This window comes from Streptomyces sp. NPDC005878, from assembly GCF_040629815.1.
In the GTDB taxonomy this organism is placed as follows: domain Bacteria; phylum Actinomycetota; class Actinomycetes; order Streptomycetales; family Streptomycetaceae; genus Streptomyces.
Genome location: NZ_JBEXWK010000030.1, coordinates 49,393 through 103,093 on the forward strand (window position 1 = coordinate 49,393; position 53,701 = coordinate 103,093).

At 73.2% G+C, this 53,701-nt stretch carries 44 protein-coding genes and 2 pseudogenes; 29 read left to right on the forward strand and 17 right to left on the reverse strand.

The annotated features are described in order from the left end of the window. The 4 genes and pseudogenes from ABZ404_RS31750 to ABZ404_RS31765 form a co-directional block, all read left to right on the forward strand. Nucleotides 1-394 (forward strand): annotated as a pseudogene (locus tag ABZ404_RS31750) (hypothetical protein); the annotation flags it as partial. Between the two features lie 172 nt (nucleotides 395-566). Further along, on the forward strand, nucleotides 567-1,355 hold the full coding sequence (locus ABZ404_RS31755; RefSeq protein WP_358833118.1) for a DUF1684 domain-containing protein: 789 nt from the start codon (nucleotides 567-569) through the stop codon (nucleotides 1,353-1,355). Between the two features lie 194 nt (nucleotides 1,356-1,549). After that, complete coding sequence (locus ABZ404_RS31760) at nucleotides 1,550-2,449, forward strand: S1 family peptidase (protein ID WP_358833119.1); 900 nt, start codon at nucleotides 1,550-1,552, stop codon at nucleotides 2,447-2,449. Nucleotides 2,450-2,608: 159 nt separating this feature from the next. Next, nucleotides 2,609-3,088 carry a hypothetical protein gene (locus ABZ404_RS31765; RefSeq protein WP_358833120.1) on the forward strand — a complete coding sequence of 160 codons (480 nt, stop codon included), beginning with the start codon at nucleotides 2,609-2,611 and terminating at the stop codon, nucleotides 3,086-3,088. Between the two features lie 16 nt (nucleotides 3,089-3,104). Here ABZ404_RS31765 and ABZ404_RS31770 read toward each other — a convergent pair whose 3' ends face one another. Further along, nucleotides 3,105-4,010 carry a DUF4231 domain-containing protein gene (locus tag ABZ404_RS31770; RefSeq protein ID WP_358833135.1) on the reverse strand — a complete coding sequence of 302 codons (906 nt, stop codon included), beginning with the start codon at nucleotides 4,008-4,010 and terminating at the stop codon, nucleotides 3,105-3,107. A gap of 242 nt (nucleotides 4,011-4,252) precedes the next feature. On the opposite strand from ABZ404_RS31770, the gene fxsA reads away from it, so the two are divergent. The 5 genes from fxsA to fxsT all read left to right on the forward strand — a co-directional run bounded on the left by fxsA (nucleotide 4,253) and on the right by fxsT (nucleotide 12,822). Next, nucleotides 4,253-4,420 carry an FxSxx-COOH cyclophane-containing RiPP peptide gene (fxsA, locus tag ABZ404_RS31775; protein WP_358833121.1) on the forward strand — a complete coding sequence of 56 codons (168 nt, stop codon included), beginning with the start codon at nucleotides 4,253-4,255 and terminating at the stop codon, nucleotides 4,418-4,420. A gap of 27 nt (nucleotides 4,421-4,447) precedes the next feature. Continuing rightward, the gene (fxsB, locus tag ABZ404_RS31780) at nucleotides 4,448-6,694 is read left to right on the forward strand and encodes a radical SAM/SPASM protein FxsB, inactivated metallohydrolase extension form (RefSeq protein WP_358833122.1); all 2,247 of its coding nucleotides are present in this window, start codon (nucleotides 4,448-4,450) and stop codon (nucleotides 6,692-6,694) included. 79 nt (nucleotides 6,695-6,773) lie between these two features. Beyond that, a complete protein-coding gene (locus ABZ404_RS31785; protein WP_358991153.1) occupies nucleotides 6,774-7,502 on the forward strand; it encodes an AAC(3) family N-acetyltransferase in 729 nt (242 codons plus the stop codon). A gap of 60 nt (nucleotides 7,503-7,562) precedes the next feature. Further along, on the forward strand, nucleotides 7,563-8,903 hold the full coding sequence (fsxC, locus tag ABZ404_RS31790) for an FxsC protein (RefSeq protein WP_358833124.1): 1,341 nt from the start codon (nucleotides 7,563-7,565) through the stop codon (nucleotides 8,901-8,903). Next, nucleotides 8,887-12,822, forward strand: coding sequence for an FxSxx-COOH system tetratricopeptide repeat protein (gene fxsT, locus ABZ404_RS31795; protein ID WP_358833125.1), 3,936 nt, complete (start codon nucleotides 8,887-8,889; stop codon nucleotides 12,820-12,822). Before fsxC ends, fxsT begins: the two co-directional genes overlap by 17 nt. 66 nt (nucleotides 12,823-12,888) lie before the next feature. On the opposite strand, the gene ABZ404_RS31800 is transcribed toward fxsT, so the two are convergent. Further along, nucleotides 12,889-13,758, reverse strand: a complete 870-nt coding sequence (locus tag ABZ404_RS31800) for an alpha/beta hydrolase (RefSeq protein WP_358833126.1) — start codon at nucleotides 13,756-13,758, stop codon at nucleotides 12,889-12,891. A gap of 220 nt (nucleotides 13,759-13,978) precedes the next feature. Between ABZ404_RS31800 and ABZ404_RS31805 the strand changes: the two genes are divergently transcribed. Next, entirely contained in the window at nucleotides 13,979-14,968 is a 990-nt protein-coding gene (locus ABZ404_RS31805) for a slipin family protein (RefSeq protein WP_358833136.1), read from the forward strand. Between the two features lie 33 nt (nucleotides 14,969-15,001). Here ABZ404_RS31805 and ABZ404_RS31810 read toward each other — a convergent pair whose 3' ends face one another. Then, nucleotides 15,002-16,153 (reverse strand): DUF3533 domain-containing protein, encoded by a 1,152-nt coding sequence (locus tag ABZ404_RS31810; protein WP_358833127.1) that lies wholly within the window; start codon nucleotides 16,151-16,153, stop codon nucleotides 15,002-15,004. Between the two features lie 192 nt (nucleotides 16,154-16,345). On the opposite strand from ABZ404_RS31810, the gene ABZ404_RS31815 reads away from it, so the two are divergent. From ABZ404_RS31815 to ABZ404_RS31825, 3 genes are all read left to right on the forward strand, one after another. Continuing rightward, on the forward strand, nucleotides 16,346-19,840 hold the full coding sequence (locus ABZ404_RS31815) for a DNA polymerase III subunit alpha (RefSeq protein WP_358833128.1): 3,495 nt from the start codon (nucleotides 16,346-16,348) through the stop codon (nucleotides 19,838-19,840). Further along, a complete protein-coding gene (locus tag ABZ404_RS31820) occupies nucleotides 19,837-20,868 on the forward strand; it encodes a hypothetical protein (protein WP_358991156.1) in 1,032 nt (343 codons plus the stop codon). Before ABZ404_RS31815 ends, ABZ404_RS31820 begins: the two co-directional genes overlap by 4 nt. A 171-nt stretch (nucleotides 20,869-21,039) precedes the next feature. After that, complete coding sequence (locus tag ABZ404_RS31825) at nucleotides 21,040-21,924, forward strand: alpha/beta fold hydrolase (RefSeq protein WP_358833130.1); 885 nt, start codon at nucleotides 21,040-21,042, stop codon at nucleotides 21,922-21,924. Here the strand turns inward: ABZ404_RS31825 and ABZ404_RS31830 are convergent. Beyond that, the gene (locus tag ABZ404_RS31830; protein ID WP_358833131.1) at nucleotides 21,914-22,930 is read right to left on the reverse strand and encodes a lytic polysaccharide monooxygenase; all 1,017 of its coding nucleotides are present in this window, start codon (nucleotides 22,928-22,930) and stop codon (nucleotides 21,914-21,916) included. The genes ABZ404_RS31825 and ABZ404_RS31830 overlap by 11 nt on opposite strands. Before the next feature lie 189 nt (nucleotides 22,931-23,119). Between ABZ404_RS31830 and ABZ404_RS31835 the strand changes: the two genes are divergently transcribed. Beyond that, a complete protein-coding gene (locus tag ABZ404_RS31835) occupies nucleotides 23,120-23,620 on the forward strand; it encodes a GNAT family N-acetyltransferase (RefSeq protein WP_358833132.1) in 501 nt (166 codons plus the stop codon). A 43-nt stretch (nucleotides 23,621-23,663) separates the two neighbouring features. Here ABZ404_RS31835 and ABZ404_RS31840 read toward each other — a convergent pair whose 3' ends face one another. Beyond that, the gene (locus ABZ404_RS31840; RefSeq protein WP_358833133.1) at nucleotides 23,664-24,164 is read right to left on the reverse strand and encodes a DUF402 domain-containing protein; all 501 of its coding nucleotides are present in this window, start codon (nucleotides 24,162-24,164) and stop codon (nucleotides 23,664-23,666) included. A 111-nt stretch (nucleotides 24,165-24,275) separates the two neighbouring features. Between ABZ404_RS31840 and ABZ404_RS31845 the strand changes: the two genes are divergently transcribed. Further along, the gene (locus ABZ404_RS31845; RefSeq protein WP_358833134.1) at nucleotides 24,276-24,650 is read left to right on the forward strand and encodes a GntR family transcriptional regulator; all 375 of its coding nucleotides are present in this window, start codon (nucleotides 24,276-24,278) and stop codon (nucleotides 24,648-24,650) included. 311 nt (nucleotides 24,651-24,961) lie between these two features. Here the strand turns inward: ABZ404_RS31845 and ABZ404_RS31850 are convergent, their stop codons facing one another. Beyond that, nucleotides 24,962-26,056: a DUF5925 domain-containing protein gene (locus tag ABZ404_RS31850; protein ID WP_358837636.1), complete on the reverse strand. Its 1,095-nt coding sequence runs from the start codon at nucleotides 26,054-26,056 to the stop codon at nucleotides 24,962-24,964. A 241-nt stretch (nucleotides 26,057-26,297) separates the two neighbouring features. Here ABZ404_RS31850 and ABZ404_RS31855 point away from each other — a divergent pair, with 241 nt between their 5' ends. Beyond that, nucleotides 26,298-27,113 (forward strand): SGNH/GDSL hydrolase family protein, encoded by an 816-nt coding sequence (locus ABZ404_RS31855; RefSeq protein ID WP_358837637.1) that lies wholly within the window; start codon nucleotides 26,298-26,300, stop codon nucleotides 27,111-27,113. On the opposite strand, the gene ABZ404_RS31860 is transcribed toward ABZ404_RS31855, so the two are convergent. Then, entirely contained in the window at nucleotides 27,083-28,843 is a 1,761-nt protein-coding gene (locus ABZ404_RS31860) for a serine/threonine-protein kinase (RefSeq protein WP_358991159.1), read from the reverse strand. The two genes, ABZ404_RS31855 and ABZ404_RS31860, sit on opposite strands and share 31 nt — an antisense overlap. A gap of 270 nt (nucleotides 28,844-29,113) precedes the next feature. On the opposite strand from ABZ404_RS31860, the gene ABZ404_RS31865 reads away from it, so the two are divergent. Continuing rightward, on the forward strand, nucleotides 29,114-29,377 hold the full coding sequence (locus ABZ404_RS31865; RefSeq protein WP_358837533.1) for a hypothetical protein: 264 nt from the start codon (nucleotides 29,114-29,116) through the stop codon (nucleotides 29,375-29,377). Nucleotides 29,378-29,468: 91 nt separating this feature from the next. Here the strand turns inward: ABZ404_RS31865 and ABZ404_RS31870 are convergent, their stop codons facing one another. From ABZ404_RS31870 to hmgA, 4 genes are all read right to left on the reverse strand, one after another. Continuing rightward, the gene (locus ABZ404_RS31870) at nucleotides 29,469-30,671 is read right to left on the reverse strand and encodes a CaiB/BaiF CoA-transferase family protein (RefSeq protein ID WP_358837534.1); all 1,203 of its coding nucleotides are present in this window, start codon (nucleotides 30,669-30,671) and stop codon (nucleotides 29,469-29,471) included. Between the two features lie 61 nt (nucleotides 30,672-30,732). After that, complete coding sequence (locus tag ABZ404_RS31875; RefSeq protein WP_358837535.1) at nucleotides 30,733-31,890, reverse strand: type ISP restriction/modification enzyme; 1,158 nt, start codon at nucleotides 31,888-31,890, stop codon at nucleotides 30,733-30,735. A 739-nt stretch (nucleotides 31,891-32,629) separates the two neighbouring features. Next, the gene (locus ABZ404_RS31880; protein WP_358836754.1) at nucleotides 32,630-33,412 is read right to left on the reverse strand and encodes a GntR family transcriptional regulator; all 783 of its coding nucleotides are present in this window, start codon (nucleotides 33,410-33,412) and stop codon (nucleotides 32,630-32,632) included. 187 nt (nucleotides 33,413-33,599) lie between these two features. Beyond that, nucleotides 33,600-34,928, reverse strand: coding sequence for a homogentisate 1,2-dioxygenase (gene hmgA / locus ABZ404_RS31885; RefSeq protein ID WP_358836755.1), 1,329 nt, complete (start codon nucleotides 34,926-34,928; stop codon nucleotides 33,600-33,602). 105 nt (nucleotides 34,929-35,033) lie between these two features. Here hmgA and ABZ404_RS31890 point away from each other — a divergent pair, with 105 nt between their 5' ends. The 7 genes from ABZ404_RS31890 to ABZ404_RS31920 all read left to right on the forward strand — a co-directional run bounded on the left by ABZ404_RS31890 (nucleotide 35,034) and on the right by ABZ404_RS31920 (nucleotide 43,861). After that, entirely contained in the window at nucleotides 35,034-35,639 is a 606-nt protein-coding gene (locus tag ABZ404_RS31890) for a TetR/AcrR family transcriptional regulator (RefSeq protein WP_358836756.1), read from the forward strand. A gap of 273 nt (nucleotides 35,640-35,912) precedes the next feature. Beyond that, nucleotides 35,913-38,132 (forward strand): molybdopterin oxidoreductase family protein, encoded by a 2,220-nt coding sequence (locus tag ABZ404_RS31895; protein WP_358836757.1) that lies wholly within the window; start codon nucleotides 35,913-35,915, stop codon nucleotides 38,130-38,132. A gap of 123 nt (nucleotides 38,133-38,255) precedes the next feature. Beyond that, on the forward strand, nucleotides 38,256-39,632 hold the full coding sequence (locus ABZ404_RS31900; protein ID WP_358836759.1) for a citrate:proton symporter: 1,377 nt from the start codon (nucleotides 38,256-38,258) through the stop codon (nucleotides 39,630-39,632). A gap of 145 nt (nucleotides 39,633-39,777) precedes the next feature. Then, on the forward strand, nucleotides 39,778-40,410 hold the full coding sequence (locus ABZ404_RS31905; protein WP_358836758.1) for a hypothetical protein: 633 nt from the start codon (nucleotides 39,778-39,780) through the stop codon (nucleotides 40,408-40,410). Further along, complete coding sequence (locus ABZ404_RS31910) at nucleotides 40,397-41,203, forward strand: class F sortase (RefSeq protein ID WP_358991162.1); 807 nt, start codon at nucleotides 40,397-40,399, stop codon at nucleotides 41,201-41,203. The genes ABZ404_RS31905 and ABZ404_RS31910 overlap by 14 nt, the downstream gene beginning before the upstream one ends. Nucleotides 41,204-41,298: 95 nt before the next feature. Beyond that, entirely contained in the window at nucleotides 41,299-42,693 is a 1,395-nt protein-coding gene (locus tag ABZ404_RS31915) for an aldehyde dehydrogenase family protein (RefSeq protein ID WP_358991165.1), read from the forward strand. Nucleotides 42,694-42,781: 88 nt separating this feature from the next. Next, nucleotides 42,782-43,861: a Zn-dependent alcohol dehydrogenase gene (locus ABZ404_RS31920; RefSeq protein ID WP_358836018.1), complete on the forward strand. Its 1,080-nt coding sequence runs from the start codon at nucleotides 42,782-42,784 to the stop codon at nucleotides 43,859-43,861. Here ABZ404_RS31920 and ABZ404_RS31925 read toward each other — a convergent pair. The 3 genes from ABZ404_RS31925 to ABZ404_RS31935 form a co-directional block, all read right to left on the reverse strand. Next, nucleotides 43,858-44,820 (reverse strand): DMT family transporter, encoded by a 963-nt coding sequence (locus ABZ404_RS31925; RefSeq protein WP_358836019.1) that lies wholly within the window; start codon nucleotides 44,818-44,820, stop codon nucleotides 43,858-43,860. The genes ABZ404_RS31920 and ABZ404_RS31925 overlap by 4 nt on opposite strands. A 66-nt stretch (nucleotides 44,821-44,886) precedes the next feature. Continuing rightward, a complete protein-coding gene (locus ABZ404_RS31930) occupies nucleotides 44,887-45,585 on the reverse strand; it encodes a winged helix-turn-helix domain-containing protein (RefSeq protein WP_358836020.1) in 699 nt (232 codons plus the stop codon). An 18-nt stretch (nucleotides 45,586-45,603) separates the two neighbouring features. Further along, nucleotides 45,604-46,287 (reverse strand): TetR/AcrR family transcriptional regulator, encoded by a 684-nt coding sequence (locus ABZ404_RS31935; RefSeq protein ID WP_358836021.1) that lies wholly within the window; start codon nucleotides 46,285-46,287, stop codon nucleotides 45,604-45,606. A gap of 92 nt (nucleotides 46,288-46,379) precedes the next feature. Here ABZ404_RS31935 and ABZ404_RS31940 point away from each other — a divergent pair, with 92 nt between their 5' ends. The 3 genes from ABZ404_RS31940 to ABZ404_RS31950 all read left to right on the forward strand — a co-directional run bounded on the left by ABZ404_RS31940 (nucleotide 46,380) and on the right by ABZ404_RS31950 (nucleotide 48,571). Further along, nucleotides 46,380-47,531: an acyl-CoA dehydrogenase family protein gene (locus ABZ404_RS31940; protein WP_358836022.1), complete on the forward strand. Its 1,152-nt coding sequence runs from the start codon at nucleotides 46,380-46,382 to the stop codon at nucleotides 47,529-47,531. A gap of 59 nt (nucleotides 47,532-47,590) precedes the next feature. Beyond that, nucleotides 47,591-47,878 carry a YiaA/YiaB family inner membrane protein gene (locus ABZ404_RS31945; protein ID WP_358836023.1) on the forward strand — a complete coding sequence of 96 codons (288 nt, stop codon included), beginning with the start codon at nucleotides 47,591-47,593 and terminating at the stop codon, nucleotides 47,876-47,878. Between the two features lie 63 nt (nucleotides 47,879-47,941). Beyond that, nucleotides 47,942-48,571, forward strand: a complete 630-nt coding sequence (locus ABZ404_RS31950) for a TetR/AcrR family transcriptional regulator (RefSeq protein WP_358836024.1) — start codon at nucleotides 47,942-47,944, stop codon at nucleotides 48,569-48,571. 82 nt (nucleotides 48,572-48,653) lie between these two features. On the opposite strand, the gene ABZ404_RS31955 is transcribed toward ABZ404_RS31950, so the two are convergent. After that, nucleotides 48,654-49,115, reverse strand: coding sequence for a MaoC family dehydratase (locus ABZ404_RS31955; RefSeq protein WP_358836025.1), 462 nt, complete (start codon nucleotides 49,113-49,115; stop codon nucleotides 48,654-48,656). Between the two features lie 128 nt (nucleotides 49,116-49,243). On the opposite strand from ABZ404_RS31955, the gene soxR reads away from it, so the two are divergent. Further along, nucleotides 49,244-49,765, forward strand: coding sequence for a redox-sensitive transcriptional activator SoxR (gene soxR / locus ABZ404_RS31960; protein WP_358836026.1), 522 nt, complete (start codon nucleotides 49,244-49,246; stop codon nucleotides 49,763-49,765). 112 nt (nucleotides 49,766-49,877) lie between these two features. On the opposite strand, the gene ABZ404_RS31965 is transcribed toward soxR, so the two are convergent. Beyond that, entirely contained in the window at nucleotides 49,878-50,489 is a 612-nt protein-coding gene (locus ABZ404_RS31965; RefSeq protein WP_358836027.1) for a hypothetical protein, read from the reverse strand. A 283-nt stretch (nucleotides 50,490-50,772) separates the two neighbouring features. Between ABZ404_RS31965 and ABZ404_RS31970 the strand changes: the two genes are divergently transcribed. Then, entirely contained in the window at nucleotides 50,773-53,550 is a 2,778-nt protein-coding gene (locus tag ABZ404_RS31970; protein ID WP_358836028.1) for a penicillin acylase family protein, read from the forward strand. Nucleotides 53,551-53,607: 57 nt separating this feature from the next. Here the strand turns inward: ABZ404_RS31970 and ABZ404_RS31975 are convergent. After that, a pseudogene (locus ABZ404_RS31975) lies at nucleotides 53,608-53,701 on the reverse strand (hypothetical protein); the annotation flags it as partial.

Genomic DNA, 53,701 nt, shown 5'->3' on the forward strand with positions numbered 1-53,701 from the left:
GCCCGGCGGCCCGTACGCGCCCGTACCCGGCAACCCCTACGGATCCCCGCCGCCCGGCGGCCCGTACGCGCCCGTACCCGGCAACCCCTACGGATCCCCGCCGCCCGGCGGCCCGTACGCGCCCGTACCCGGCAACCCCTACGGATCGCCCCCGCAGGGGGAGGGCCCCCGGCCGCCCGCGCCGCGCGGGTTCCTGACGGGGTGCGCGGTCTTCGCCGGCCTCTGCTGCACCTGCCGGATGTGCTGCGCCAAGGAGTACGAGGGGCCGTGGTCGCGCAGGAAGAAGGAGGGCTTCTGCCGTGACTGCGACTGTGACTGCGGGGACTGCGGCTGCTGCAACTGCTGTGAAGGCTGCGACGGGTGCGGCTGCTGCGACTGCGGGTGCGACTGCTGACCTACCGTCACCGCGTGTGCGCACAGGGTCACTTGTGTTCGGAGGGTGAGCCCGGGGACGCGGACGACGGCGGCGGGGCGGAGAGGGGGCGGGAGGCCTCCGTACGGAATACTCCGGCCCGGCACCACGCTCGCACCGGGGGACGCCCACCCCGTACGAAAGGGTCGAACACATGAGCACGGACGCGGCGCAGGAGTGGAAGAACTGGCACGAACGGCGCGTCGCGTCCGTCTCGGCGCCCTACGGCCCGCTGGCGCTGACCGGTACCCACTGGCTCGCCGACGCGGTGGAGGGGCGAATTCCGGCCGTGCCGGGCACCTGGCGTGAAGAGGACGGCGCGGTGGTGCTCACGGCGGGCGAGGAGGACGGGATCGTCCTCGACGGACGCCCCTTCACCGGCGAGGCGCGGCTGACCGCCGACCACGCGCCGGCCGCCGAGTCCCGGCTGGCCCAGGGCGCGCGGCGGCTGGTGGTGCTGCGCCGCGAGGGGCTGTGGGCGGTACGCGTCTGGGACCCCGGGGCCGAGCGCCGCCGCGCCTTCGCCGGCATCGAGGCGACCCCGTACGACCCGCGCTGGGCGGTGCCGGCCGTCTTCCGCCCGTACGGCGAGGCACGGACCGTACGCGTGGCGAACGCCGACGGGGTGGAGCGCGGGCTCGGCCTCGGCGGCGAACTCGCCTTCACGCTCGACGGCCGGGAGCACACCCTCCAGGTGGCGGTCGAGGACGACGGTGAGCTCTGGGCGGTCTTCGCCGACGCGACCAGCGGGGACTCGACCTTCCCGTTCCGTTTCCTGCGCCCCGGCGCACCCGACGCGCACGGCCGGCTCACGGCGGACTTCAACCGCGCGCTGCTTCCGCCGTGCGCCTTCGCGGACCACTTCATCTGCCCCTTCCCGCCTCCCGGCAACACCCTCGGCACGCCGGTCACGGCGGGCGAACGGACCGTCCTCACCCACTGACCCAGGGCTTTCGGACCCCCAACGGCCCGGCCGAAAGGCGCCCTTGCGCCCGACGGCCGGGCGGCCGAATACTCCCCCTCAGCGCTTGTCAGGAGCACGGCTTGCGCTCACCAGTGCTGCCCCAGCTCCGGCTGCGCCTCACGGGGTCCCCCCACCCAACTCGGGCCCCTCGATTCCCTTCGGGAGGAACAGAAGTGAGGATCAAGCGCACCACCCCCACCCGCGGTCTCGCGAGACGCACCAAGGCAGTCGCCCTCTCCGCCGGGCTCCTCGCCGCCGGTGCCCTCGCGGTCCCCACCGCGAACGCCACCCCGTCCCAGGCCTTCAGCGCCACCCAGCTCTCGGCCGCGAGCTCCGCCGTCCTCGGCGCCGACGTCGCGGGCACCGCCTGGAACATCGACCCCGCCACCCACACGGTCGTCGTGACCGCCGACTCCACCGTGAGCAACGCCGACATAGCCAGGATCAAGCGGCAGGCCGGCGCCAACGCGTCCGCCATACGCGTCGAGCGGACCGCGGGCAAATTCAGCAAACTGCTCTCCGGCGGCGACGCCATCTACGCGCCGAGCTGGCGCTGCTCCCTCGGCTTCAACGTCAAGAAGGGCAGTACGTACTACTTCCTGACGGCCGGCCACTGCACCGAGGGCTACCCGAACTACTACACCAGCTCCTCGCACACGACGAGCATCGGCCCGACGGTCGGCACCAGCTTCCCGGGCAACGACTACGGCCTCGTCCGGTACGACAACACCTCGCTGTCCCACCCGAGCGCCGTGGGCGGTCAGCAGATCAGCAGCGCGGCCAACCCCTCGGTCGGCCAGACGGTCACCCGGCGCGGCTCGACCACCGGCATCCACAGCGGCCGGGTCACCGCGCTCAACTCCACCGTGAACTACGGCAACGGCGACATCGTGTACGGCCTGATCAAGACCACGGTGTGCGCCGAACCCGGTGACTCCGGCGGCCCGCTCTACGCCGGCTCGACGGCGCTCGGCCTCACCTCCGGCGGCAGCGGCAACTGCTCCTCCGGCGGCACGACCTTCTTCCAGCCCGTGGTCGAGGCCATGAACGCCTACGGCGTCAGCCTCTTCTGACGGCTGATCACCTCGCTGCCCCGGCAGCGGCGAGCCCCCGTCCGGCCACCGGGCGGGGGCTCGTTCCCTGCGCCCCGCGCCCGGTGACGGCTGGACGCGATGCGCCTTTTTGGGAGGATGTTCACGGCGGAGAGGCGACCGGACACACGGGGTGAGTCAGTGAAACGCATCGGAGTGACCGGTCACCGCGACATCCCCTCCGAGGCGCTGGGGGAGATCCGCGCGTGCCTGCGGAGCCTGCTGTGCGGCCACGACGGTTCCCTGGAGGCGCTCTCCAGCCTCGCCGTCGGCGCCGACCAGCTGTTCGCGGCCATCGCCCTGGAGTGCGGGGCCTCCCTGACCGTCGTCATTCCCAGCGGCGACTACGAGACCGGCTTCGCGGAGCCCGGCGAACTCGCCCGCTACCAGGGGCTGAGGAGCCGGGCCGCGCAGGAGGTCCGGATGGACTTCCCGCACGCCACCGACGAGGCCTACTACGCGGCCGGCGCCTATATCGCGGACAACTGCGACCGCCTCATCGCCGTCTGGGACGGCCAGCCCGCGCGCGGGCTCGGCGGCACGGGCGACATCGTCCAGTACGCCCGTGGCCTGGGGAAATCGGTCACGGTGGTGTGGTGCGACGGGGTGCGGCGGCCCTGACGTCCCCCGTCGGCGATCAACTGCGGAGCCGGGCCAGCCAGTCGGTGTGCTGGGGCGAGACGACCCGCTCGGTCTCGTAGACCGCCGCCGGCCAGTCGCGCTCGCTGACGGTGTTCTCCATGGCCACGTGCATGGCCTTGAGGTCCTGCTCCACCAGCGCGTGCGCCGAGATCAGCGGCTGATGGCGACGGATCTCGTTCCACGCCAGGCACGCGGCCGCCGTCGCCGAGAGCAGTCCGGCGACCTCGACGCCCTCGGCCGCGCCGAACATGTGCAGCGTCGCGAAGAGCAACGCGAGAACGGTGAGCAGGGTGATGGCCGTGGTCCACAGCGCGGTGGCCCGCCGGGACGCCTCCTGCCGGCGCCGGTACCAGTTGCGCTGCTCGATGAGGCGGTCCCGTACGTAGGTCTCCTTGCGTACGGCGAACGCCTTGGCCCGTAACTCCCGCATGGGCGCGGTGATGAGCGGGGCGGCGGCCAGGTCCGAGGCCCCCTCCTCGCGCGGATCGCGCCAGCCGACCCTGCGCAGTTCCCCCAGACCCTCCTCCAGACGGAGGGTGAACAGACCTTCGGGATCGGAGGCGTGGGAATCGAAGGGGGCCCCGTGCACGGCATAGCGCCAGCACATGGATTTGATGAATTCGGCCGCCGAACGGTTCAGTTGCCAATGCGATTTCGCGTGCCCGCGGGCGGCGCGGAAGCTCACCGCGAGCACCCCCGCGTACGCCAGTGCGCTGAGCGCGCTCGCCAGACGGAAGTCACCACCGAGCTTCATCTCCCACGGCAGCACCGCCAGCGCGGCTCCCGCCACCAGCAGGCAGAGCCGCCAGCGGGTGTCGTTCACCGCGGCCCGCTGGCGCCCTACCGCGAGTGCGTCCGCGTGATGGAAGAGACCCGGCAGGTCGGCGTTGCGGAAGACCATGCTGTGCAGAGGACCGGGAATCGCCGTCACATCCACCCCTGTCTGCGGTTTTAGTCATCACTCTTTCGGTGGAACGACCCATTCCGTACACCTTCCGGCACGCCGGGTCGGGCGTTCGGGGCAAGCGGTCGTGCTCAGTTGCCAACAGTGGCCAAGAGAGTAAAGTCGTGCCGCCGACACTGCAACGGTGCATGTCGTCGGTACCCCTGTCCACATGCAGGAATTACCCACCAAGGACGGCCGTGAAGACCTCCGTGAATTCTCTCTCCTTCGCCCCTGCGAAGAAGAGCCGTGTGCCCCTGGCCGACATCGACGTCCGCGGCGCCGACGCCGCCAGGAAGCTCGGCCGCGTGCTCCCCTCCACCCTCGGCCGCCCGGTTCAGGCGTCGACCTTCAACTCGGCGCTTTAGACAGTCGGAGAGCTCTAGACTGGCGGAATGACTGGACCCCTGGTCCCATTCCGCGAGATCGTGCTCAAGGTTCACAGCAGATGCGATCTTGCTTGTGATCACTGCTATATCTACGAAGCCCCTGATCAGAGTTGGCGTACCCGCCCCAAGGCAATCTCTGACGAGGCGATTTCCCGGACGGCCCGGCGACTGGCCGAGCACGCCGCGAAACACGTACTGCCCTCCGTGTCAGTGATCCTGCACGGAGGGGAGCCGCTGCTGGCGGGTCCGGCCCGGCTCCGGAAGGTCTGCGAGGAGCTGACCGCCGCCCTCGACGGCGTCGCGGAGCTCGATCTGCGCATCCACACCAACGGCCTCCAGCTCAGCCCCCGCTACCTCGACCTCTTCGACGAGTTCGGCGTCCGCGTCGGCGTCTCTCTGGACGGGGACAGGGCGGCCAACGACCGCCACCGCCGCTTCGCCGACGGCCGCACCAGCCACCCCCTGGTCCTCAGAGCCGTCGAACTGCTCCGCGGCGAGCGCTACCGCCATCTCTTCCTCGGGCTGCTGTGCACCATCGACGTGGCCAACGACCCGGTCGCCGTCCATGACGCGCTCATCGCCCTGGACCCGCCGCGCATCGACTACCTGCTGCCGCACGCCACCTGGGAGACGCCCCCGGCCCGGCCCGGCGGCTCCCCGACCGAGTACGCCGAGTGGCTCCTGAAGGTCTTCGACCGGTGGGAGGAACAGGGCAGGCCGGTTCCGGTCCGGCTGTTCGAGTCCGTACTGTCGACGTTGAACGGCGGCCCCAGCCTCACCGAGTCCCTGGGCCTGGCCCCCACCGACCTCGTCGTGGTGGAGACCGACGGCACCCTGGAGCAGGTCGACTCGCTCAAGAGCGCCTACGAGGGCGCCGCCGCCACCGGCTTCGACGTCTTCCGCCACTCCCTGGACGAGGTCGCCGCCCACCCGGGCGTCCGGGTGCGCCAGCTCGGCCTCGCCGGGGTGGGACCCGAATGCCGTGAGTGCCCGGTCGTGCGCTCCTGCGGCGGCGGGCTCTACACCCACCGCTACCGCCCCGCGAACGAGGCGGCGGGCCGGGACCCCTTCGACGGGCCCTCGGTCTACTGCGCGGACCTGGAGGCGCTGGTACGGGGCATCGAGAGCCGTACGGCGGCCCGGCTCGTCCCCGCCGCCCTGACCGACCCCGCGGAGCTCGTCGCCACCGAGCACGAGCTCACCCGCACCCTGCTCGCCCGCCTCCACGCCGATCTGGCCGGGCGCGGCGGAGCCGAGTGGACCGAGGCCTGGCGGCTGACCGCCCTCGTCGACGGGCCGGGCCTCGACGAGGTGCTCGCCCACCCCTACGCGCGCGGCTGGCTGCTCACCGCCCTGGACGCGCTGCGCGAGGACCGCCCCGGCGCCCCCGCCCTCGCCCACCGCCTGGCCGCCTACACCGCGGCCGCCGCCGTGCGCGCCCGGCTCGACCTGCCCGTCACCGTGGGGTACGAGGACGGCCGGCTGGTGCTGCCCACCCTCGGCGAGCTGAGGGTCGCGGAACCGGGCGCGGCCGGGCGCGCGGAGGTGGTCCCGGCCGAGAAGGGCTTCCGCGTCCGGGGCGTCCGGGGCGGCCGCTTCGAGCGGGAGGTGGAGTGCCCGCGCGAACCGTGCGGCGACTGGCTGCCGGTGCGCGGGCTCGGCCGGGACGGGGCGCCCGACATGGCGCTGGACGACCTCGACCCGTACCGCGACTGCTTCGGCGCCGCGGTGCTGCCGCGGCTCGGGCTCGCCGAGGCCGACGAGTGGAGCGGGCGCCTGGCCGCGGCCTGGGGGCTGCTTTCGGCCACTGTGCCGGGCCACGCGGCGGCCGCCGCCACGGGACTGACCACGCTCACCCCGCTCGCGGGCGCCGGGGACACGGTGGCCGGGCGGCACGGATACGGGGCCCTGGGGGTGCCCGTGGGGCTGACGGGGGACGCGTTGGCGCTGGGACTGCTGCGGGGCTTCCGCAGGGCGCGGTTCCGGGCCCTGCGCGATGTCGCGGACCTGTACGCGCTGGACGGCGGCCGGCACCACCGGGCCGGCTGGCGCCCGGATCCGGTACCGGTTTCGGTCCTGCTGGCCGAAACGCATGAGCGGGTGGCGGTCGCCGCGTACGACAGAACCGCACGCACTCTGGCGGAGACCCGGCGCGCGCTGGAAGCTCTTCAGGGGGCGGCCGAACTCACCGTGAGCGGGAAGAGGCTGGTCGCCGACGTCCTGGTGGAGTGGGAAGAGGCAGCCCGTGGATGAGCGAGCCGGAACAGTACCGGAGAGCGCGTTACGCGACGACCTGGCCGCCATGGGGGTCGGAGAGGGGGACACCCTCCTCGTGCACGCCTCGATGAGCGGACTGGGGCACGGCCCGGGAGCGCTGGGGCGGGCCCTGCGCGCGGCGGTCGGCGGCCCGCTCAAGGGCACGCTCGTGGTCCCGGCCTTCACCCCGGAGAACTCGCTCACCTCCGCGGCGCACCTGCGGCGGGCCCGGAGCGTACGGAACACGGCCGCGTACCAGGACTTCAAGCGGCGGATGGAGCCCTTCGACCCGGAGCGGACGCGCAGCCAGGGCATGGGTCGGCTGGCGGAATGGGTGCGGACCTCGGACGGGGCGGTGCGCAGCGCCCATCCCCAGACGTCCTTCGCGGCCTGGGGATGCCGCGCCCTGGAGCTGATGGAGGGGCACGAACCCGATTGCCATCTGGGGGAGAAGTCGCCGCTCGCGGCCCTCTACGGCGCGGACGCCCGCGTTCTCATGATCAATGTTGGATTCGGCGTGTGCAGCGCCTTTCACCTCGCGGAATACCGGTATCGGAGGAACCCGCCCAAGAAGCTGTACAGCTGTGTGGTGCGGGACGAGAGTGGGCGTCGGGGATGGTTCCACTATCCCGATGTCGATCTCGACGACAGCGACTTCGAAGCCGTCGGGGCCGACCTTCCGGAGGAAATGCGCAAAGAGTGGCAGCTGGGACGGAGAACCGCCCGATTGTTCTCGATCAGGGGGGCAGTGGACCACGCGGTGGACTGGATGACCGAAAAGCGGCCTTGTTTGACCGAACGATGAGGGGATGGAGCGCCGTGCGCTCCGGAATGATGTTCTTCAATACTGCAGGACGGGGGTCGTGTGCACGCATCAGCGCAGCCGCGTCCGGCCGACCAACATCGGCCCTACTTCTTTCTGAGTTACGCGCACACGCCGAGGTACGGGGCGGGCGGCCCGGACCCCGACATGTGGGTGGAGCGGCTTTTCCGTGATCTCTGCGGCCATGTGATGGCCATGACCGACCTGCCCGCCGGTGCGCCCGCCGGCTTCATGGACCGGGAGATACGCTCCGGCGAGGGCTGGTCGGAGCGTCTCGGCGAAGTCCTCGCCTCCTGCCGGGTGTTCGTCCCGCTGTTCTCGCCGCGCTACTTCGCGAGCGAGATGTGCGGCCGCGAGTGGTACGCGTTCGAGCAGCGCACCATCCAGCACCAGGCCCATACCAACCGCCCGGCCGAGGCGATCGTGCCGGCGCTGTGGGTGCCGGTCCCGCCCGAGCAGCTGCCCGGGCCCGCCGAGCGGTTGCAGTTCAACCACCGGGCCTTCGGCGACCGCTACGTCACCGACGGCCTCTACGGGCTGATCAAACTGCGCATATTCGCCGAGGAGTACGAACGCGCGGTCTACGAGCTCGCCAAGCGGATCGTCAGCGTCGCCGACGCCACCGCGATCCGGCCCGGCCGCCACGTCGACTACCGGCTGGCACCCAGCGCCTTCGGCCCGTCCGCCGGCGAGGGCCCCCGCCCGATGCACGTCACCGTGGCCGCGCCGACCCGCCACGAGCTGCCCGAGGGCCGCGACGAGGCGTACTACGGCGACAGTCCGCTGGAGTGGAACCCCTACCACCCGCTCTCCGCCCGGCCGCTGGCCCTGGTGGCGGAGGACATGGTGCGCTCGCTCAACTACCAGACCACCGTCTCCTCCTTCGACGAGGAGGTGCTGCACCTCGACGGCAAGCAGCCCCCCTCGCGGCCGGAGATCCTGCTGGTGGACCGGTGGGCGCTGGAGGACGAGGACCGGCGGGCCCGGCTCGCGGCCTTCGACGCCGAACACCGGCCCTGGGTGAGCGTGGTCGTCCCCTGGAACCGCGACGACCACCAGAGCCGGGCGTCGGAGGCGGAACTGTCCCGCCGGCTGGAGGAGACCATGCCGTCCAAGATGCGCCAGGGACGTGCCGCCTGCCGGGCCGCCGCCAAGGGCGTCCCCAGCATGGAGGCCTTCGGGCAGATACTGCCCCAGGTCGTGGAGGCGGCGGCACAGCAGTACCTGAGACACGCGACGGTCTACCCGCCCGCGGGGGGCGGGCACACCGAACGGCCGCGCCTGGTCGGGCCGATGGGCACCGATTTCGGCACCACGCAGTACATCCCCGACAGGCTCGATCACGCGCCCGATGCGGAGGAGACGGATGACAGCCAGTCGTGACGGACGCATCGTCACGTTCTACTCGTACAAGGGTGGTACGGGCCGCACCATGGCCCTCGCCAACACGGCCTGGATCCTTGCCGCCAACGGCAAACGGGTCCTCGCGGTGGACTGGGACCTGGAGGCCCCGGGGCTGCACCGCTTCTTCCACCCCTTCCTCGACCCCTCGACGCTGGGCGCCACCACCGGGGTCATCGACCTCATCACCGAATACGCCTGGGCGGCCACCAGTCCCGTGCCGCGCTCGGACGACTGGCACCGCGACTACGCGCGCATCCAGCCGCACGCGGTCTCGCTCACACCCGAGGCGCTGGGCTGGCAGTTCCCCGACGGCGGCACCCTGGACTTCGTCTCCGCCGGCCGGCAGAACCGCGAGTACTCGGCGACCGTCTCCACGTTCGACTGGGACAACTTCTACGACCGGCTCGGCGGCGGTCACTTCTTCGACGCCCTGCGCGAGGACATGAAGGAGAACTACGACTACGTCCTCATCGACAGCCGCACCGGCCTCAGCGACATCGCCGACATCTGCACCGTCCACCTCCCCGACATCCTGGTGGACTGCTTCACCCTCAGCGACCAGTCCATCGACGGCGCGGCCTCGGTGGCCCGCCAGATAGACGAGCGCTACAGCGGGCAGAACATCCGCATCCTGCCGGTCCCGATGCGCATCGACGAGGGCGAGAAGGAGAAGGCGGACGCCGGCCGGGCCCTGGCCCGCCTCAAGTTCGACCGCTTCCCGGCCGGGCTCTCCGGCGACGAACTCACCGCGTACTGGGGCGCGGTGGAGATCCCCTACCGCCCCTACTACGCCTACGAGGAGACGCTGGCGACCTTCGGCGACGAGGCCGGGCTCTCCAACTCGCTGCTCTCCGCCTTCGAGCGCTTGGCCTCCGTGGTCACCGAGGGCCGGATCACCTCGATGCCCACCGTCAACGAGGAGATCCGGCTGCGCATCCGCGACGCCTTCACCCGTCGCAGGCCCGCCCTCCCGGCCGACCTGTTCCTCAGCTATGTGGCCGAGAACCGGATGTGGGCCGACTGGATAGAGTCCGTGCTGACCCGGGCCGGGTTCCGGGTGGTGCCCCGCGACGTGTCGGCCGAGCCCAGCAGCGCCGACGGGGAGGCGGTCGCCGCCGAGAACGCCGCCCGTACCGTGGTCCTGCTCTCCAGCGCCTACCTCAAGTCGGCGCGGGCCGTGGAGATCTGGTCCCGGGCCGCCGCCGAGGACCCCTCGGGCGCCCGCCGCCAGCTGCTGCCGCTGCGCGTCGGCGACGTCCGGCTCACCGCGCCCTACATCGACCGCAACCCCGTCGACCTGTTCCGCCTCGACGAGGTGCACGCCACCACCGCGCTGCTGCGGGCCCTGGAGCGGCCGGTGCAGATCAGCGACGGGGTGGCGCCGGGGCCGCGCTTCCCCGGCACCGTCCCCAAGATCTGGAACGCGCCGCCGCGCAACCCCGGCTTCACCGGCCGCTCGCTGGTCCTGGAGCGGATGCGCGACCAGCTCGGCGGCGGCCTCGCCGTCGTCCTGCCGCAGCCGCAGACGCTGTACGGACTCGGTGGCGTCGGCAAGACCCAGGTGGCCCTGGAGTACGTCCACCGGTTCATGGCCGACTACGACCTGGTCTGGTGGATCTCCGCCGAGCAGCCCGACGACGTGGTGGCCGGCCTCGCCGAGCTCGGTGTACGGCTCGGGGTGCAGGGCGGCGACGACATGAACTCCGCCTCCCGCGAGGCCATCGACCTGCTGCGGCGCGGGGTGCCCACCTCGCGCTGGCTGCTGGTCTTCGACAACGCCGACGACCCCGAGCAGCTCAAGAAGTTCTTCCCGCCGGGCGGCCCGGGCCACGTCCTGGTGACCTCCAGGAACCAGACCTGGTCGCAGTACGGCGACGCGCTTCCCGTCGACGTTTTCCTGCGCGAGGAGTCCATCGAGCACCTCCAGCGGCGCGCCCCCGGGCTCACCATCGACGACGCCGACCAGGTCGCCACCGCGGTGGGCGACCTGCCGCTCGCCGTCGAGCAGGCGGCCGCGTGGATCGCGGAGACCGCCACCCCCGTCGCCGCCTATCTGGAGCAGCTGGCGCAGCAGGCGCCCAGCGTCCTCGCGCTCAACCAGCCCGCCGGCTACCCCGAGCCGGTCGCCGCCACCTGGAACGTCTCCATCGAGCGGCTCAAGCAGCGCTCACCCGCGGCGGTCCGGCTTCTCCAGCTCTGCGCCTTCTTCGCGCCCGAGCCGATCTCCGCCAATCTCCTCTACAGCAAGGAGATGATCGACGCCCTCAAGCCGTACGACGCCACGCTCCAGGAGAAGCTGGTGCTCGGCCGGGTCATCCGCGAGATCGGCCGGTTCGCCCTCGCCAAGGTCGACCAGGTCGGCAGCTCCATCCAGGTGCACCGGCTCGTCCAGGCCGTGATCCGGGCGCAGCTCAGCGACGAGGAGCAGATGGACGCCCGGCACGCGGTCCACCGCATCCTCGCGGGCGCCCGGCCGGACGCCGACGAGCCGATCGACAACCCGGAGACCTGGGCGCAGTTCAACACCATCTGGCCGCATCTGACGCCCTCGGGGGCGCGGCTGTGCGACGAGCCGGAGACCCGCCGGCTCCTCATCGACCGCGTGCGCTACCTGTGGAAGCGCGGCGACTTCAACGCGGCCGCCAACCTCGCCGAGGACCTGCGCGAGGAGTGGCGCGAGAAACTGGGGCCCAACGACCTCCAGTACCTGTACCTGCGCTTCCACCTCTCCAACATCCTGCGCTCCCGCGGCCGTTACGTGGAGGCGATGGAGCTGGACGAGGAGACGCTCTCGCGCCAGACGGAGGTGCTGGGCGCCTCGCACCCGCACACGTACATGACCACCAGCGCCCTGGCGATGGACCTCGGCGCGCTCGGCCAGTACAGCAGGGCGATGGAGCTGGCGACCGAGGCGCACGAGGGGTTCCGGCAGATCTTCGACGAGTCGCACCCGCGTACGCTCGCCGCCGCCAACAACCTCGCCCTGAACATGCGCATGCTCGGCCAGTACGCCCGGGCCCGCGAGCTCGACCAGGACGTCTACGACCGGCGCACCGAGGTGCTGGGCCCGGAGCACCCCTACACCCTCTCCTCCGCGATGAACCTGGCGCGCGACCTGCGGGAGATCGGGCGCTACGAGGACTCGGTGGCGCTGCTCAGCCGGACGTACGACCTCTACAAGGAGCAGCTGGGGCGGGCCTTCCCGGGCACCCTGGCGGCGGCCAAGAGCCTCGCCGTGTCGCTGCGCCGCGCGGGCCGGCTGGAGGACGCGCGCCGGCTGACCACCGCGACCCGCAACCGCTACCGCGCCAAGTACACCTCCGCCAACCCCGACTGGCTGGCCTGCGACCTCAACCTGGCCGCCGACCTGTTCGCGGCCGGGGACTCGGCGGCGGCGCGGGACGCGGCCCAGGAGGTCGTCGACCAGTACGTCAAGGTGCCGGGGGAGCGGCATCCGTACACCCTGGCGGCCACCAACAACCTGGGCATCTACCAGTGGGGCTGCGGGGCGCTGGACGCCGCCGACACCCTGTTGGAGAACACCATACGGACGATGCGCGACATACTCGGCGAGAACCATCCGCACACGCTGTTCGCCACCGTCAACCTCGCCAACGTGAAGGCCGACATGGGCGATCTGGAGAGCGCCCTGGAGATCGAGCGGCACACGGTCGCGCGGCTGCGGGAGGTGCTGGGGGCGCACCACCCCGAGACACTGGCCTGCGCGTCGAACATGTCGGTGACGCTCGACGGGCTCGGCCGCAAGGAGGAGGCGTCGCACGTGCGGACGGAGGCCGTGGAGGAGCTCACGCGCCTGCTCGGCGACGAGCACGCGTTCGTCCGGATCGCCCGGGACGAGCGCCGGGTGCAGCGGGACCTGGAGCCGCTGGCGGTGTGAGCCGGGGGACGGCCGGTGCGACCGGAGTGATCGCACCGGTTCCCCCTCACCGGGTACCGCGGGCTCTCAGTCCTCCTCGATCAGCCAGGTGAGGATGGCGGGCAGGGCGTGCAGCGCGTCGAAGTGGGCGGCGGCCGGCTCCAGGACGGCCGTCGCGCCCGGGATGCGTTCGGCGAGCCAGCGGGAGTGGCCGACCGGGGAGAACACGTCCTTGACGCCGTGCCAGAGCAGTACCTCGCCGATGATGTCGGCGGGGTCGAAGCCCCAGGGGCTGCTCAGGGCGAGCGCGTCGTCGATCCAGCCGTAGGCCGAAGTGCGCAGCGCCTCCTGGTAGTTGCGCAGCAGCATGGAGCGCACCCCGGCGTCCTTGACCACCATCCGGTCCGCGTGGGTGAGGTCGTGGCGCAGTTCGTCCAGGAGCCGGATGGGGTTCCTGCGGATCTCGTCGGAGCGCGGGATGAGCCGGGCGGCGAACTCCTTGGGGTCCAGGGTGGCGGCCGTGTACTCCTCCACGTTGTAGGCGGTCATCCCGTCGAACCAGTCGAGCCCGGCCGCGTCCCGGGGCGCAAGCGTGACCAGCGCCGCGGTGCGGGTGACCCGCTCGGGCAGCAGGGCCGCGCAGGCCAGCGCGTGCGGGGCGCCGCCGGAGCGGCCGACGACGGCGAAGCGCTCCAGGCCGTAGCTGTCCGCGATCGTCTTCACGTCCTGGACGACGTCGGCGACGCTGCGGCCCTCCAGCCGGTCGGAGCCGCCGTAGCCGGGCCGGTCGTAGGCGATCAGCTGCATCCGCCGCTGGTAGAGCACCATGCCGCGCGGGGCGGGGCCCAGACGGCTGCCCGGGGTGCCGTGCAGCAGGAAGACCGGTCTGCCCCGCGGGTCCCCGAAGCGCTCCACCATCAGATGCCGGCCGTCGGCCGCTCGCACCCGACCGCGCACGCGTGCCCCCTGAGGTAGTGAATCGCGATACCGATCGCCGGGCCCGTCCTCGTACCGCCCATATCGTTTGTCGTATACAGGCATCGACTGTTGCGGCATTCCCCTCCCGTCCGAGTTTCCGCGTTCTACCCATTCAGTGGAGTGTGACCGGGACTCCCCCCGGGACGGAAGCGGAGTTACCGTCGAAGTACACGTCCGATTCGGACCCTTGGGGGCCGTGATGGTCGAGGCATTGGTGGCGACGGCGGTGGCCGTCGGATCCGCCGGCATCGTGTACGTGATGGCGGCGGCCCGGGTCGTCAAGCAGTACGAACGCGGTGTGGTCTTCCGGCTGGGCAAACTCAGGGGGTCGGTGCGGGGCCCGGGATTCACCCTGATCCTTCCGTTCGCCGACCGTCTCCACAAGGTGAACATGCAGATTGTGACGATGCCGGTCCCGGCACAGGACGGGATCACCCGGGACAACGTCACGGTCCGGGTGGACGCGGTGATCTACTTCAAGGTGGTCGACCCGGCGGACGCCGTCATCCAGGTCGAGGACTACCGTTTCGCGGTCTCCCAGATGGCCCAGACCTCGCTGCGTTCGATCATCGGCAAGAGCGACCTCGACGATCTGCTCTCCAACCGCGAGAAGCTGAACCAGGGGCTTGAGCTGATGATCGACAGCCCGGCGATGGGGTGGGGCGTGCAGATCGACCGGGTGGAGATCAAGGATGTCTCGCTGCCGGAGACGATGAAGCGCTCGATGGCCCGTCAGGCCGAGGCGGACCGGGAGCGCCGGGCCCGGGTGATCAACGCGGACGCGGAGCTCCAGGCGTCGAAGAAGCTGGCCGAGGCGGCCGGGGTGATGGCGCAGGAGCCCGCCGCCCTCCAACTCAGGCTGCTCCAGACGGTGGTGGCGGTGGCGGCCGAGAAGAACTCGACGCTGGTCCTGCCGTTCCCGGTGGAGCTGCTGCGCTTCCTGGAACGGGCGACGCCGCAGACATCGGACCCGGCGGCGGGGGGCCCTGGGGCGGGTGCGTCCGTCGCGGGTGGGCCCGGGCCGGAGGCGCCCGGAGGAGAAGCGCCCGGGGCGGAGGCTTCCGGGGCGGGTGCGCCCGTCGCGGGTGGGCCCGGGCCGGAGGCGCCCGGCCCGGACGTGCCGGTCCGCGCCCCCTCCGAGTCCGGCCGGGAGGGTCTCCCGGCGGACCCGCCGCCGATCGCGCTGTGAGCGCCGGTCGCGCTCACGCGGCCGTGGCCGCGCTCACGGGGTCGCCGGGCCGTGCGGGGGTTCGGCCGCCGGGCCGTGGCCGCGTCCGGGTTCGGCCGTCGACCCCCCGGTACGGGGTCCGGCCGTCGGCCCGGTACGGGGTCCGGCCGTAGGCCCTGTGCCCACGTCCAGCGGGTCGCCCCCCGCGTCCTCGTCCCTCCTGCGTACCCCCGCCATGACCAGGGTGACCACGGCCCCGCCCACCGCCCAGGCGGAGAGGACCAGGAGCGGGCCGGTGACCGCGTTGCCCCGGAAATACGCGATGGAGCGCGCCGCCCAGGTACCGGCGCCCGGGGGCAGCGCCGGGCCGATCGCCTTCCAGAACGGTGGCAGCAGCGGATACGGGTAGGCGCCGCCCGCGCTCGGGTTGCCCAGGACCACCACGACCAGGATGGCGAGGCCGATGCCGATGATCCCGGCCAGGCCCTGGAAGGCCAGGGTGGTGGCGCCGACCGCGAACACGACCAGCGCTCCCAGCCCCGCCAGGCCCGGATAGCTGCCCGGCAGCGCGCCGAGTACCGGCCCGATGATCAGTGCGCCGAGCAGCCCGGCGGCGATCGAGTACACCGCGAGGGCGGCGAGGCGGATCACCGCCCGCTGGAGGTTGGCGGGCCGGGCGCCGTGGCTGATCGCCAGGATCGCGGCGCACAGATAGCCGCCCACGCACCAGCCGACGACCAGGTAGAACGAGGACAGGCCCCGGGCGTCCTGCCGGTCGGCCGGGGCGACGTCGACCACCTTCACGGTCCGGTGCTCGGCCTTCTCCACCGAGGTGACGACCAGCTCGACGGCCTGGGAGAGGGAGGCCCCGCCGCCGCCCGCGACGAGCAGGGTGTCGGTGGTGGACCTCGGGTCGACGATCAGCGCGCCGTCGAGGTCGCGGTCGCGCAGCTTCCGGGTGGCGGCGGCCGCGTCCTCGACCGCGCGGGCGTCCAGCGCGCCACCGGGGAGGGCGTTCAGCCGCCCCACGGTCGTCTCGCTGACCTCGGCGGGCGCGACCACCCCGAACCGGACGTCCTTCGGTCTGGGGTTGTGGAAGGCCCCGGCGTAGGACGCGATGAACGCGACCATCAGCCCGAGCACTCCGATGACCAGCAGCGCGGCCCGCACGGTGACGGCGCTCTTCACCTCGTCGACGAACGTCATGCCCTCACGCTCCGGGGCCCGGCGGGGCGGCGCAGTCGGGGTTGGGCCGAATGGCTGACCCCGCGCCGGCCCCGGCGGCCCCGGCGCGCGGAGCACCCCGACCCGTATCGAACATCCGTGTCGTACGCACGTTCGAAATTGGTCTATGGTGAAAGGAGGGGGAAGTGAGAACGATCGGTCCAGGAGGTGCGGATGCCCGGCTTCACGCATCTGCGCACGGTTTCGGGTTTCTCCCTGCGGTACGGGGCCTCCCATCCGGAACGGCTCGTCGAGCGCGCCGCCGACCAGGGCATGGACGCGCTCGCCCTCACCGACCGGGACACCCTCGCCGGGGCGGTGCGCTTCGCCAAGGCGTGCGCGGCCAAGGGGGTGCGCCCGCTCTTCGGCACCGACCTCGCCGTCCCGGAACACCTCCTCGAACAGGCGAAGGGAAGCGTCCCCGGCCGGCGTCCGCGCACCCCGGTCCGCGGCGGCGCCTTCGTCGACGAGTCGGCGCCGCGCGCCACCTTCCTCGCCCGGGACGGCGCCACCGGCTGGGCGGAGCTCTGCCGGCTGATCACCGCCGCCCACACGGCCGCGGGGCCGCCCGTCCTGACCTGGTCCGCACTGCCCGCCGAAGGGCTCACCGTGCTGCTCGGGCCCGCCTCCGAGGTGGGCAGGGCACTCGCGGCCGGCCGCCCGGACCTCGCCGCACGCCTCCTGGCGCCCTGGCGCGAGCTGTACGGCGACGCCCTGCGCCTGGAGGTCGTGCACCACGGGCGCCCGGGCACCGGCCCCGGCTCGCTGCGGCTCGCCGCCCGCACCCTGGGCCTCGCCGCCGACCAGGGCGTGCCGGCCGTGCTGACCAACGCCGTACGGTACGCGGACCCGGGGCTCGGGCCGGTCGCCGACGTCCTGGACGCGGCCCGCCGGCTCGTCCCCGTCGACCCGCGCCGGGGGCTGGACAGCGGCGAGCGCTGGCTCAAGGACCCGGCCGCCATGGCCCGCGCCGCCGAGCGGGTCGCCGAGGCCGCCGGGCTGCGCCGGGACGCCGCGCACCGGCTGCTCGCCACGACCGAGGAGACCGCCGCCGCGTGCCGGGTCGACCCCGCCCGGGAGCTGGGCATCAAGACCTACAGCTACTTCCCCGAGCCCCATCTCGTCGGCGCCGCCGGCCGCACCCCGCAGCGGGTCCTCGCCTCCCGCGCCGCCGCCGGCATGGTGCTGCGCGGCTACGACCGCGACCGCGCGTACTGGGAGCGGATGCACCGGGAGCTGGACGTCATCGCCTTCCACGGCTTCGCCGCGTACTTCCTCACCGTCGCCCAAGTCGTAGACGACGTACGGGAAATGGGCATCCGGGTGGCCGCGCGCGGCTCCAGCGCCGGGTCGCTCGTCAACCACCTCCTCGGCATCGCCCACGCCGACCCCGTCGAGCACGGCCTGCTGATGGAGCGCTTCCTGTCCCACCGGCGCTATGTGCTGCCCGACATCGACATCGACGTGGAGTCCGCCCGCCGCCTCGACGTCTACCGCGCGATCATGGACCGCTTCGGCACCGAACGGGTCGCCACCGTCTCCATGCCCGAGACCTACCGGGTCCGCCACGCCGTACGCGATGTGGGCGCCGCGCTGTCGATGGACCCGGCCGAGATCGACCGGATCGCCAAGGCCTTCCCGCACATCCGGGCCCGCGACGCCCGCACCGCCATGGCCGAACTGCCGGAGCTGCGCGGGATCGCGGCGGAGCAGGGGCGGCACGGCAGGCTGTGGGATCTGGTGGAGGCGCTGGACGGGCTGCCGCGCGGAATCGCCATGCACCCGTGCGGAGTGCTGCTCTCCAACATCACCCTGCTGCGCCGCACCCCGGTGGTGGCGAGCAGCGGGGAGGGGTTCCCCATGTCCCAGTTCGACAAGGAGGACGTGGAGGACCTCGGGCTGCTCAAGCTGGACGTCCTGGGGGTGCGGATGCAGTCGGCGATGGCGCACGCGGTCGCCGAGATCGGCCGCACCACCGGCCGGAAACCGGACCTCGACGACCCGCGCCAGGTCCCGGAGGGCGACCTGCCGACCTACCGGCTCATCCGCTCCACCGAGACGCTCGGCTGCTTCCAGATTGAGTCGCCGGGCCAGCGCGATCTGATCGGACGGCTCCAGCCCTCGACCTTCCACGACCTGGTCGTGGACATCTCGCTCTTCCGGCCGGGACCGGTCGCCGCCGACATGGTCCGGCCGTTCATCGAGGCGCGCCACGGCCGGGCCCCGGTGCGCCACCCGCACGAGGACCTGGCGGACGTCCTGGGGGAGACCTACGGCGTGGTCGTCTTCCACGAGCAGATCATCAACATGCTGGCCGTCATGACCGGTTGCGACCGGGCCATGGCCGACCAGGCCCGGCGCGCCCTCTCCCACCCCGAGTCGCAGGAGGAGATCCGTCTCTGGTTCACCGCGTGCGCGGCCGAGCGCGCGTACACGCCCGAGGTCATCGACCGCACCTGGGAGATCGTCAAGTCCTTCGGCTCGTACGGCTTCTGCAAGGCGCACGCCGTCGCCTTCGCCGTGCCGACCTACCAGTCGGCCTGGCTGAAGGCCCACCACCCGGCCGCTTTCTACGCCGGGCTGCTCACCCACGACCCCGGGATGTACCCCAAGCGGCTGCTGCTCGCGGACGCGCGGCGGCGCGGGGTGCCGATCCTGCCGGTGGACGTGAACCGGTCGGCGGCCGAACATCGAGTCGAACTGGTGTCCGGTTCGCGGACCTGGGGGCTCCGCCTCGCCCTCGCGGACGTCCAGGGGATCAGCGAGGCCGAGACCGCCCGGATCGAACAGGAGCAGCCCTACTCCTCCCTGCTCGACTTCTGGCGGCGGGCCAGGCCCAGCCGCCCCGTCGCCGAGCGGCTCGCCCAGGTCGGCGCGCTCGACGCGTTCGGCGGCAACCGGCGCGACCTGCTGCTGCACCTCGCCGAACTCCACCGCGCCCAGCGGGCGGCCGGGTCCGGCGGCGGCCAGCTCCCGCTCGGCGACGGGCGGCGGACGGCCCGCGCGGGACTGCCCGACCTCGACGAGGCGGAGCGGCTCAGCGCCGAGCTGGGCGTCCTCGGCATGGACGCCTCCCGCCATCTGATGGTGGACCACGAGACGTTCCTGAAGGAGCTGGGCGTGGTCTCGGCCAAGCGGCTGCGGGACGCCGCGCACGGGGAGACCGTCCTGGTCGCGGGCGCCAAGGCGGCCACCCAGACCCCGCCCATCCGGTCCGGCCGACGGGTCGTCTTCACCACGCTGGACGACGGGACGGGCCTGGTCGACCTCGCCTTCTTCGACGACAGCCACGCCGCCTGCGCCCACACCGTCTTCCACTCCTGGCTCCTGCTGGTACGCGGAGTGGTGCAGCGGCGCGGTCCGCGCAGCCTCAGCGTGGTGGGCGCCGCCGCCTGGAACCTGGCCGAACTGGCCGAACTGCGCCGCGAGGGCGGCCTGGACGCGGTCGCCGCCCGGCTGTCGGCCCCTGCCGCTGACCGCGAGGACGCCGGCGGGGGCGCCGACGGGGACGGCGAGGGGACGCCCGGCGGGGAGAGCGACGGCGGGCGCCGCATCGAACTGCCCACCGGCTACCGGCTGAACCCCTGGGCCGACCTCCGGCCCGCCGGTGAGGGAGTCGCCGCCACCGGCCGCAAGCTGTGGCACCAGAGCCGGGGGAGCGCGGGATGATCCTCTGCGTACGGTTCCAGGTGCCGCCCGGGGACGCGGGCGCGGGCGGCGGGTGCGAGGCCGCCCTCCCCGGACTGCTCGCGATGCTCGGCGGTCTCACCCCGGTCGTCCAGGCGCTCCCGCCGGACGGCGCGCTCGTCGACGTGCGGGGCGCCGAGCGGTACTTCGGGTGGAACGCGGCCCAGCTCGCCTCCGTCATCCGGGTCAGGGCGCTCGCCCACCGCGGGGTGGACTGCACCATCGGGGCCGGGCCCAACCCCATGCTGGCCCGGATGGCCGCCCGGGGCGCCCGGCCGGGCGCGACCCTGGTGCTGCCCCCGGACGATGTGCCCCGGTTCCTGCGGGACAAGCCCGTCGCCGCGCTGGACGGGGTCGGCCCCGCGACCGCCCGTACCCTCTGCTCGTACGGACTCGACTCGATCGGCCGGGTCGCCGCCGCCCCGCTCGCCACCCTCCAGCGGATCGTCGGCGCGCGGGCCGGCCGCGAGCTCCACGAACGGGCCCTGGGCATCGACCGCACCCCCGTCGTCCCGAACGCGGCGGCCCGCTCCCTCGGCGCCGAACGCTCCTTCCCCCGCGACGAGGTGGACCGCGACCAGCAGCGCCGTGCCCTGCTCTCCCTCGCGGAGGAGCTGGGCGTCCGGCTGCGCGGCACGGAGCAGGTGTGCCGCTCCCTGACGCTCACCGTCCGGTACGCCGACCGGTCCACCACCACCCGCGGCCGCGCCCTGCGCGAGCCCACGGCCCACTCCCCGGCGCTCATCGCCTCGGCCTACGCGATCCACGAGTCGCTCGGCCTCCAGCGGGCCCGCGTCCGGAGCCTCTCCCTGCGGGCCGAGGGGCTCGCCCCCGCCCGGCAGGCCTCCCGGCAGCTGACGTTCGACCCCGTGGACGAGCGGGCCCGCCGGATCGAGGCCGTCGCCGACCGGGCCCGGGCCCGCTTCGGCCCGGCCGCGATCATGCCGGGGGCGCTGGCGCGGCCCGCTCCGGGCGCCGGCTCCGGCGGCCCCCTGGCCGACGCCGCCTGACCGCCGGTCCGGCCTTACCAGCGCAGCGCGCAGGTCGCGGCAGTTTTTACCGACGCGTAACTTCACTTCTCGGGCTACCGGTGCGTAATTTGGCGGGCGAACCGTTCTTGTGGTCCGGATCACAGGGTGCATGTCCCCGCAACTCCCTTTGAGCCGCAAGGAGTTCACTCGATGCTGCCCCCCATGCTCCGCCGCCCCCGCAAGCACGCGTTCGCCCGGCCGCTGGCGGCCCTGCTGCTCGCCGCCGCGGCCGCCCTGGTCCCGACGACCGCCGCGCACGCTCAGAGCGCCGCCCCCACCAGCGGCTGGAACGACTACTCCTGCAAGCCCTCCGCCGCCCACCCGCGCCCCGTCGTCCTGGTCCACGGAACCTTCGGGAACTCCGTCGACAACTGGCTGGCCCTCGCCCCGTACCTGGTCAACCGGGGGTACTGCGTCTTCTCCCTCGACTATGGTCAGCTTCCGGGCGTACCGCTCTTCAACGGCCTCGGCCCCATCGACAAGTCGGCCGGACAGCTCGCCGTCTTCGTGGACCGGGTGCTCGCGGCGACCGGCACCCCCAAGGCTGACCTCGTGGGCCACTCCCAGGGCGGGATGATGCCGCGCTGGTACCTGAAGTTCCTGGGCGGCGCCTCCAAGGTGAACACCCTGGTCGGCATAGCCCCCGACAACCACGGCACCACCCTGCTCGGGCTCACGGCGCTGCTGCCCTACTTCCCCGGCGCCGAGGACCTGCTCAGACTCGGCACCCCCGGCCTCGCCGACCAGGTGGCCGGGTCACCGTTCCTGACCAGGCTCAACGCGGGCGGTGACACCGTTCCCGGAGTGCGCTACACCGTCATCGCCAGCCGATACGACGAGGTCGTCACCCCGTACCGCTCGCAGTTCCTGGACGGCCCGGACGTCGACAACGTCCTCATCCAGGACAAGTGCGTCCTCGACCTCTCCGAGCACGTGGCGATGGGCCTCACCGACCGCGTCACCTACCACGAGGTCGTGAACGCCCTTGACCCCGCGCACGCCACCCCCACCACCTGCGCGTCCGTCATCGGCTGAGCCCGCGCCGACGGCGGGCGGCCAGCAGGAGGAACACGGCTCCGGCGGCCAGCGTCCCCGCGCCCCCGAGCGCGAGGTACGGGGTGGACCCGCTGCCGCCCGTCTCGGCGAGGTTCTCGGTGCGGGGCACGGCGCCGGCGGCCGGGGCCGCGGCCACACTGTCGGTGTGCGGCTGGTTGCCCGACTGCGCCGCGGCGCCTGCCGGTTCGCCCTGCCTGTCCTTACCGGCCGCCGGCCGCGCCGGGGCGCCCGCGCCGGTCCTCGCGTCGTCGTCGCCGTGGCCGTGGTGCTCCACCGTCGATTTGGCGGCGCCTGCCTCGACCTGCCGCTGGGTCGGTGCCGAGGCCGCCGGGGCCGGGGCGGAACCTCCGCGGTCCTTGCCGAACACCACGTCGGAGCAGGTGTAGAAGGCCTCGGGGCTGTCGGAGCGCTGCCAGATCGAATAGAGGAGGTGGCGCCCGGACCGGGCGGGCAGGGTGGCGTCGAAGACGTAGTCCCCGTCGCGCATCGGCGGGTTCGCCACCTTGGCGAACGGCGTGGCCTCCAGGTCCGACCACTTCAGCGGCTTGGTGGGGTCGTACCCGTCCTTGGTGAGGTACAGCTCGAAGGTGCCCTTGTGCGGGGCGGTGCCCTTGTAGCGGAAGGTGTGGCGCCCGGCGGCCAGCCTGGAGGCCGGCCAGTCGGCGCGCGCCAGGTCGAGCCCCTTGTACTTGTCGTTGCCCGCGCTGCACAGCCTGCCGTCCGGGATGATCTGTTTCGACCGGCCCGCGGCGGCGGCGATGTTGACGGCGTTCCAGTCGTAGAACGCCTGGGTGCCACTGGCGGCGACCGCCGCCTTGCAGGCGGCCGAGCGGGGGCTCTCGGGCCCCTCGGCGTAACAGGCGGAGACCCGGCTGACCGGGTCCGTCATGGAGCCGTGGGCGGCGGCCGGCCCGGCCGCGAGCCCGGTCAGCGCGAGCGGCGCCAGGGCCAGGGCGGCGGCGGTGGCAGGGCGGCGAACGGTCATGGTGATGTTCTCCTTCGGCGCGGCGCGAGGGGCGGGTGCGCAGCACGCTAGCCGCCGGATCCCGCGAACAAGGCCGCCGGGAGCGGGAGATGGCGATCTTTATGGCCGCGTTAAGGAACGACTGAGAGCCGGTTAAGAAGAGCCGCTTCCGGCCAGGGGGACGCCCGCCCGGGGACGTACCGTGGACGCGTGATCAAGACGACCGACGGCGCGGGCGGCGCCGGACACCCCGCCCCCTACGACGACATCCGCACCGCCACCCGCGCCGACGTCGCGCGCGTGCAGGAGGTCACCGACGCCGCGTACGGCCACTACGTCCAGCGCATCGGCGTGGTGCCCGCCCCGATGGAGGACGACCACGCGGCGAACGTCGCCGCCGGGCGGGTCTTCGTGACGGGCGATCCGGTCGTCGGTGTCCTCGTGCTCGTCCCGGAGGCGGACCACCTCTTCCTCGACTCCATGGCTGTGCATCCGGACGCCGCGGGATCCGGCCTCGGCCGGCGGCTCCTCGGATACGTCGAGGCGCACGCCCGCGGGCTGGGGCTGCCCGAGGTGCGGCTCTACACCAACGCCAAGATGTGGGAGAACCGCCGGATGTACCCCCGCTTCGGGTACGAGCTGGTGGAGCGGCGGGTGGACGGGCCGTACGACCGCGTCCACTACCGCAAGGCGCTTCCTCCCCGGCCCTGACCGCCGGCCGATCAGTCGATCGGTCGATCAGCCGATCGGTCGATCAGGCGATCAGGGCGGTGAACCTGCCGCGCTCGGCGAGGAGTTCGAGCTCGTCCAGGGCCTGGACAGCGCGGTCCGCCGCCTGCCGGTCGCGCTCGGCCAGCCCGCTCTCGGCGAACTCGTCCTCGTCCAGGCGGAGCACGGTCGCCCCGTCGGCGGAGACCCACAGGTCGAGGTCCAGGTCCTCGACGACCACCGTCCCCTCGCGCACCACGGCGGGCCGGGTGATGTCGCAGTACCAGCCCTTGAGCGAGGCGTCGGCGGCCCGGACCTCCTTCACCGCGTACCAGCGGTCCCGCCAGTAGTGCTCGGTGAAGACGTCGCCCGGCTCGAAGCGGACGAACCCGAAGTCGCGGACGCCGTCGGCGGCCCAGGGGGCGCGGACGGTGAGCCGCACACCGTCGTCGGACACCACCGTCGCCGGGTAGCCGATCTTCGTACGGCCGCCCTTGACCAGGGTGACGGTGAGGAGGGAGCCGGGTGCAGCCGAATTCGCGGACAAGACGTGTCTCCATGGCGCAGAGGGGTCGGTCGACGCGTCGGACGCTACGCAACGGGGCACGCCGGACGCCTCCCATTTTCGTCCCGCGTGGGGGAGGGGCAGAATCGGCCTGTGACCCTGAAGATCGCCATTGACCAGGAAGCCGCCGACGCTCCGTACGAGCAGTTGCGGGCCCAGATCGCCGAGCGGGCGCGGGCGGGGGTGCTGCCCGTGGGGTACAAGCTGCCCACCGTGCGCGGCCTCGCCGAGGAGCTCGGGCTCGCCGCCAACACGGTGGCCAAGGCCTACCGCGCGCTGGAGGCGGACGGGGTGATCGAGACGCGCGGCCGCAACGGCACGTTCGTCGCGGCGGCGGGCGACGCGGCCGAGCGCCGGGCCGCGGCGGCGGCCCTGGCGTACGCGCAGGAGGCCCGGCGCCTGGGCCTCGGCCGCGAGGCGGCGCGGGCGGCGGTGGCGGACGCGGTGCGGGCGGTGTACGGGGACTGACGCGCGCGGTCACGGGCCGCGGGCGGGGCATCGGCAGCCGGACTCCGCAAGCCGCGGGCGGCGCAGGGGGGTGAGACGCGCGTCTCTCCCCCTCCCGGGTCTCCGCAAGTGCAGCCCGAGGCTAGGCGCGCGCGTCCCCCGGGTCTCCGCAAGTGCAGCCCGAGGCTGAGGCGCGCGCGTCCCCCGAGTCTCCGCAAGTGCAGCCCGAGGTCGAGGCGCGCGCTTCCCCCCGGCCTCTGCGAGCTCGGCCCGGCCCGCCCCACGGCCCGGCCGCCCCACGCCCGGCCCGCCCCTGCGCGTACCGCCCCCTCCTACAAGTACAGCCCCGCGTCCGCGCCCTCCCTGGGGTCCGGGACGCTCGGCGGCGCCGTGCCGCGGCGCAGGGCGAACAGCTCCGCCAGCGTCGCGCCCTCGCGGCCGACGCCCTCCTCCGTGCCCAGCCAGGTGACCGCCTCGCGCCGGGTCATCGGGCCCACTTCGATCCGGGCCAGACACCGGCCGGGGCGCACGACCGCGGGATGCAGGCGCTCCAGGTCCTCGTTGGTGGTGACGCCGACCAGGACGTTGCGGCCCTGGCCCAGCAGACCGTCCGTCAGGTTCAGCAGACGCGAGAGGGCCTGCCCCGCCGTGTGCTTGGCCTCGCCCCGGATCAGTTCGTCGCAGTCCTCCAGCAGCAGCAGCCGCCAGCGGCCCTTCGCCGAGCCGTCGTCCTCGCCGATCGCGATGTCCATGAGGTAGCCGACGTCGTTGAAGAGGCGCTCGGGGTCCAGGACGCAGTCCACCTGGCACCAGTCGCGCCAGGAGCGGGCGAGGGTGCGCAGCGCCGACGTCTTGCCGGTGCCCGGCGGGCCGTGGAGCAGCAGCAGCCGGCCCGCGATGTCGTCGGGGGTCACCTTCATCAGGCGGTCCATCGCCTCGGCCACCGGCGCCGTGTAGTTGGGGCGGACCTCCTCCCAGGTCCCGGCCGCGATCTGACGGGTGGTGCGGTGCGGGCCGCGGCGCGGTGAGACGTACCAGAAGCCCATGGTCACGTTCTCCGGGACCGGCTCCGGCTCGTCCTCCGCGCCCTCGGTGGCCTGCTTGAGCACTCTTTCGGCGAGCTCCTCGCTGGTCGCCGTCACCGTGACGTCCGCGCCCCGGTTCCAGCGGGAGACGAGCAGCGTCCAGCCCTCGCCCTCGGCGAGCGTGGCACTGCGGTCGTCGTCGCGCGCCGCGCGCAGCACGGTCGCTCCCGGCGGCAGCAGCCCCGCGCCCTTCTTGACACGGTCGATGGAGGAGCTGTGCGAGAAGGGCTGCTCGCCCGTGGCGAACCGGCCGAGGAACAGCGCGTCGACGACATCGGAGGGGGAGTCGCTGTCGTCCACGTTCAGCCGGATCGGCAGCGTTGCTTCAGGGTTCGCGGACATGGCTTCCATGATCCGGCAACCCGCCTTGCGGCGCACGGTCTTTTGTCACTCCCGGAAAGGCCCCCGGGGCAAGGGGTGTGCAGGCAAGTTCCGTGCGGGCGAGGTCAATTGACGGGAACGCATGGTCAGGGTTTCCCCCGGAGGAGCGGATTTCTGAAAGTTCTTGGCATGTCCACTTCCGGTGATCCCTACTCGCTGGTACCACATCTGTGGCGGATATCCCGCACTAGGAGGCCCCCACATGAAGCTCTCCCGTATGACGGCCCATGTGTCGTCGATCTTCCTGACCGCCGCCTTCGCCCTCACCGGGGCGGGCGTGGCCAGTGCCGCGACCCACGCCCAGGCCGCGGGCACGGACTACGTGGCGCTCGGCGACTCCTACTCCTCGGGAGTGGGAACCGGTACGTACGACAGCTCCAGTGGTTCCTGCAAGCGCTCGCCCAAGGCCTACCCGTCCCTGTGGGCGGCGTCCCACGCCCCCGCCTCGTTCGCCTTCACCGCCTGTTCCGGCGCGACCACCGACGATGTGAAGGCGGGTCAGCTCGGCCCGCTCACCTCCGCCACCGACCTCGTCTCGATCACCATCGGCGGCAATGACGCGGGCTTCTCCGACGTCATGACCACCTGCGTCCTGAACTCGCAGTCCACCTGCCTCAACCGCATCAACCAGGCGCGCACCTACGCCGACACCGTCCTGCCCGCGAAACTCGACTCCGTCTACGACGCGATCAGAGCGAAGGCCCCCAACGCCCACGTCGTCGTCATCGGCTACCCGCACTTCTACAAGATCGGCGGCAGCTGCTTCCTCGGGCTCAGCGACACCTCGCGCGCGGCCATCAACAGCGCCGCGGACGAGCTGAACACGGTCACCGCCAAGCGCGCGGCCGACCACGGCTACAGCTTCGCCTCGGTCGTCCCGGCCTTCACCAACCACGAGATCTGCTCCAGCAGCTCCTGGCTGAACAGCCTCGTCTGGACCAACATCGGCGAGTCCTACCACCCCACCGCCGCCGGTCAGTCCGGTGGCTACCTGCCCACCTTCGCCAACGCGGCCTGATCCCCGTCCGTCGTCACCGCGTCCGGCGGGCGGAGTGAGCCGTCGTCCGCCGGACGCGTGGAAGAAGCAGAAGAAGCAGAAGAAGTAGAAGAAGAAGCAGAAGAAGCAGAGGAAGCGGAAGCGGACGACGAGGAGGAGGCTCCGCCCGTCGGGGTCTCCTCCTCGCACGTCACCGCGTACGCCACGGAATTGGACGCCGCCTCGACCGGCGAGCGCACCTCGAACCGCACCGCGTTGCGCTTGGTCCCGGCCGTCCCGTCCCCCGACTCGACGTGCCGCAGCTGCCTGGTCCGCGCCTCGCCGGACGCGAAGCCCAGCGTCTTCCAGCCCGGGTCGGACGACTCCCCGTCCGCCGTCACCCAGCGGTACTGGACCTCCACCGGCGTACGGCCCACGGTGACGGTGGCGACCACCGCCGGGGCCGCCTCGTCCGGCGGCGGGCACCGCCCCTCGTAACTTCCGCGCACGGCCCGCAAGGAGACCTTCACGGACTGCGCGGGCGTCGCCGAACCGCTCGGGCTCGGGCTCGGGCCGGGACCCGTGCTGCTCGGGGCGGCCGTGGTGGCGCTGTGGCTCGTGGCGGCGGTGCCGCTGTGCGGCGCGGAGTGCGACGCCGGGCCCGGCGCGGACGTCGTGGCCGTGCTCTTCCCGGCCTCCGCGTCGCCCCCACTGTGCACCAGCGCCCACACCAGGGCGCCGAGCGCGAGCAGCAGGACGAGCACGCCGGCCACCAGCAGGACCCCCGCCCCGCCGCGACCGGGCCGGTCCTCCTCGGCCGCCGGGACGTACGCCCCCGGCGCCACCCGGGTCGGCGGCGTCGGGTCCGCGCCCGGCATCCCCCGGGCGACGGTCGGCTCTTCGTATGGTCCGGGGTAGGGCGGCGGGATGTCCCGCACCTCGCCCCCCGCGCCCACCACCCGCAACTGCCGCTCGGCCTCCTCCGGCGACAGACGCTCGGCGGGGTCCTTGCGCAGCAGCCCCGCGATCACCGGCGCGAGTGCCCCCGCCCGGCGCGGCGGCGGCAGCTCCTCGTCCACCACGGCCCGCAGCGTGGAGAGCGGGGTGGACTGGCGGAAGGGCGAGCTGCCCTCGACCGCCGCGTACAGCAGCACACCCAGCGACCACAGGTCCGAGGCGGGTCCGGGGGTGCGGCCCAGCGCCTGTTCGGGGGAGAGGAATTCGGGTGAGCCGATCACCTCACCGGTCATCGTGAGCGTGGACGTGCCCGCCACCATGGCGATGCCGAAGTCGGTGAGGACCACCCGGCCGTCGTTGGCGAGCAGCACGTTGGCGGGCTTGACGTCGCGGTGCAGCACCCCGGCCTCGTGCGCCGCGCGCAGCGCCGCGACGACCTCGGCGCCGACGTGCCCGGCGCGCTGCGGGGTGAGCGGGCCGTCCGCCTCCAGCACCTCGGAGAGCGAGAGCCCGCGGACGAGCTCCATCACGATCCAGGGGCGGCCCTCGTGGGTCGCCACGTCGTAGACCGTCACCACGTTGCGGTGCGATATCCGGGCCGCCGCCCACGCCTCACGTTCGAGGCGCGCGTACATCCGTTGTTCGTCGGGGGAATCGAGCCCGGCCGGCGCCCGTACCTCCTTGACCGCGACCTCGCGTCCCAGCACCTCGTCGCGCGCCCGCCACACCTCGCCCATGCCGCCGCGGCCGAGCGGGGAGAGCAGACGGTAGCGTCCTTGGATCACGCGTTGTTCGCTGCCCGGCACTTCGCTCACTGGCGGGGCCTCCTTGGCGACGGGACGACCACAACACGACCAACTACCGCGAATCCTTTCCACGTTAGCTCAGGTCACGCCGGTGGCGGCCCCCTCGGACGCGTTGTCCAACTCGCCCTGGAATCAGGCATATTCAGAGAGTAATCAGGGTCGTCTGTCAACCCCTCCCCGGGAGAGGTGAATCCCACCACCGGGATACACGAGTGTGACGCGGGGGCGATAGGGTTACCCTGCCCGGGGCCGGGTGCCCTCGTATGGGTGGGGAGTGACATGGAACAGATAACAGTGCGCAGCAGGGCGCGAGTACCTGCCATCACCTGCGGGAGCAGTGCGACCAGCTCGCGCCTCGACCGCCATCTCTCGGTGCTGGGCGGTCCCGCCGTCCCGCTGCGGGAGTCGGCCGAGGCGACCTTGCTGATGCGTGAGCTGACCTCGCGTGACGTCGCGCACAGCCGGAGGAGCAAGAGCGCCCGCGTTTCGCTCTTCGCCCCGCTGCGGCGCCTTCGCCGCTCGCTCTTCGGCAGCCGCGGCTGAAGTCCACGACAGCCCACGATCAGTGACTTCCCGAGAATCCGGCACCCCGGGAAACCGGATTCCCGAGAACCCATGACTTTCTGATCCATGTTCAGGCGATCACGCCGTCCCGGCGCAGCGCTGCTGTCAGCTCCTCTGTCATCCCCAGGGCTCGCAGCAGCGCTTCGGTGTGCTCGCCCAGCGCCGGCACCGCCCCCATCCTCGGCTCGGGGCCGCCCGGCAGACCGACCGGCGGCAGCAGCGCGCGCAGCGGCCCCACCGGCGAGTCCACCTCCCGCCAGCGCTTCCGCGCCGCGAGCTGCGGATGCGCGGCGACCTGGGCGACCGTGTTGAGCCGGGCGCAGGCGATGCCCGCCGCCTCCAGCCGCGCCACCGCCTCGGAGGCCGTCATCGCGGCGAGCGCGTCCCCGACCACCTGGTCGGTCCGCGCCCGGTGCGCGGTCCGCGCGGTATTGGTCGCGTACGCCGGATCCTCGGCCAACTCCGGTCGCTCCAGGACCTGGACGGCCAGTCTGCGCCATTCCCGGTCGTTCTGTACGGAGAGCAGCACCTGGCCGTCGGTCGTCGCGTAGGCGTTGTACGGGGCGATGACGGCGTGCGCGACCCCGGTGCGCGCCGGTTCCGTCCCTCCGTGCATCACATGGTGCAGCGGATGGCCCAGCCACTCCGCCAGCGCCTCCAGCATCGAGATCTCCACGGGCCCGCCCCGGCCGGTCGTGCCCCGGCGCAGCAGCGCCGCGAGGACGCCCGAGTACGCGTACATGGCGGCCGCGATGTCGGCGGCCGGGATGCCAGCCTTCACGGGCTGCTCCGGCGTCCCCGTCACCGAGACGAGCCCGGCCTCGCACTGGACGAGCATGTCGTACGCCCGCTTGTGCGCGTACGGGCCGTCGGCGCCGTACCCCGATATGTCGACCGCGACCAGGCGCGGGTGCGCCGCGCACAGCGTGGCCGCGTCCAGGCCCATCCTGGCGGCCGCCCCGTGCGCCAGGTTCTGCACGAACACGTCGGCCCCGGCGATCAGCCGCCGCAGGGCGTCCAGCCCGCGCGGGTCCTTCAGATCGAGGGCGATCGACTCCTTGCCCCGGTTGCACCAGACGAAGTGCGAGGCGAGGCCGCGGGCGGCGGTGTCGTAGTGCCGGGCGAAGTCGCCGCCGTCGGGCCGCTCGACCTTGATGACCCGGGCGCCGAGGTCGGCGAGCTGGCGGGTGGCGAAGGGGGCGGCGACGGCCTGCTCCACGGCGACGACGGTGATGCCGTCGAGCGGGAGGGGCTGGGACTGCGGAGTGCTCATGGGAGCCGTGCTTATCGTGTACGGGGCACTTTTGTCACGGACGGCACGTCGGCGGCTCTCCTCAGAGGAGCGTCAGCTGCCCGTCCGGGCCCTCCTCCGGATGGTCGAGTACGGAGGCGGGGCGGCGGGCCGACGGCGGTACGGGCAGGACGCGCGCCTCGACGAGCCTCTCGCGGGCGAGGCGGGGACCCTCGGCCAGCTCCCGCAGATCCGGGCGCACTTCGTCGAGCAGGGCCAGGACGGTGATGAGCTCAAGGAGGTCGGAGGTCCACTCCTGCGGCCAGGACGCGGGCCGTACGGCCTCCAGGGTGCCCGGCTCGCCGCTCCGCGCGCGCTGCTCGAACCACGCCTCCAGGACGCGCACCCCACTCACCTCGAACTCCCAGGCGCCCCGGGGCACCGGCGAGACGCGGCCCTCGCCGAGGTACAGGCTCTCGTCCTCCGGGTCGTAGCGCAGGGCGTCGGGGCGGGGCGGGATCGCGGCCCGCACGTACGGCCGCCGGCCGCCGGGCAGCCGGGGCTTGTCACCGCCGCGCGCCCCGCGCACGGTCAGCTCCGTGATCCGGTGCCCCAGCTCCACCCCGCGCGCCCAGCGGGCGGGATCGGCGGTGAGCGGCACGACGCACCCGGCGGGGGAGGGCCGGGCGGCGGCCACGACCCAGGCGAACAGGTCCTCGGGGGCGACCTCCTGCCCGTACTCCTTGCCGAGCAGGGCGAGCAGGCCCGGCGTGATGTTGGGCTCGGCGGCGCCCGGGCGGCGGTACAGGGGGCGGATGCGGCCCGGGCGGCCGGCCAGGGGGTGGCCGTCGGGGAGCAGGGCGGAGACGGTGAGGGCCGGGCCGGTGGACTTCGGCGGGCACCCCTGCTCCACGGCGAACAGCTGCCGCTCGTCGGCGACGCGCCACAGCTCCGGGCGGGCGGCGTCCAGGAGGCGGTGATCGGGTATCAGCCACTGCTGGTCGAAGGGGCCGTGGGTGAAGCGGACGGGGGCCGGGCAGGGGCCGGATTCCTGGGCGAGGGGGGCGGTGCCGGGGTGGCCCGGGGAGGGGAGGGCGGGGACGCGGGTGTGGAGGGTGCGGGTACGGGTGGGGCGGAAGAGGTGTTCGCGGGTGGAGGGGTCTGCGTGGACGAGGGTGGTCCAGCGGGTTCTGAGCGTGCGGGGGTCCGGGGCGGTGGGCCAGGGGCGGCCCGGGCGCAGGGGGGCCACGGACCAGGGCATCAGGTCGTCGAGCGGCTGCGGATCGTCACTCACGGGGGCCCATGCTAGGGGGGTGGCGGGGGGTTTTGGCCCCTCCCCGCCCCTTCCCCAAACCCTCCGGGGGCGAGCGCGCCGCAAGCCGACTTCCCCGAGGCCTGCGCCCGGGCCCCCTGGCGTCCCCCCCCCGGCGGGGTCTGCGCCCCCGACCCCCCGGCGGGGCCTGCGCCCTCGAACCCCACCCGACGGGGCCTGCGCCCTCGAACTCCACCCGACGGGGCCTGCGGCCCCTGCGGCCCCTGCGCCCCGCTGCGGGGCTGCGCCCCGAACCCTTCTTTCGTCTGCGGACCGTGCTGGGTTGCTCGCGCAGTTCCCCGCGCCCCTGAGGGGGATGCCCGCAGCCGGAATGCTCACCTCAGCCACAGGCCTTCAGGGGCGCGGGGAACTGCGCGCTCAGCCACCCACAACCCGCAGACAAAGCCCGGGCCCTGAAGGGGCGCGGGGAACTGCGCGAGCAACCGACCGCCGGTCCGCAGCCGAGGTCCGGGCCTTGAAGGGGCGCGGGGAACGGCGCGAGCAACCGACCGCCGGGCCGCAGACAAAGATCGGGCCTTGAAGGGGCGCGGGGAACGGCGCGAGCAACTGACCGCCGGTCCGCAGCCGAGGTCCGGGCCTTGAAGGGGCGCGGGGAACTGCGCGAGCGACCCTCCACCGGGCCGCAGACAAAGACCGGGCACAACAGGGGCGCGGGGAACTGCGCGTCCTACCGCGACGCCTCCACCGTCACCGAGAACGAGAAGCGGTCCCCCCGGTACCGGATCCGGGCCACATCCACCACCCGCCCCGCCGCGTCGTACGACACCCCCGTGTAGTGCAGGATCGGGGACAGCAGCGGCACCTCCAGCAGCTCCGCCGTCAGAGGATCCGCCAGCCTCGCCTCCACCGTGTCGGTGATCCGGCTGATCCTGACCCCGACCGAGTCCCGCAGCACCTTCGTCATCGGCCACCGTTCGAGCTCGCGGACGTCGATCCCGGCCGCCAGCTCCGGACGGACCGCGTTCTCCGCCCAGTTCGTGGGCTCGCCGCTGTCGCCGTCGCGGCGCAGACGGCGGTAGGTGACGACCGAGTCGCAGTCGGGGAAGTACTCCGCGAGCTCCCCCGGCACCGGCTCCGTCCCGTGCCCCAGCACCGTCGTCGGCTCGCCCGACTGCTGCGCCACGATCGCGTCGATCGAGCCGAGCAGCCGCACCGGCGCCCCGCGCCGCGCGGCGGGCTCGATGAACGTGCCGCGCCGCCGGTGCCGGGTGATCAGCCCCTCCTCCTCCAGCTCCTTCAGCGCCTGCCGCATGGTCAGCACGCTCACGCCGTAGTGCGCGGCCAGCCGCTCCTCGGTGGGCAGTCGCAGCGAGGCTTCGGGGGTGCGGCCCAGTATCGACGCGCGCAGGGACTGCGAGACCTGGTACCACAGCGGGAGCTTGCGGTTCAGGACCAGCGAGTCCGGAGCGAAGGAGGACGCCGGGTGCGGTGCGGGGGTCGAGGAGGTCACGGGCATTCCGTATCAGTCTCCGGGGCGAGGCGGAAGGTGCGGCTCAGGATCCGGCGGCGGAGCACCGGATACACCGGACACACCGGACGTGCCGGACAACACGCCGCACGCGCCGGACGCGCCGGGCGTGCCGAGCAACACACCTGACGCGCCGCACACCCCGGCCGCGCCGGGACGGCCGAGCCCGTCACGCGCGGAAGTGGCGCTCCAGCCCCCGCCACACCTCGTCGTACCCCCGCTGGAGGTGTTCCGCCGACGCCGCCTGCTGCGTCGCCGTCACCGGCCAGCGCGTCTCGAACATGAACGCCAGGCCGTCGTCGATCTTCTGCGGCTTCAGCTCGGCGGCGCTCGCCTTGTCGAAGGTCTCCCGGTCGGGCCCGTGCGCCGACATCATGTTGTGGAGCGAGCCGCCGCCGGGGACGAAGCCCCCCTTCCCGGCGGCCTTCGCGTCGTACGCGCCCTCGATCAGGCCCATGTACTCGCTCATCACATTGCGGTGGAAGTACGGCGGCCGGAACGTGTCCTCGCCGACCAGCCAGCGCGGCGCGAAGACCACGAAGTCGACGCCCGCGAGGCCCGGGGTGTCGGAGGGGGAGGTGAGGACCGTGAAGATCGACGGGTCCGGGTGGTCGTACGAGATGGTCCCGATGACGTTGAAGCGGCGCAGGTCGTACACGTACGGGACGTGGTTGCCGTGCCAGGCGACCACGTCCAGCGGCGAGTGGTCGTACCGCGCGCTCCACAGGTTGCCGCAGAACTTGTTGACCACCTCCACCGGACCCTCCGCCTCCTCGTACGCCGCGACCGGCGCGAGGAAGTCCCGGGCGTTGGCGAGGCCGTTGGCGCCGATCGGGCCGAGGTCGGGGAGCTGGAAGGGCTGCCCGTAGTTCTCGCACACGTAACCGCGGGCCGTCTCGTCGAGGAGCTCGACCCGGAACCGCACCCCGCGCGGGATCAGCGCGATCTCGCCGGGGTGGGCCGCGAGCAGACCGAACTCGGTGCGCAGCAGCAGTCCGCCGCGCTCGGGAACGATCAGCAGCTCGCCGTCCGCGTCGCTGAAGACCCGGTCCATGGGGGCGTTGGCGTGGTAGAGGTGCACGGCCATGCCGGTGCGCTGGGTGGCGTCGCCGTTGCCGCCCAGCGTCCACAGGCCCGCCAGCCAGTCCGTGCCGACGGCCGGCTCCGGCAGCGGGTCCCAGCGCAGCCGGTTGGGGTCGGGCACGGTCTCGGTGAAGGGCGCGCCGCGCAGCCGGCCGTTGTCGGTGCGGACGAACGCGGGGTGGGCGGCGGACGGGGTGATCCGGTACAGCCAGGAGCGGCGGTTCTGCGCCCTCGGCTCGGTGAACGCCGAACCGCTCAGCTGCTCCGCGTAGAGCCCGAGGGGGGCGCGCTGCGGCGAGTTCCGGCCATGCGGCAGGGCGCCGGGAACCGCTTCCGAGCTGTGCTCGTTACCGAACCCCGGGGAGTACGACAGCGCCTGTGCCGTCTTCCTGGCCTGCTCGCTGCTGGTGGTCATCCGCCGCTCCCGCCGCTGAGGAATCCTGCAATCCTATGGGACACCGTAGGATTCGGATCGGACCGCGTCAACGGCAGAACCGGCCGGGCGCGGCATGATGGGGCCGTGCCCCATGCGAATCTCCGCCGCGCACCCGTGCAGCAACGCAGTGCCGAGCGCCTCAGCCGGATCCTGGACGCCTGCGCCGAGCTCCTGGACGAGACCGGTTACGAGGACCTCTCCACCCGGGCCGTGGCCCAGCGTGCGGGCGTGCCCATCGGCTCGGTGTACCGCTTCTTCAGCAACAAGCGGGCGCTCGCCGAGGCGCTCGCCGCCCGCAACCTCGACCGGTTCGCGGAGATCGTCGGCGCCCGGCTCGCCACCATCGAGGCCGAGGACTGGCGCGGTGCGATCGACGCGGTGCTGGACGAGTACCTGGTCCTGAAGAAGACCGTGCCCGGCTTCAACCTGGTGGACTTCGGCGGGCCGCAGCCGGTCGCCGACCCCGCCGCCGACGCCAACCACCTGCTGGCCGAGCGGCTCGCCGAGCTGCTCCCGGCCCAGTTCGGCCGCGCCCCCGACGCGGAGCTGCGCCTGACCATCCTGGTGGCGGTCGAGGCGGCCGACGCCCTGCTGCGGCTGGCCTTCCGCACCGACCCGGCGGGGGACCCGGGCATCGTCGGTGAGACCCGGGAGCTGCTGCACGCGTACCTGGCCCGGACCCTGGGCTGAAAGCCTGCCCCAGGACCCCCCGCCTGCCCCTTGGTGCCCGGCGCGCCGCCCCTCGCCCGCGCCTGGTGCCCGGTGCGCCGCCGTACGTACCGCCGCCTTGACGCCCGGCGCGCCCCCGCACGTACCGACCCGGCCATCCCCGCCCCCCGGGCCCACGGCCGGAGCGCCAAGACGGGCCCCGCTCCCGTGCCGCGGCCCTCGCCACCATGCCTACCGGTCGGTATGCTCGGATCGCCCGTGCGTCACCCGCCGCTGCCCCCGGGGAGGACCCCCATGTCCGCACTGCGCATCTGCCCCCTCTGCGAAGCCACTTGCGGGCTGACCCTGACCGTCGAGGGGACCCGGGTCACCGGGGCCCGCGGCGACCGGGACGACGTGTTCAGCCAGGGGTTCATCTGCCCCAAGGGCGCCTCCTTCGGTGAGGTCGACGCCGACCCCGACCGGCTCACCGCGCCCCTGATCCGCCGCGAGGGGCGCCTGGTGGAAGCGGGCTGGGACGAGGCGTTCGACCTGATCGCGGAGCGGATCCGGCCGGTCGTCGAGACGTACGGCGCCGACGCCGTCGGGGTGGTGCTCGGCAACCCCAACGTCCACACCATGGCCGGCGCCCTCTACCCGCCCGTGCTGCTCGGCGCCCTGCACACCCGCAGCCTCTTCACCGCGAGCACCCTCGACCAGATGCCCAAGCACGTCTCCAGCGGGCTGCTCTTCGGCGACCCGTTCGCCATACCGGTGCCGGACCTCGACCGCACCGACCATCTGCTGCTGCTCGGCGCCAACCCCCTGGAGTCCAACGGGAGTCTGTGCACCGCGCCGGACTTCCCCGGCAGGCTCAAGGCCCTGCGGGCGCGCGGCGGCACCCTCACGGTCGTCGATCCGCGCCGCACCCGGACCGCGAAGCTGGCCGACCGCCACCTCGCCCCCCGCCCCGGCACCGACGCGCTGCTGCTCGCCGCGCTCGCCCACGTCCTGTTCGAGGAGAAGCTGACCTCGCCCGGCGAACTCGCGGACGCGGTGGAGGGGCTGGCCGACGTCCACGAAGCCGTACGGGAGTTCACCCCCGAGGCGGTCGGGGCGGCCTGCGACCTCGACCCGGACGAGATCCGCGCCCTCGCCCGCGAACTCGCCGCGGCGCCCACCGCCGCCGTCTACGGCCGCATCGGCAGCTGCACGGTGGAGCACGGCACCCTGGCCAGCTGGCTCGTCGACGTCCTCAACATCCTGACCGGCAACCTGGACCGGCCCGGCGGCGCGCTCTTCCCGCTCTCCGCCACCGACCGCGCCCCGCGTCCGGCCGGGCCCGGCCGGGGCTTCGAGATCGGCCGCTGGCGCAGCCGGGTCGGCGGCCACCCCGAGGCCAAGTCGGAGCTGCCCGCGGCGGCCCTCGCCGAGGAGATCGAGACGCCGGGGGAGGGGCAGATCCGGGCGCTGATCGTGTGCGCGGCCAACCCGGTGCTCTCCGCCCCCGACGGCGACCGGCTCGACCGCGCGCTGGCCGGGCTCGACTTCATGGTCAGCGTCGACCCGTACCTCAACGAGACCTCACGCCACGCCGACGTCGTGCTGCCCCCGCCGCCGCCCTCGCAGAGCGCCCACTTCGACTTCGCCTTCAACGCCCTCGCCGTACGCAACCAGGTCCGCTACACCCGCCCCGCCGTGCCGCTCGCCGAGGGCAGGCTCGACGAGTGCGAGATCCACGCCCGGCTCGTCCTCGCGGCGACCGGGATGCACGGCGCCCCGCCGGACGCGGTGGACGCGATGGTGATCGACCGCACCCTGGGCAAGGCCGTGGCCGACCCGCACTCGGCCGTGCACGGACGCGACGCGAAGGAGCTCGCCGCGCGGCTGACCGGCGGGAACGGACCCGAGCGGCGCCTGGACATGATGCTGCGGCTCGGCCCGTACGGTGACGGCTTCGGCGCCGACCCCGAGGGCCTCAGCCTGGAGCGGGTGCTCGCCCACCCGCACGGCATCGACCTCGGGCCGCTGCGGCCCCGGCTGTCGCAGGTGCTGCGGACCCGCAGCGGGCGGATCGAGCTGCTGCCCGCCCCGATCGCCGAGGACCTGCCCCGGCTGCGCGCCGCGCTCGGCGCCCGCCCCGACGGGCTCGTCCTGATCGGCCGGCGGCATCTGCGCTCCAACAACAGCTGGCTGCACAACATCCCGTCCCTGAACGGCGGTTCCAACCGCTGCACCCTCCACGTCCACCCCGAGGACGCGGCGCACCTCGGTGTGCGCGAGGGCGACCTCGTCCGCGTCACGGCGGACGGCGGCGCGGTGGAGGCACCCGTGGAGATCACCGACTCGGTCCGCACCGGGGTCGTCAGCCTTCCGCACGGGTGGGGCCACGACCGCCCCGAGACCCGGCTCGGGGTCGCCGCCGGACGGCCCGGGGTCAACGTCAACCAGCTGCTCGACGGCTCGCGGCTGGACCCGCTGTCGGGGACGGCGGTGCTCAACGGCTTCCCCGTCGAGCTGGTCGCACTTCGTTGACCTGGGGTTTTGCTCGTATTGCTCACACGTCAACGTCTTGCTGACGCCGGAAGGGCCGCCCTAACGTCATCCGCACCGCCAGCCCCCTGGTGGGAGTTCAAGGGTGAACGTTAGGTGTCCTCCATGCTGACCGTCCTCGGCTTCACCATGATCGCGACCTTCCTGGTGCTGATCATGCTGAAGAAGCTGTCGCCCATCGCGGCGCTGGTTCTGATCCCCGCCCTCTTCTGCGTCCTCGTGGGCAAGGGCGCCCACCTCGGCGACTACGTGGTCGACGGCGTGGGCAAGCTCGCGCCGACCGCCGCGATGCTGATGTTCGCGATCATCTACTTCGGGGTGATGATCGACGTCGGCCTCTTCGACCCGGTCGTCCGGGGCATCCTGCGGTTCTGCAAGGCCGACCCGGTGCGGGTGGTCGTCGGCACGGCGGTGCTCGCCGCGATCGTCTCCCTCGACGGCGACGGCTCGACCACCTTCATGATCACGGTCTCCGCGATGTACCCGCTCTACAAGCGGCTGGGGATGAGCCTGGTGGTGATGACGGGAGTCGCCGCCACCGCCAACGGCGTGATGAACACCCTGCCCTGGGGCGGACCGACCGCCCGCGCCGCCACCGCCCTCAAGCTCGACGCGTCCGACATCTTCGTCCCGATGATCCCGGCCCTCGCGGTCGGCCTGGTGGCGGTCTTCGTCCTGGCGTACGTGCTGGGCCGCCGCGAGCGCGCCCGGCTCGGCCTTCTCACCCTCGACGAGGCCCTGGAGCCGGAGAGCGAGACCGTCCTGGTGGCGGCGGGCGGCTCCGAACCGCCGCGCCCGGTGGCGGCCGACGGGGGCGCGCCGGCGTCCGAGGTCACCGGCTTCCAGGGGCTCGACTCCGAGCGCGCGACCCTGCGTCCCAGGCTGTACTGGTTCAACGCGGCCCTCACCGTGGTGCTGCTCACCGCGATGATCATGGAGTGGCTGCCGATCCCGGTGCTGTTCCTGCTGGGCGCGGCGCTCGCGCTCACCGTCAACTTCCCGCACATGCCCGACCAGAAGGCGCGGATCGCCGCCCACTCCGACAACGTGGTGAACGTGGCGGGCATGGTCTTCGCGGCGGCCGTCTTCACCGGGGTCCTCAACGGCACCGGCATGGTCAAGCACATGGCCGACTGGCTGGTCGGTGCCGTCCCCGACGCCATGGGCCCGCACATGGCGCTGGTCACCGGCGTCCTGAGCCTGCCGCTCACGTACTTCATGTCCAACGACGGCTTCTACTTCGGCGTCCTGCCGGTCCTCGCGGAGGCCGGGGCCGCACACGGCGTCTCCTCCGTGGAGATCGCCCGCGCCTCGCTCGTCGGGCAGGCGCTGCACATGTCGAGCCCGCTGGTGCCCGCCGTGTACGTCCTGGTGGGCATGGCCAAGGTCGAGTTCGGCGACCACACCCGGTTCACGGTGAAGTGGGCGGCGCTCACCTCGCTGGTGGTCCTCGGGGCCGGGATCCTCTTCGGGATCATCTGACGGGCCGTCGGAAGTGGGGTTGCTGCGCCGGACGGGCGACATCGCGCGGTCCGTCCGGCGCTGCTCCGCCGTTTCGCCGGGCGGATGTGAAAGAGAGTCAGACGAAAGGTCGATTTATATGACAATCTGACTCGAAGGAAAGCGCATGTCTGCCTCCTCACCTCCGTGCCCCACCGTCCGCCGCCCCGCCGCCACCGCCGCAGCGGCCCTCGCCCTCGGGCTGGCCGGAGCCGTCCTGGCCGGGGCGCCCGCCGCCCACGCCGCCCCCGGCGACAACGGCGACGTGAAGATCCACAACCTGGGCACCCCGTTCACCGACCAGCGCGACGAGCCCAAGGTCTGCGGGTTCTACCTCGACGGGTTCAACTTCGACCCGAAGCAGAACATCAGCTACTCGATCCAGCCGCAGCCGCAGCGGGCGGCCGGCGCGACCCTCACCGGCGCCATCCCGCTGCCCACCGGCGTCGGCCACACCCTGCCGCTGACCCTCCCGGACGGCCAGTACAAGCTCACCTGGAACGTCGTCGGGCTCAAGGCCGCCGGCAAGACGAAGGTCTTCAAGGTCGACTGCAATCCGGTCACCGGCCCGTCGAGCAGCCCCAGGAGCATCCTGCCCAACGGCGGTCCGAACGCCGGCGGCGGCGGTCTGGCCGGGGACGGCGGCGGCTCCGGCGACGGGGTCTCGCCGGCGGCGGGCGCCGCGGCCCTCGGTCTGATCGGCCTCTCCGGGGCGCTCTTCGTGCGACGGCTGCGCCGGCGCCCGCATGGCGCCGCGTAACGGTTCCCCCAGGCCCTGCCACCGCTCCCGCGCCTACCGGCTGACGCGGACGGCGGCGCTGGCCGCGACCCTGGTCGTCGGCGGCGTCTGGTGGGCCCAGGACGACGGGTCGGTCGCACCGGTCGCCCTGGGCACCGCGGGGGCCGGGGGCGCGGCGGCGCCCTCGGCCCCCACGGGGGGCGACGGGGACGAGCAGCCCCCGGGGGCGTCCGCGGCCCCGGGCGTGGCGGGGGCCAAGCCGGGTGCGGGCCGCCCCGTCCCGGGCGGGCACGGCCGGTCCGCCGGGCCCACGGCCGCCGCCCGCCCGCCCCGGCCGCTGCCGCCGTCCCGGGCGACCGGCCTCGCCATCCCGTACTTCGGCCTGCGGGCGCCGGTCGTCGGCCTCGGCCTCGACCGTACGCACCAGCTGGCCACCCCGCCGGTCGACAACCCCAAGCTGGTCGGCTGGTACCAGGGCGGGCCCAGCCCGGGCGGGACGGGCACGGCCGTCGCCGTCGGCCACCGCGACACCCGCACCGGGGCGGCCGTCTTCGCCAACCTCGCGATGCTGCGGCCCGGCCGGCTCGTCGAGGTCCGCCGCGCCGACCGCAGGACCGCGGTCTACACCGTGGACGCGGTCCGCACGTACGACAAGGCGGGCTTTCCCGACAAGGAGGTGTACGGCCCGCGGAACCGGCCCGAGCTGCGGCTGATCACCTGCGGCGGCAAGTTCGACCGCAGGAAGGGCTACGAGAGCAACGTCGTGGTCTTCGCCCACCTGACCGCCGTCCGGGGGCCGGGCCGGACCGCGTAGCCTCCTTCCGGCGCCCGGAACCGCGGGCGGCCCTGGTGCCGGAAAACTACCGGCGCTAGTTTGGGTGCACTGTCCCAGACCCAACGAGGAGTGCGATGAACGCCCACGACGGGATGTACATAGCCGGCCGGTGGACGCCCGCCGCGGGCGGCGACACGATCGCCGTGGTGAACCCGGCGGACGAGCGGGTCATCGCGCACGTCCCGGCGGGCACCGCCGAGGACGTCGACGCGGCGGTGCGCGCGGCCCGCGCGGCGCTGCCGGGCTGGGCCGCGACCCCGCCCGCCGGGCGCGCCGCGCTGATCGCCGCCCTGCGGGACCGGCTCGCCGCGCGCAAGGACGAGATCGCCGCGACCGTCACCGCCGAGCTCGGGGCGCCCGAGCAGTTCGCCCAGCAGGTGCACGTCGGCCTGCCGATCGCGGTCGCCGGTTCGTACGCCGAACTCGCCGCCGCGTACGCCTTCGAGGAGCGGATCGGGAACTCGACGGTCTTCCACGAGCCGGTCGGCGTGGTCGGCGCGATCACGCCCTGGAACTACCCGCTGCACCAGATCGTCGCCAAGGTCGCCCCGGCGCTCGCCGCGGGCTGCACGGTCGTGCTCAAGCCCGCCGAGGACACCCCGCTCACCGCGCGGCTCTTCGCCGAGGCGGTGCACGAGGCGGGGCTGCCCGCCGGGGTGTTCAACCTGGTCACCGGGCTCGGCCCGGTCGCGGGCCAGGCCCTCGCCGCGCACGAGGACGTCGACCTCGTCTCCTTCACCGGCTCCACGGCCGTGGGCCGGCGGATCGGCGCCACGGCGGGCGGGGCCGTCAAGCGCGTCGCCCTGGAGCTGGGCGGCAAGTCCGCCAACGTGGTCCTGCCCTCCGCCGACCTCGCCAAGGCCGTCGCGGTCGGCGTCGCCAACGTCATGAGCAACTCCGGGCAGACGTGCAGCGCCTGGACCCGGATGCTCGTCCACACCGACCGGTACGAGGAGGCGGTGGAGCTCGCCAGGGCCGCCGTGGCCAAGTACCCGGCGGGCGACCGCGTCGGCCCGCTGGTCAGCGCCCGGCAGCGGGAGCGGGTGCGCGGCTACATCGAGAAGGGCGTGGCCGAGGGCGCCCGCCTCGTCGCGGGCGGCGCCGAGGCCCCGCTGGAGCGCGGGTACTACGTGGCGCCCACCGTCTTCGCGGACGTCACCCCCGAGATGACCATCGCCCAGGAGGAGATCTTCGGCCCGGTCCTCTCGCTGCTGCGCTACGAGGACGAGGAGGACGCGCTGCGGATCGCCAACGGCACGGTGTACGGGCTCGCGGGCGCGGTCTGGGCCGGGGACGAGGGCGAGGCCGTGGCCTTCGCCCGGCGGATGGAGACCGGTCAGGTGGACATCAACGGCGGCCGGTTCAACCCGCTGGCCCCCTTCGGCGGCTACAAGCAGTCCGGCGTCGGCCGCGAGCTCGGCCCGCACGGCCTGGCCGAGTACCTCCAGACCAAGTCCCTCCAGTTCTGACACTCACCTGTGACACCTCCGGCACCCGGTGCCGAGGTGCCGTTCCGACGCCCAGCCCCTGCCGACTCTCCGAACCCGGGAGCACCTCGTGGTCCGCGCCGCCGTCCTTCCCTCCATCGGTTCCCCGCTGGAGGTCACCGAGATAGAACTCCCCGAGCCCGGCCCCGGCCAGGTGCGGGTGCGCCTCGCCGCCGCCGGGGTCTGCCACTCCGACCTGTCGCTCTCCAACGGCACCATGCGGGTGCCCGTCCCCGCCGTCCTCGGCCACGAGGGCGCCGGCACGGTCGTCTCCGTCGGCGAGGGGGTCACCTCGGTGGCGCCGGGCGACGGCGTGGTCCTGAACTGGGCGCCCTCGTGCGGCACCTGCCACCCCTGCTCGCTGGGCGAGGTGTGGCTCTGCGTCAACGCGCTGACCGGCGCCGGCGCGGTGTACGCGCGCACCGCGGCCGGGACCGACCTCCACCCCGGCCTCAACGTCGCCGCGTTCGCCGAGGAGACGGTGGTGGCCGAGAACTGCCTGCTGCCGCTGCCCGAGGGCATCCCGCTCACCGAGGCCGCCCTCCTCGGCTGCGCGGTCCTCACCGGCTACGGCGCGGTCCACCACTCGGCCCGGGTGCGCGAGGGAGAGACGGTCGCGGTGTACGGCGTCGGCGGCGTGGGCCTGGCCACCCTCCAGTCGGCCCGTATCGCGGGCGCCGCGCGGATCGTGGCGGTCGACGTCTCCCCGGCCAAGGAGGAACTGGCCCGGCGGGCGGGCGCCACCGACTTCGTCGTGGCCTCGGAGACGACCGCGAAGGACGTCCGCAAGCTGACCGGCGGCCACGGCGTGGACGTGGCCGTGGAGTGCGTCGGGCGCGCGGTGACCATCCGTACCGCGTGGGAGTCCACCCGGCGCGGCGGGCGCACCACGGTCGTCGGCATCGGCGGCAAGGACCAGCAGGTCACCTTCAACGCCCTGGAGATCTTCCACTGGGGCCGTACGCTCTCCGGCTGCGTCTACGGCGACAGCGACCCGGCCCGCGACCTGCCGGTGCTCGCCGAGCACGTCCGGGCCGGGCGGCTCGACCTGGGCGCGATGGTCTCGGAGCGGATCGGGCTCGACGGGATCCCGGCCGCGTTCGAGAACATGCTGGCGGGCAAGGGCGGCCGGGCGCTGGTGGTCTTCTAGCGGGCCGCGGTCTCCGGCTCCGGCGCCACCGCGACGCCCGCGCCCACCGGTGCCGTACGGTCCGTACGGCGCCGGGGGCGGGAGCGGGAGACCGCCACGCCCGCGAGGCAGAGGGCGCCGCCGGCGAGCGTGAGCCACGCCGGGACCTCGTCGAGGACCAGCCAGGACATCAGCACCACCAGCGTCGGCACCGCGTAGGTGGTCGCGCCCATGCGGCCCGCCGTCGTACGGGCCAGGGCGTACGCCCAGGTGGTGAAGGCGAGCGCGGTCGGGAAGACGCCCAGGTAGACCATGTTGAGGGTCGCCGGGACCGGTGCGGCGGCGGCGTCCGCCACCAGCTGCCCGCTGAACGGCAGGCAGAGCGCGGTCCCCACCAGGCAACCGAAGAAGGTGACCTGGAGCGCGCTGCCGTGGGCCAGGGCCGGCTTCTGCGCCACCACCCCGGCCGCGTACGCCACCGCCGCCAGCAGGCACAGCGCCACCCCGAGGACGTTCGCGCCGCCCTCGCCGGACATCGACAGGCCGACCGCCACCGCGCCCGCGAACGAGACGCCCATGCCCGCCACCAGCCGGGGCGGCAGCCGCTCGCCGAGGAAGCGGGCGCCGAGCAGGGCGATCAGGATGGGGCCGATGTTGACGACCATCGCGGCCGTCCCCGCGTCGACCCGCTGCTCGCCCCAGTTGAGCACCACCATGTACAGCCCGAACCACAGGAGGCCGGAGAGGACCGTGCCGCGCCAGGCCGCCCGCGGCGGCAGCCCCTCGCGCCGGACGGCCATGAGCACACCGAGCACGAGGGTGCCCGAGAGCAGTCGGCCCAGGGCGAGCGCCCCGGGGGAGTAGGCGTCTCCGGCGCTGCGGATCGACACGAAGGCCGAGGCCCACAGCACCACGGAGACTCCGGCGGCGGCGAGGGCGAGCCCTTGCGAACGGCGCCCGGTGTGCGAGGAGTTCGTCATGTGCCGACGGTACGGCCGCGACGGTTCGGCGCTCACCGAATTATCGCCCGCCGCCCGGTGCCCGGGTCACCGCAGGCTCGCCTTCTCCACCCCGAGCAGCTCGGCCAGCGCCTCCTCGCCCGCCGGCGTCACCCGCACCGCCCGCTCGGAGCCGATCCGTACGCACCACTCGGCCTCCAGCGCGTGCGCGCAGAGCACGGCCCCGGCGACCCCGGCCAGATGCGGGCGGCGCTCGGTCCAGTCCAGGCAGGAGCGCACCAGCGGGCGTTTGCCGCCGGGGGAGAGGTCGAGCCCCAGCTCCCCGTACCAGCGCAGGCCGTCGCGCGTCAGCGCGAACCCGGCGTCCTGGGTGAGCAGGCCCCGTTCCGTCATCGCGTCCGTGACGGCGATGCCGAGGCGGCCGGCGAGGTGGTCGTAGCAGGTGCGGCCGCGGGCCATGGCGCTGCCCGCCGAGACGGCCCGCAGGGTGCGCGGCCGGTCCGGGGCCGCGGTCCTGGCCGCCAGCTCCTCGACGAGATGGGCGGTGCCGGCGTCGGCCAGGCACACGTACCGATGCCGCCCCTGCCGCTCCTCGCGGAGCAGCCCGCCCGCGACCAGCTTGCCCAGGTGCTCACTGGCCGTGGAGGGAGCGACCTTCGCGTGCCGCGCCAGCTCGCCCGCCGTCCAGGCGCGCCCGTCCAGCAGCGCCAGGCAGAAGGCCGCGCGGGTCTCGTCGGCGAGCAGCGCGGCGAACGCCGCCAGTCCGGATCCCGTGGTGGTGGTCATACCTCAAGGATGCCGCCGTCACCCTTCGGCCGGGGCCGAACCGTGGCCGAGGCGGTGGGGGCGGCCGGGCAGCGCGTCGTACTGCGCCTGGAGCCCGTCCAGCAGGGCCCGCAGCCCGGTCTCGAACGCGCCCTCGTCGATCTCCTCCTGGCGCTCGGCCAGCAGATGGGCCTGGCCGAGATGGGGGTAGTCGGCCGGGTCGTACGCGCTCTCGTCGGCCACGAAGCCGCGGGCGAAGGAGCCCAGGGCCGAACCCATGACGAAGTAGCGCATCAGGGCGCCGATACGGGTGGCCTGCGCGGGCGGCCAGCCGGCCGCGACCATCCCGCCGAAGACCGCGTCCGCGAGCCGCAGACCCGCCGGGCGGCGGCCGGGGCCCTGGGCGAGCACCGGGACGATGTGGGGGTGGCGGGTGAGGACCGCCCGGTAGGACAGGGCCCAGTCGTGCAGCGCGGTGCGCCAGTCCCGGCCGTCGCCCGCCTCGAACATCGCCAGGTCGACCTGGGCCGAGGTGGCGTCCGCCACCGCCTCCAGGATCTCGTCCTTGGTACGGAAGTGGTTGTAGAGGGAGGGGCCGCTCACGCCCAGTTCGGCGGCGAGGCGGCGGGTGGAGACGGCCGCGAGCCCTTCGGCGTCCACCAGCGCGCTCGCCGCAGCGACGATGCGGTCGTGGCTGAGGAGGGGCTTGCGCGGTCGGGCCATGCGGCACATAGTAGGCGTGCGCAGGGAAAACTAGCAGTGGTAATTAAATGGTGGCCCAACCGGCCGCCCGGACTACCTGGGGTGCGAACGGGATGAACCTGGAGCTGAGCGAGGAGCAGGCCGCGGTGCGCCGGCTCGCCGAGGACTTCGTCGCCCGCGAGGTCACCCCGCACGCCGCCGCCTGGGACCGGGCCGAGAACGTCGACCGGTCGATCGTCAAGAAGCTGGGCGCGCTCGGCTTCCTCGGGCTCACCCTCCCCGAGGAGTACGGCGGCTCGGGCGGCGACCACCTCGCCTACTGCCTGGTCACCGAGGAGCTCGGGCGCGGCGACTCCTCGGTGCGCGGCATCGTCTCCGTCTCGCTCGGCCTGGTCGCCAAGACCCTGGCGCACTGGGGCAGCGAGGAGCAGAAGCGCGCCTGGCTGCCCCGGCTGGCCTCCGGCGAGGCGCTCGGCTGCTTCGGGCTGACCGAACCCGGGACCGGCTCGGACGCCGGGAACCTGGCGACCCGCGCGGTCCGCGACGGCGGTGACTACGTGATCAACGGCTCCAAGATGTTCATCACCAACGGCACCTGGGCCGATGTGGTGCTGCTCTTCGCCCGTACCAACGACACCCCCGGGCACCGGGGCGTCTCCGCGTTCCTGGTGCCGACCGACACCCCCGGACTGAGCCGGCGCCCCATCCACGGCAAGCTCGGCCTGCGCGGCCAGGCGACCGCCGAGGTGGTCCTCCAGGACGTCCGCCTGCCCGCGGACGCGCTGCTCGGGCCGGAGGGCAAGGGGTTCTCGATCGCCATGTCCGCGCTGGCCAAGGGGCGGATGTCGGTGGCGGCGGGCTGCGTCGGCATCGCCCGCGCGGCGCTGGATGCGGCGGTCGGCTACGCCGGGCAGCGCGAGCAGTTCGGCCGGTCCATCGCGCACTACCAACTGGTCCAGGAACTCATCAGCGACATCTCGGTGGACGTGGACGCGGCCCGGCTGCTGACCTGGCGGGTCGCCGATCTCATCGACCGGGGCGAGGAGTTCGCCACCGCCGCCTCCAAGGCCAAGCTCTTCGCCTCCGAGGCCGCCGTGCGCGCCGCCAACAACGCCCTCCAGGTGTACGGCGGTTACGGCTACATCGACGAGTACCCGGTCGGCAAGCTGCTGCGCGACGCGCGCGTGATGACGCTGTACGAGGGCACCAGCCAGATCCAGAAGCTGATCATCGGCCGCGCGGAGACGGGCGTCTCGGCCTTCTGAGTACGTCCTGAGTACGGGAGCGGATGTGGCCCCGGACACCCGCGCCGCATGCTGGCCCCATGAGTGAGACACCGGTCAAACAGCAGAACACGGCCGCGTACTACGGCCAGGCCGTCGCGTCCTTCGCCCTCGCCCTCGGGGCCACGGCGATCGGCATCACCCGGCTCCACGCCGACGCCTGGGTGCGCGGTTTCCTCGGGATAGCCGTCCTCTACCTCGTCACCTCCGCCTTCACCCTCGCCAAGGTGGTCCGCGACCGCCAGGAGGCCGGGCAGATCGTCAGCCGGGTCGACCAGGCCCGCCTGGAGAAGCTGCTCGCCGAGCACGACCCGTTCCAGAAGCTCTAGCGCTCGCTCTAAGCGCTTGCTCACCTTCGGGGTATGGTGTTCGTCCGAAGAAAGGGGCTGGCGATGGGTGCGGCTGAGGAGATGGCGGTCGGCGAGGACAGGCCGTGGGGCGAGGTCACGCCCGAGGCCGCCCGGAGGCTGCTCGTCGCCGCCGTGGAGGCCTTCGCGGAACGCGGCTACCACGCCACGACGACCCGGGACATCGCGGGCCGCGCCGGAATGAGCCCCGCCGCGCTCTACATCCACTACAAGACCAAGGAAGAGCTGCTCCACCGGATCAGCCGGATCGGCCACGACAAGGCCCTGGAGATCCTGGAGACGGCCGCGGACGCCGGGGGCACCGCCGCCGAGCGCCTCGCGGACGCCGTGCGCTCCTTCGTCCGGTGGCACGCCGGGCACCACATGACGGCCCGCGTGGTCCAGTACGAACTCGACGCGCTCGGCGAGGAGCACCGCACCGAGATCGTGGGGCTGCGCCGGCGCAGCGACGCGGCCGTGCGGCGCATCCTCAACGAGGGTGTGGCGGCGGGCGAGTTCGACGTGCCGGACGTGCCCGGCACCACGCTCGCGGTCCTGTCGCTCTGCATCGACGTGGCCCGCTGGTTCAACACCGAGGGGCGCCGCACTCCCGACGAGGTCGGCGCGCTCTACGCCGGTCTCGTGCTGCGGATGGTCGGGGCCCCGACCGCTTAGGGCCCGTGGCCGGCCCGGGAAGGCGGCCGCAGGCGCCCGGGGAGGTGCCCGGGGTCAGGCTCCCGGGGTCAGGCCCCCGGGGTCAGAAGAAGTACCGCGACACCGACTCCGCCACGCACACCGGCTTCTCGCCGCCCTCACGCTCGACCGTGACCTTCGCGGTCACCTGCACGCCACCGCCCGCCTCCACCACGTCGGTCAGGACCGCGGTGGCCCGCAGCCGTGAGCCGACCGGGACCGGCGCGGGGAAACGGACCTTCTCGGTGCCGTAGTTGATGCCCATCCTCATGCCCTCGACGCGCAGCACCTGCGGGACGAGCGCGGGCAGCAGCGAGAGCGTCAGATAGCCGTGCGCGATGGTCGTCCCGAACGGCCCGGCCGCCGCCCGCTCCGGGTCGACGTGGATCCACTGGTGGTCCCCGGTGGCGTCCGCGAACAGGTCGATGCGGTGCTGGTCGATCTCCAGCCAGTCGCTGTACCCGAGCGGCTCGCCCACTCCGGCCTTCAGCTCGTCGGCGGAGGTGAAGATCCTCGGCTCTGCCATGCCCGGTTCCTGCCTCTCTCGCATGCTTCGGCTGTCTTTGCGCCTCCACTGTCCAAGCGCTTGCTCAGCATGCTGGGGGCGGTGCCCGCTGTCAACGGTGATCCCGCCCGCGCAGTAGGGTTCGAGAGGTGCCGCAGATTCCAGAGAAGGTCCATGAGCTCACGGTCGGTCAGCTCTCCGCCCGTAGCGGTGCCGCCGTGTCCGCCCTGCACTTCTATGAGTCCAAGGGCCTGATCAGCAGCCGCCGCACCTCGGGCAACCAGCGCCGCTACAGCCGCGACGTGCTGCGCCGGGTCGCCTTCGTCCGGGCCGCCCAGCGCGTCGGCATCCCGCTCGCCACCATCCGGGACGCCCTCGCCGAACTCCCCGAGGAGCGCACCCCCACCCGCGAGGACTGGGCGCGGCTCTCCGAGAACTGGCGCTCCGAACTCGACGAGCGCATCAAGCAGCTGAACCGGCTGCGCAACCACCTCACCGACTGCATCGGCTGCGGCTGCCTGTCGCTGGAGACCTGTGTCCTGTCCAACCCGGACGACATCTCCGGCGAGCGCCTCACCGGCTCGCGGCTGCTGCCCGAGCGCAGGAAGCAGCAGCGGCCCGCGCCCGAGCCCGAGTCCGCGCCCGACACCGCCGCGTGCGGGACCTGTTAGCCGTACGGACCGGTCGGCCGTGGGCGGCCGCACGGCGGTGTACGGCGGAGTCCGTCCCGAACACACGGGGGCGGTACGGGGCGGCCCCCGGCCGCGTCCGCCCCCGGGTGTCTCAGGCCACCGACGCCAGCTCTCGGTGCCGGACCGCCTTGGCCCGCACCAGCGCCTCGGCGGTCAGGACCGGCTGGGGCACCAGGATGCCGCAGCCGGTGCAGACCGGGCCGCACCACGGGTCGTGGGCGAGATCGCGCTGCCACACCAGCCGCTGCCCCTCGCAGACCGGGCAGGCGGAGCCCGGCACCGTGCGCAGGGCCGCGATGATCCGGCCGAGCACCTCGGCCAGCGGCTGCGCCGGGTGCACCGACGGGTCCTCGCACCACGCCACCCCGAAACCGCCCCAGGTGCGCCGGTGCCAGTCGTCGAACGAGCCCGGGATCCGCAGGCCGGCGTGTTTCTCACGCTTCCTGCGGGCCGCGAACTCCGCTTCGTACCGGAGCCAGACGGCCCGCGCCGCCTCCAGCTCGTCGAGCGCGGCCACCAGCCGCGCCGGATCGGGGGCCCGGTCCTCGGGCCCGATGCGATGCCTGGTGCACAAGTGGTCCCAGGTCGCCCGGTGTCCATAAGGGGCGAACCGCTCCAGGCACTTGCGCAGCGAGTACCGGCGCAGCGCGAGATCGTTGCGTGGGTCGCGGACTTGTCTCGCAAGGCTGCGGAAACCGGCCATGGCCCTGCCACCTCCGTCGCTCGTGTATCGGCGAATGTTCGGCGTCGAGGAATGGACGTACGGCTACCCGATCCGGCTCCATCGAAAATCGGATGGGCCTCATCAAACGGCGCTGACCAGAATCCGTCGCACGCCCCCCGGAGTGCCCCGGGCGCCCCACCCCGTCGCCCTGTGGGGATTCCGGGGAGGTCACGCACGTTCGGGAAAGGTGACGTGTGTTCATCTTCCCTCCTGCGGTACCCCTCAGTAACCTCCGCCGCATCGGTCCTCCCTAGGAGCACGCATGCGACGACCCACCGCACGGCTCAGAACCGCCACCGCCGCCACCGTGATCGCGCTCTCGGCGGCCCTCCTCGCCCCCCTCAGCCAGGCCGGCGCGGCCGAACCCCCCAACAGCGACTACTGCCTCGGGCGGTGCGGCGACATCCTGCCGCCCGGCGAGAACGGCAACGCCACCCTCGTCGAGATCCTCGGCAACAAGGCCTTCGGCACCCATCCCGCGCACAGCGACGACCAGCTCGGCAAGTACGACGCGCTGGTGGCCGGCCAGTCCTCGCTCACCGACGACAAGCTCAACTCCTTCTTCAACGACGCCTCCTTCGGGGTGCCCAGCGGCCAGGCGGCCTCCACCAGCTCCCCGCGCCCCGACGTCACCATCACCCGGGACAAGGCCACCGGCGTCCCGCACATCAAGGGCACCACCCGCTACGGAACCGAGTACGGCGCCGGGTACGCCGCAGGCCAGGACCGGCTCTGGCTGATGGACCTGTTCCGGCACATCGGGCGCGGCGAGCTCACCTCGTTCGCGGGCGGCGCGCTCGCCAACCAGGGTCTGGAGCAGGAGTTCTGGCCGCAGGCCCCGTACACCGAGGCCGACCTCCAGGCGCAGGTCGACCGGATCCGCACGACCAACGGCCCGCGCGGCGAGCAGGCGATGGCCGACGCGCAGGCGTACGTGGACGGCATCAACGCCTACGCCAAGCAGTCCAAGGACGGCCGGTACTTCCCCGGCGAGTACGTCCTCACCGGCAAGATCGACGCCCTCACCAACATCGGCGAGATCCAGCCGTTCAAGCTCACCGACCTGATCGCGCTCGCCTCCGTTGTCGGCGGGCTCTTCGGCGGCGGCGGTGGCGGCGAGGTGCAGGCCGCGCTCTCCCTCCAGGCCGCCCAGGCCCGGTACGGCGTCGTCGAGGGCACCAAGGTGTGGGAGTCCTTCCGCGAGCGCAACGACCCCGAGGCCGTCCTCACCGTCCACGACGGCACGAGCTTCCCGTACGCGACGAAGCCCGCGAACCCGCAGGGCACCGCCATGCCCGACCCCGGCACGGTCGTCCCCGAGCAGCTCGTCTACGACCGCACCGGCTCGGCCGTCACCGGGGCCAGGGCCGATGTGCGCGTCCCCGAGCGGCTGAAGCCGCTCAAGGGGATCTTCAACAACGGCGCCGTGCCCGGCTTCGACATCGGCAGGCCGCGCGGGATGTCCAACGCGCTGCTCGTCTCCGGCAGCCGCACCGCGAGCGGCAACCCGGTCGCCGTCTTCGGCCCCCAGACCGGCTACTTCGCGCCGCAGCTGCTGATGCTCCAGGAGATCCAGGGGCCCGGCATCAGCGCCCGGGGCGCCTCCTTCGCCGGCGTCGGGATGTACGTCCAGCTCGGCCGGGGCCAGGACTACGCCTGGTCGGCCACCTCCGCAGGACAGGACATCACCGACACCTACGCCGTCGAACTCTGCCAGGACGACGCCCACTACCTCTGGCGGGGCGTGTGCACCCCGATGGAGAAGCTGGAGAAGGCCAACGCCTGGAAGCCGACCACCGCCGACAACACGGCGGCGGGCTCCTACCGGATGCAGGTGTGGCGCACCAACTACGGCATCGTCACCGCCCGCGCCAAGGTCGCCGGCAAGCAGGTCGCGTACACCTCGCTGCGCTCGACCTACCGCCACGACGCCGACTCGATCATCGGCTTCCAGATGTTCAACGACCCGGGCTTCGTCAAGGACGCGGCCACCTTCCAGCAGGCCGCCCAGCACGTCGACTACGCCTTCAACTGGTTCTACGCGGACTCCCGCACCGCCGCCTACTACAACAGCGGCAAGAACCCGGTACGGAATCCGGCCGTCGACCCCTCGCTGCCGACAGCCGCCGACCGCGCCTACGAGTGGCAGGGCTACGACCCCGCCTACAACACCGCCGAGTACACCCCACCCGCCCAGCACCCGCAGTCGGTGGGGCAGGACTACTACATCTCCTGGAACAACAAGCAGGCGAAGGAGTACACCTCCGCCGGGTTCGGCCACGGCTCGGTGCACCGGGGCAGCCTCCTCGACGACCGGGTGAAGGCGCTGGTCGCGCGGGGCGGCGTCACCCGCGCCGCGCTCACCCGGGCCATGGCGCAGGCCGCCGTCACCGATCTGCGCGGCGAGGACGTGCTGCCGGAGCTCCTGAAGGTCATCCGCAGCGCCCCCGTCACCGACCCCCAACTGGCCACCGCCGTGACGCAACTGGAGTCGTGGAGGGCGGACGGGTCCCAGCGCCGGGAGACCGCGCAGGGCTCGCGCGCCTACACCCACCCCGACGCCGTGCGGCTGATGGACGCCTGGTGGCCGCTGATGATCGAGGGCGCGTTCCGGCCGGGGCTCGGGGACGGGCTGTACTCGGCGCTCACCTCGGTCCTGTCCGTCGACGAGGCGCCCTCGGCCGGGCACGGTCCGACCGGCGCGCACGCCGGGTCCTCGTTCCAGAGCGGCTGGTGGAGCTACGCGGACAAGGATCTGCGGACGGTGCTGGGGGAGTCCGTGCAAGGACCCCTCGCCCGTACGTACTGCGGCGACGGAAAGCTCTCCGCCTGCCGTGACACCCTGCTCGCCACGCTGAAGCAGGCCGCGGCCAAGACCCCGGCCCAGGTGTATCCCGGTGACGCGGGGTGCGCGGCCGGGGACCAGTGGTGTGCCGACTCCATCGTCCAGCGCCCGCTGGGCGGGATCGCCCACACCTCGGTCAACTGGCAGAACCGGCCCACCTACCAGCAGGTGGTGGAGTTCGCCTCGCACCGGTGAGCCGCTGACACCGCCCGCCGCCCGCCAGGCGGGCCGGGGAGGGGAGGGGCTGGTCGCGCCCATGCCGATGAGGTTCGAGCGGTGGATGCGCTCGTAGGACTCGGCGACGACGGCCTTGACGCCGAGCAGCGCCGTGCCCTTGGCGGCCCAG

Coding starts and splice junctions, on each gene's coding strand:
- ABZ404_RS31755 (WP_358833118.1), top strand. CDS start 567: ATGAGCACGGACGCGGCGCAGGAGTGGAAGAACTGGCACGAACGGCGC.
- ABZ404_RS31770 (WP_358833135.1), bottom strand. CDS start 4,010: ATGGTCTTCCGCAACGCCGACCTGCCGGGTCTCTTCCATCACGCGGAC.
- fxsB (WP_358833122.1), top strand. CDS start 4,448: ATGACTGGACCCCTGGTCCCATTCCGCGAGATCGTGCTCAAGGTTCAC.
- fxsT (WP_358833125.1), top strand. CDS start 8,887: ATGACAGCCAGTCGTGACGGACGCATCGTCACGTTCTACTCGTACAAG.
- ABZ404_RS31805 (WP_358833136.1), top strand. CDS start 13,979: ATGGTCGAGGCATTGGTGGCGACGGCGGTGGCCGTCGGATCCGCCGGC.
- ABZ404_RS31810 (WP_358833127.1), bottom strand. CDS start 16,153: ATGACGTTCGTCGACGAGGTGAAGAGCGCCGTCACCGTGCGGGCCGCG.
- ABZ404_RS31815 (WP_358833128.1), top strand. CDS start 16,346: ATGCCCGGCTTCACGCATCTGCGCACGGTTTCGGGTTTCTCCCTGCGG.
- ABZ404_RS31820 (WP_358991156.1), top strand. CDS start 19,837: ATGATCCTCTGCGTACGGTTCCAGGTGCCGCCCGGGGACGCGGGCGCG.
- ABZ404_RS31825 (WP_358833130.1), top strand. CDS start 21,040: ATGCTGCCCCCCATGCTCCGCCGCCCCCGCAAGCACGCGTTCGCCCGG.
- ABZ404_RS31830 (WP_358833131.1), bottom strand. CDS start 22,930: ATGACCGTTCGCCGCCCTGCCACCGCCGCCGCCCTGGCCCTGGCGCCG.
- ABZ404_RS31850 (WP_358837636.1), bottom strand. CDS start 26,056: ATGTCCGCGAACCCTGAAGCAACGCTGCCGATCCGGCTGAACGTGGAC.
- ABZ404_RS31855 (WP_358837637.1), top strand. CDS start 26,298: ATGAAGCTCTCCCGTATGACGGCCCATGTGTCGTCGATCTTCCTGACC.
- ABZ404_RS31865 (WP_358837533.1), top strand. CDS start 29,114: ATGGAACAGATAACAGTGCGCAGCAGGGCGCGAGTACCTGCCATCACC.
- ABZ404_RS31870 (WP_358837534.1), bottom strand. CDS start 30,671: ATGAGCACTCCGCAGTCCCAGCCCCTCCCGCTCGACGGCATCACCGTC.
- ABZ404_RS31875 (WP_358837535.1), bottom strand. CDS start 31,890: ATGCCCTGGTCCGTGGCCCCCCTGCGCCCGGGCCGCCCCTGGCCCACC.
- hmgA (WP_358836755.1), bottom strand. CDS start 34,928: ATGACCACCAGCAGCGAGCAGGCCAGGAAGACGGCACAGGCGCTGTCG.
- ABZ404_RS31895 (WP_358836757.1), top strand. CDS start 35,913: ATGTCCGCACTGCGCATCTGCCCCCTCTGCGAAGCCACTTGCGGGCTG.
- ABZ404_RS31900 (WP_358836759.1), top strand. CDS start 38,256: ATGCTGACCGTCCTCGGCTTCACCATGATCGCGACCTTCCTGGTGCTG.
- ABZ404_RS31905 (WP_358836758.1), top strand. CDS start 39,778: ATGTCTGCCTCCTCACCTCCGTGCCCCACCGTCCGCCGCCCCGCCGCC.
- ABZ404_RS31910 (WP_358991162.1), top strand. CDS start 40,397: ATGGCGCCGCGTAACGGTTCCCCCAGGCCCTGCCACCGCTCCCGCGCC.
- ABZ404_RS31915 (WP_358991165.1), top strand. CDS start 41,299: ATGAACGCCCACGACGGGATGTACATAGCCGGCCGGTGGACGCCCGCC.
- ABZ404_RS31925 (WP_358836019.1), bottom strand. CDS start 44,820: ATGACGAACTCCTCGCACACCGGGCGCCGTTCGCAAGGGCTCGCCCTC.
- ABZ404_RS31930 (WP_358836020.1), bottom strand. CDS start 45,585: ATGACCACCACCACGGGATCCGGACTGGCGGCGTTCGCCGCGCTGCTC.
- ABZ404_RS31935 (WP_358836021.1), bottom strand. CDS start 46,287: ATGGCCCGACCGCGCAAGCCCCTCCTCAGCCACGACCGCATCGTCGCT.
- ABZ404_RS31940 (WP_358836022.1), top strand. CDS start 46,380: ATGAACCTGGAGCTGAGCGAGGAGCAGGCCGCGGTGCGCCGGCTCGCC.
- ABZ404_RS31945 (WP_358836023.1), top strand. CDS start 47,591: ATGAGTGAGACACCGGTCAAACAGCAGAACACGGCCGCGTACTACGGC.
- ABZ404_RS31950 (WP_358836024.1), top strand. CDS start 47,942: ATGGGTGCGGCTGAGGAGATGGCGGTCGGCGAGGACAGGCCGTGGGGC.
- ABZ404_RS31955 (WP_358836025.1), bottom strand. CDS start 49,115: ATGGCAGAGCCGAGGATCTTCACCTCCGCCGACGAGCTGAAGGCCGGA.
- ABZ404_RS31965 (WP_358836027.1), bottom strand. CDS start 50,489: ATGGCCGGTTTCCGCAGCCTTGCGAGACAAGTCCGCGACCCACGCAAC.
- ABZ404_RS31970 (WP_358836028.1), top strand. CDS start 50,773: ATGCGACGACCCACCGCACGGCTCAGAACCGCCACCGCCGCCACCGTG.